This window comes from Mesorhizobium sp. M0047, assembly GCF_040323315.1.
Taxonomy (GTDB): domain Bacteria; phylum Pseudomonadota; class Alphaproteobacteria; order Rhizobiales; family Rhizobiaceae; genus Mesorhizobium.
Genome location: NZ_JAMYUW010000004.1, coordinates 224596 through 281518, shown reverse-complemented (window position 1 = coordinate 281518; position 56923 = coordinate 224596). Strand labels below are relative to the sequence as shown.

Genomic DNA, 56923 nt, shown 5'->3' with positions numbered 1-56923 from the left:
CATCAAAGGCCGAATACATGACCGCTCCAGACTTGCGCCGTATCTGCTAATTGCCTCTTGCCTAAGAGGGGCCGTCCATACATGAGGGCCAGCGGTCAACAAATCGACCGCATCAAAGGCCGAATACATGACCGCTCCAGACTTGCGCCGTATCTGCTAATTGCCTCTTGCCTAAGAGGGGCCGTCCATACATGACGTTCGCTACTTTCTAGCCGTCGCGCGCGCAGGCTCGGTGCGGGCTGCCGGCGAGCGCCTCGGGGTCAATCACTCGACCGTGCTGCGGCGCATTGCCCAACTGGAGGAGCGGCTGGGCGCGCAGATGTTCGAGAAGCTGCCTTCGGGCTACCGCCTGACGGCTGCGGGCGAGGAGGTCCTCGATCTCGCGCACCAGATGGAGGCGTCGTCGCATTTGCTGGAGACGCGCGTCTTCGGTCGCGACCAGAGCGCGCGCGGGCTTTTGCGGGTGACGCTTCCACCGTTCCTCGCCACACACCTGCTCATGCCGGATCTCGCCGACTTCGCGCGTCTGCATCCGGACATCGAGATGGAAATCTCGTCGACCGGCGAGGTGGCGAATCTGACCAACCGAGAGGCCGACGTCGCGATCCGCATTGTCGCCAACCGCAAAACCCTGCCGCTCAATCTGCACGGCCTGAAGGGGCCGGAGCTGTTCAGCGCCGTCTACATGTCCCGCGATCGACTGGCCGCGTGGCATGCTGGCGCGCCTGATCCCATCCGGTGGATCGTCATAGACAACCATGGAATTCCGGACTGGGCGCGCGCGGGAGAAGTTCACACCACGGAAGTTCCGTTCAGGAGCCCGGACGCCGAGACGCAGATCGTTGCTGTACGGCAAGGGATCGGGATGACGAAACTGCCGTGCTTCGTCGGAGATGCCGACCCCCTGCTGGTGAGGGTGCCGGGCACCGACCTGCCCATGCATGGGGCGCTCTGGCTTCTCACGCAGGGGGAGACACGCAAGACGAAGCGCGTGCGGCTCTTCACCGAGTTCGTATCCCGCAGGCTCGCCGCCCACGCTCCGCTTCTCTCGGGGCTGTACGCATCGCGTGACTGACGCCAGGCAGGTCGCCGGCGACGCTTGCCGTAATCCGGTCGGAAGCCGAGCTGCGATCGCTTGATGCGGTGTCGTTCAATCCGCGAATGGCGGGCCGTATCGTGACCGGCGCGAGGGCGGCATACTGGCGGCAGAGCGATGGGGCGGGACGGCTCGCCGCCCGCCGCGGCGCACACTCATCAGGCCGACGCAGCGATCTCGGCTGCGAAGTCGCGATAGGAGCGCAGCGGGCGACCCAGCATGCCGGTCAGGCGATCAACATCCCCTGCCTCAGGAACCATACCAACCACAAGGAAGCGCTCGGCCATGAGACGCATGTCGAGCGCCATCCAGCTCGGTGCGTAATTTCGGAGGTTTTGCTCGAACGCAGCGGTGTCTTTGCCGCCGTAGTGGATCGTCCGCCCGAGAGCTTCCGACCAGATGGCGGCGACATCGGTGCCGGTCAGCGTGTCGGGACCAACGACATTGATCCGCTCGAGGGGAAGCGGCTCACTTGCCTGCGCACGGCGAACGAGCTCGATGGCTGCGATCTCGCCGAGATCGCGCGCGTCGACCATCGCGATGCCTTTGTCACCGATCGGCATTGGATAGACACCGTGACCGAGCACCACGTCCTTCACCGAATAATCGTTGTTGATGAAGTATGCGGGCCGCAGGATGGTGGCGTTGAAGCCCAGCTGCTCCAGCATGCGTTCGACACTGAATTTACCGGCGAAATGCGGCACGTTCACGTAGATGTCGCTGTGAAGCACGGACAGATAGACGATCCGCTCGATCCCGGCCTCACGGGCCAGATTGAGGGCGATCAGCGCCTGGGTAAACTCGTCGGGCACCACGGCGTTGAGCAAGAACAGGGTGGACACGCCCGAGAAGGCCGTGCGCAGCGCATCGACGTCAAGCAGGTCACCTTCTGCGAGGGCAACGGCGGCTGGCAAATTGGCCTTCGAGGGATCGCGGACGAGCGCGCGCACATTAGCGCCGCGCCTGATGAGCTGATCGACGACATTGCGGCCGACGGTTCCGGTCGCACCGGTAACGAGGATAGTCATGTGGTCACTCCTGCTTTTATCAAATCGCTAGCGCTTATTTAGGAGTCCACAAACGCACCGGAAGCTGCCATTTGTAGACACCCCGTCTCACTGGTGGAACACATGGACCTGCTCGCCCTAGCCGACTTCAATCTGGTTGCACGTCATGGTGGATTCGGGCGAGCCGCGCGCGCCACAGGGCGCCCCAAGGCGACGCTCTCGCGGCGCGCCGCAGAACTGGAGAATAGCCTGGGCCTACGCCTGTTCGAGCGCGGAGCGCGTGCCCTGAAGCTCACGCAGGAGGGAAAGGACCTGCATGAGCGAACCAGCCGCTTGCTGACGGAAGTGGAAGAGACGGCCGCAGCGATTGCGTCGGGAGACCGGGAACCGCGTGGAAATTTGCGGATCAGCGCACCATTGCTCTTCTCTCAACTTGCGATGGGTAAGCTGGCGGCAGGCTTCTCGCTCAAATATCCCGACGTTAACCTTGAAGTCACGACCGAGGACCGCGCCGTCGACATGGTCGAAGAGGGGTACGACCTGGCCATTCGCGTCAATCCACGTTCCGATGAAAGCCTGGTGGGACGGGTCTTCATGCGTGATCGGCTTGTGATCGTGGCCAGCCCGCAAGTGGCGAGACCGCAGGACGGAGACGCCGTTCCGGCAGTCGTGCGGAGCTCGGACCGAGGACTCTCATTGTGGAATATCAAACCGGACACGGGGCCGACGACGATCGCGTTCACCCCGGTGCTCAGCCTGTCGTCGCTCATCATGGTTCGCGATGCGGTCGTCATGGGCGTGGGTGCGGCACGGTTGCCGATATCGCTGGTGAGTCATGATCTGGCCGCCGGCACGCTGGTGCATTGGGGGGACGTGGATGGTCCGGATGCGGCCCTGTGGACGCTCTACCCGTCGCGGCGCCTGTTGAATGCCCGCGTTTCCGCCTTTCTCGACCATCTGAGGGAAGCGTTTCCCAAAGGCACTCCCGACGAATTGGCAGCGTTCATTCGGATCTGAAGCCGCCACAATTACCTTACTGTCGGCCAACGCCATCACCCATGTCGCATGGTCAGCTTGATCCGATAACGCAAGCGACGACCGCCAGAAGGCGGCTGCTGCAGTCCGATGAACCACAGCAGCCGACGCGTCAGCCCGCCAGGCGCGGATAGTCCGTGTAGCCGGCCGCGCGACCGCCATAGAAGGTGGATGGATCGGGCTCGTTGACGGGCGCGCCCAACCGCAGGCGCTCGACGAAGTCGGGATTGGCCAAAGCCCAACGGCCGATCGAGGTCATGTCCGCCTGGCCCGAGACGATGTCCTGGTCCAGGGCTTCGCGCGTGCGCCCAAGCCGCAGCACCATCAGGATCGTGGGCCATGCACGGCGGATGTCGGCGAGGAGCTCGTCGCCCCCGCCGTACATCAGGTGGAGATAGGCCAGCTTCAGCGGTGCCAGCGCGGCAATCAGTTCGCGATAGAGCGCAGGACCCTCAGGACCTTCATCGAACCCGCCCAATGGCAGACCTGGCGAAAGGCGGATAGCGGTGCGATCGGCGCCGATCTCATCGGCGACAGCTTGCGCCACTTCGACGGCGAACCGAATGCGGTTGGCGATCGGCCCGCCATAGGCGTCGGTCCGGTGATTGGCGTTCGGCGCGAAGAACTGATGGACGATATAGCCGTTGGCGCCGTGAATCTCGACGCCGTCGGCGCCGGCATCAATAGCCAGTCGCGCGGCCCGCCGGAAGTCCTGCACCGTGGCGGCGACTTCCTCGGTCGTGAGCGCTCGCGGCTCGGGGATGGGCTGCATGCCGCTCGCGGTGAACATCTGCTCACCGGGCGCGACGGCCGATGGGGCGACGGGCTGACGGTGATGCGGCGTGTTGTCCGGGTGCGACATGCGGCCGACATGCATGAGCTGCAGGAAGATCCTCGCGCCTTTTGCGTGAACCGCATCGGTGACCTTGCGCCAGCCGGCGACATGTTCGGGCGCATGGATCCCCGGCGTCGCGAAATAGCCCTGGCCATCGGCCGACGGTTGCACACCTTCGGTTATCAGCAGGCCCAGCGAGGCACGCTGGGCGTAGTATTCAGCGGCGTGCTCGCCCGGTACGCCGTTGAACTCGGCACGGCTGCGGGTCATCGGGGCCAAGGCCAGGCGGTGGGGCAGGTCCATTTGGCCCACGCGGACCGGATTCCAGATCGTCGTCATGATAAACTCCTTGAAAGTTGAAAACTTGGTGATCAGCGGGTGAAGTCAGCGACGATCTTGCCGGGTGCGTGGCCGGCGCGATTGCGCTCGATTGCGGAGGCCAAATCATCGAAGCCCACCACGTCGGCGATCGTCGATCGCAGGGCGCCGACGGCGACCTGCTGGGCGATCGCGGACAGGCGCGCGGTGTCGGGCTTGTTCGATAAGAAGACGCCGCGGCGGCCTGGCGGCGTACGCGATGCGAGGTCCGTAGCGGCGATGCTTACGAGAAGGCCGTCGGGCGACAGGAGTGCCCAGGAGCGGTCCACGACCTCACCGCCGACGAGGTCAACGACGAAATCGATGTCGCGCGCAAGCAGCTCGAAGTTCTGCTGCCGGTAGTCGATCACCTCATCCGCGCCGAGGGCCCGGACATGCGGCAGGCTATTGGTCGAGGCCGTGGCAAAGACGGTCGCTCCGGCCGCCTTGGCGAACTGGATGGCAAAGCCGCCCACGCCGCCGGCTGCGCCATGGATCAGCACCCGCCGTCCGGAGAGGTCGAAATCCGCGGCCTGAATGACATGCCAGGCTGTCATCGCCGCGACGGGAATGGCCGCTGCCTCAACGTCCGACAGGGCTGACGGAGTCAGGACGAGCTTCTCGGCGTTGATGACGAGATGGTCGGCGTAGGCCCCGACGCCACCGAGGGCGGCCATAACCCGATCCCCGGTCTTCACGCCCGTGACGCTGGGGCCGGTCCGAAGCACGACGCCGGCCATTTCGATGCCAAGTGTCGCGGGCAGGGTCAGCTTGAAGCGCTCGCGGAGGTAGCCTTCACGGATTTTCCAGTCGATGCCGTTTACCGCGGCGGCCTTGACCGACACCAAGACCTCGCCCGGACCCGGCTCGGGCGCGGATACGCTATCGACTGTCAGGGATTCGGGGCCGCCATATGTTTGAAGACGTAAGGCGCGGCCGGGGGCAAGCGGCTCGGATGTGGAAGCCCCGCGCTTGAGATCAGCGGATTGGATCATGTAGGTTCTCCTTCTTGGCAGAAGGTATGCGTTCGAAATCCGAGCCATAAGTCATCGAAATAAGACGGTCTGTCTCGCTGGAGAGACACCCGGATGGCCCTTCCAGCGTCGCCAATTTCGTAATTGTCGCCTTATCCGTCGGTGCTTTTCGGCCAAGCGGAAAAGCGGTCGACCGACGGCGACCTTGTAGCGGCGTGTGATCGGGCTTGAGGAAAGCCTGGGGCTATTCGAACGACGTGACCGCACGGTTGAGCTCACGGATGGCGGCCAGCGCTCTTTGCCGAACAGAAAGCTGGCTCGGCGAACTGCGTGTGATCCAAGTGTAATTCCGCAGCGGTCAAGGTGAGTTGCACGGGGACCGTAGATCAGTGCACCGGTGCTCATCTCTCACTTGGCTATGGGAGGTCTCCTTCTCATAGATCGTGCTGTCGGCGAGCGGGACGATCGGTCGGCGTTCATGCCGCTTGATCTTGCCCGTTCGCATAGGTGTCGAGATACTGAGGATGGGTGCTGACGGTATTTTTGGCGGCGTTTCCGGTTCGGAGCGGCGGACGCCGTCCGGGGTCGCGAGCGAAGCCGTTGACCAGCCCGCCATGGGCACTCAGGTCGCCATCAGTTCGCCCTCAACACGTAGGTGGGGACGCGCCGTAGATCTCACCAGGTTGGGATCATAGAGGCGCGTCGATTTTATCATGAGGCTTTTGTCCGGATCTTGCTTGGGCGGTCCGTGAAGGCCCCAGCGCAGCAGCGTTCTGGACCAGCGCGCGCATGTAGCCCAAGGCAAAGGCCTTTCCGGCGTGCCAGGGCGCGTCGCAGGACATCTCCGGCGTATGGTCGGGGATCATCACGCCGTCATAATTTTCATCGCGCAGGATGCGGACTATCTCGGCCATGTCGATATCGCCGTCGTCCACGAAGGTTTCGTGATAGTTCGGAACCTTGCCACGCACATTGCGGAAGTGGATGTAGCCGATGCGTTTGCGTCGTGCGAAGCGCCTGACGTGTCCATAGATATCGTCGGTGCCAGGCATCTCCTGCAGCGAGCCGAGGCAGAGCTCAAGTCCATTGGACGGCGAATCGAGCATGTCCATCAGCCGGTCGTATTTCTGCGGCCGGTTGACGAGCCGCACGGTACCACGCAGCGCTTCGGCCGGCGGATCGTCGGGGTGCGCCGCCATCACAATGCCAGCTTCTTCGGCCACCGGTATGATCTCGCGAAGGAAGACATCGAGCCGCTGCCAAAGCTCGTCGCTGCTGACCTTCACCGGCTCGGCATTCGGCCGGCCGGCACGGTAGCGCATGTTCCAGACCACGCCGTCGGGGAGGGGCATATCGGGATCGATGGCAGCGAGATCGAGCCCCACCGACATCGCCTCGCCCCGAGCGAATGGGCCGCGCGACCAGCCCCAGACCCCGGCGATCGAGAAGTTGTAGCCGATACAGGGAATACCGGCACGTCCGGCATCGCGAACAAGGCGCTTCAAGCCTTCGATCTGTTTTGCCCTGTCAGGACCGCCGAGCAGCACGTCCGACCAGAAACGCGGTGAGAAATTTTCGATCGCGGCGATTTCGAGACCGTTGTCGCGCACGGTCTTCACCAGAGCGACGAAATGCTCGTAATCCCACAGTTCATCGGTTGAGCAATCGCCCCAACCCTCGGCCTCGCTGCCGGCGGACAGCGAAGGATCGCGGCCGCGAAAATAGTTGGTGAGGTGGGCAACGATGTGGGTGGCGCCTGCCTGGCGGGCAAAGCGGAAATTATCAGCGGTCAGCGACTCCCGGTAAAGGCCAAGGCCGATCTTCATGGTTTTACTTCACGCCGATACCGGCGGTCAGGCCGCCATCTATTCTGTAGTCCGCGCCGGTGCAGAAGCCGGCCTTCGACGAGCACAGGAAGGCGATCAACTCCGCCACCTCTTCCGGTTCCCCGATGCGGCCAAGCGGATGGGCCGCGCCGAAGCGCCGGTAGGCCTCTTCGACATCGGCATCGCTGCCATTGTCGCCGCGTGCGGCCTTCTCGAGTATCGGCGTACGGATCGAGCCTGGGCTGACCGAATTGACCCGGATGCCCGCCGCAGCGTAATCGAGCGCCAGCGATCGTGTCAGCGTGTGGATGGCGCCCTTGGTCGTGGCATAGGCGGCGACGTTTTGCTGGCAGGCAAAGCCCTGCACCGAAGCGACGTTGACGATGGCGCCGCCGCCACGCTTGATCATTTCCGGGATGCCGAAATGGGCGGTCAGATAGATTGAACCGACATTGACCGCCATCGCCCGGTTCCAGGTTTCCCAGTCGGTCATCGTTGCCGTCCCATAGGGATGAACCGCCGCGGAATTGACGATGACATCGATGCCGCCAAACCGCTTGACGCCCGCCGCGACCGCGTCGCGAACCTGGTCGGAAACGGAAACGTCCACCGTCTGCACCAGCGCATTCGCTCCGGCTCCGATGAGGCTTTCCTGCATGGCGGCATTGGCTGCCCCATCGATACCGCAGGCGACGATCGCAGCACCTCCTTGCGCCAGACGCTTCGCGGTGGCGAGCGCGATGCCGGTCGTGCCGGTGATCAGCGCGACCTTTTTCTCAAAGTCAGACATGATGCAAATCCTTGGAAGGGTCCGTCAGCGCCGGCGAGGTGCGGGCGTTTTCAAGGTCGTCGGGGACGAAGCGCAGGCCGGAATCGAGATGCCGGCTCATCAGGTAGCTGTAGGCAATGCGGTCGCGCGCCCGCAGAGCCGCAATGATCTCGCCATGGGCTTGGCGTGTCTCGCTCAGCACCGGCCGGATCGATTTGCCGACGGTCATGATGTGCAGGATGACCGGCGACAGGAACTGATAGGTCTGCACCAGCATGCGGTTTCCGGCGAGCTTCATCAGCGCCAGGTGGAAATCGAAATCGCGCTGCGCGGCTTCCTGGACATCCTTGCTGGCTTCGATCAGGCCGTTGACTTCGTCCAGGGCGTCGAGTTCGGCGGTGCTCGCATTAAGGACGATATGGTCGCCGATGCCCAATTCGATGATGCGGCGAAACCCCTGTATGTCGTGAAAAGAGGTCCTTGAAATATCCATCTGAGCGGCGAAGAAGTTCTGGATAGCGACATTCTGGCGGTCGGCCAGCACTGCGCCGACACGCGGCTTGGGATCGATCAGTCCGTACGTGCGGATGGTGCGCAGCGCCTCGCGTATCGTGTTGCGGCTGGCGCCGAACAGCTCGCCAAGTTCCCGTTCCGTGGGCAGGACGTCGCCCACGGACATGGCGCGGTTTCGAATGAGGTCGAGAATCTGCCGCACCGTCTGGTCGACGGCCGAACTGCTGACCCCGGCATCGTCCGCCGCTTCTTGATCCAAGGCATTGTTCCTTCTTATTTGTTGGACCAAGGCTAGGCTGAAACGGATAGGAAATCAATCAGCACCCGGAGAAAGGTCGAAAAAGGATCCCGCCATCGGTCGATTCAAGAAGAATTCAGCGTGTTGACAGGTCTGTGGTCCAACAATAATGTCGCCCACCTGACATTGAGGAGGCTTCATGGAACAGTGCTGGCGTTGGTATGGACCGAACGACCCGGTAACACTCGATCATGTTAAGCAGGCGGGCGCGACAGGCGTGGTGACAGCCCTGCATGATATCTACGACGGGCGCGCATGGCCGGTCGATCGCATTCTGGAGCGCAAGCGCATCATCGAGGCGGCAGGGCTGACCTGGTCGGTTGTCGAGAGCATCCCGGTCCACAATTCCTTCAAGATCGGCGCACCGGAACGCGAGCGCTACGCTGGCTTCTATCGCGACAGCATCCGCGCACTTGCCAAGGCCGGCATTGCGACGGTCTGCTACAATTTCATGCCCGTGGTCGACTGGACCCGCACCGACCTGGCCTATCGGCTGCCGACCACCGGCTATGCGCTGCGGTTCGACGCGGTCGATTTCGCGGCCTACGATTTGTTCGTGCTGAAACGCAGGAACGGCGCGGCAAGCTATACGCCGGCGCGTATCGCCGAGGCGGAAGCGCGGCTGAAGGAATTGGGCGCGGAGAAGATCGACCAGATCGAACGCAACCTGATCGCCGGCCTGCCGGCGACGGAGCGCAGCTACAACAGGGACAGTTTTCGTGAGGCCCTGGCGGAATACGACGCGATCGGACCGAAGGAGCTGCGCGACAACCTTGCCTGGTTCCTGCGCGAGATCATTCCGGTGGCCGAAGAGGAGGGGGTGCGCATGTGCATCCATCCCGACGACCCGCCCTTCTCGCTCTATGGCCTGCCGCGCGTCGTTTCGACCGCCGAGGATGCGCGTTTTATCCTCAACGCCGTCGACAGCCCGGCCAACGGCCTGACGTTCTGCACCGGCTCCTACGGCACGCGCGCCGACAACGACATCGTCGCCATGGTCAAAGAATTCGCCGATCGCATCCATTTCGTCCATCTGCGCAACATCACCATCGAAGATGACGGCTCGTTCTATGAAGCCGAGCATCTCGAGGGCGGCACCGACATGGCGCATGTCATCCTCGCTCTGATGCAGGAAGAGGCGCGGCGCCGCAACGAGGGTCGCGCCGACTGGCGCATTCCGATGCGGCCGGACCACGGCCATCTGCTCGCCGACGATATCGGCAAGACAAGGATCAATCCCGGCTATTCGCTGATCGGTCGGCTGAAGGGCCTTGCCGAGCTGCGTGGCATCATGCGCGCCGTGGAACGCTTCGGTCTGGCTTGAAGCCCGTCAGGAAACAACCCGCAGTTTGCATATGTAAAAGTTACTTGTCTATGTGAAAATAGGTGCTACGAATGCGGGCCGGGCGGACATGCTCGGTTCCAGGGAGGAATTGCCTGAAATGACAAGACTGCGCGGTCTTGCGTGGGATCATCGACGTTGCTGGGGTCCGCTCGACGCCAGCGTGGCGCCGTATTGCGCAGGCAATCCGGGCCTCGAAATCGAATGGGACCGCCGCAGCCTCTATGAATTCGGCGAGGGTGCCCTCGGTCCGCTGCTCGGCACTTACGATCTGGTCGTATTCGACCACCCCTTCATCGGCGACATCGCGGAGGATGGGCTGATGGTGCCGTTCGACGCCTATTTGTCGGCCGAACAGATCCGTTTCTTCGAACACGATTCGGTCGGTGCGTGCTGGCGTTCCTACGCAAGGAACGGACGCCAATGGGCGTTGCCCATCGATGCCGCTTGTCAGGTCGCGTCCTATCGCCCGGATCTCCTGGATCGTTACGGGCTGGTGCCGCGCACACATGACGAGGTGGTCGAGCTTGGCCGGCGCGCCCGCAAGAACGGCAAGTGGCTCGGCCTGCCGTCGGTCTCGACGGATGCCATGTGCATGCTTCTGACGCTTGGCAGCCCACAGGACAACGGTGAGCAATTCATTGCCAGGGAGATGGTCGAGCAGGCTGTCGCTCAATTGCGAGAGCTCGCGGCGCTGTCGCATCCGAACTCATCAAAGTGGAACCCGATCCGCTGCTATGACCACATGATCGCGCATGACGACGTGGTCTATGTGCCTTTCGCGTTCGGCTATGTGAACTATGCCTCCAGGGCCGACCGGCCGTATCTGCGCTTTGCCGACGTGCCGACGCCGCGTTCCGCCGGAGCCTTGCTCGGCGGTGCCGGTATCGGCGTCAGTGCCCGGTCGAAACACAAGCAGGCCGCGATCGACTACGCGGTGTTCCTGTGCTCGCCCGAGTACCAGCGCGGCGACTATGTGAAGTCGGGCGGACAGCCGGGATCGCTGGCAGCCTGGAAGGATGTCGAGGTCAACCAACTCTGCGGCAATTTCTTCAACTCGACGCTTGCGACGATCAGCTCGTCCTATCTGCGTCCGACGCATCCTGGCTTCATCGGCTTCTTCCGCGAATGCGCGCCGCATGCGGCCGCTGCCATCGCCGGCGACATTTCGGCGGCCGAACTAGCAGACCATGTGAATCGCCTCTACCGCGAAACCAGGCAACCGGAACGGAGCATTGCGTGATGGCCGCCAGTATTGCCGAGACGCTCGACGACAGCGAAAGCGGCCGCAACGGCTATCGTGTGCCTGCGGTAGACAAGGCGCTCGACGTCCTTGAGTTCATGGCAGCCAGCGCCGAAACGCTGACCCAGACCGAGATCGCGGCCGGCCTCGGACGCTCCATTCACGAAATCTACCGCATCCTGCTCCTGCTGGAAAAGCGCGGCTATATCTTTCGCACGCAGTCCGACCGCTTCCGCCTGTCGCTGAAGCTGTTCGAATTGGCGCACATGCACCCGCCGGTGAACCGGCTGGTCGAATGCGCGCTGCCGGTGATGCGCGAGCTGACCGCCAATGCCGATCAGAGTTGCCACCTCGTGGTGCGCGAAGGCCAGAACGCGCTGGTGGTGCTGCAGATCGATTCACCACTGCCGATGCGCTACTCGGTTGCCTTGGGCTCGCATTTCCCGATCCTCGAAACCAGTTCAGGCGCGGTCTTGCTCGCCCATTCGAACCGGGCCGAGCGCGACCGCATTGTCGATCGCATCGTGACCGCCGGCGAAGGACAGGGCACGCGGGCCGAAATCGAGGCACGGCTGAACGAGGTGGCCAGGCTCGGCTACGAGATGCGTGCCTCGTTGGCCGTCGAAGCCTGCACCAACATCTCCATGCCGGTGCGCGATCACACCGGCGCCGTCATCGCCGCACTCACGGTCCCGCTGCTGCCGCAGAAGGCCGCACGGTTCGACCGGCAAACCGTCTTCGAACGCACCCGGGCAGCCGCCGAGAAGATATCGGCGGAGCTCGGCTGGGGGGAATCCAACTCTTCGTTACGTGCCGACCCGGAACGGCGGGGCTATCCGTTCAGCGATTAACAAAAGCGATAAACCTGGGAGAAGAAAATGCACTGGTCCAAGTCAATCCTGTTTGCATCCGCGGCCGCGCTGGCCATGAGCGCGGCGGCTGCACATGCCGAGAACATGCCCAAGCGCATCGGGTACGTCACCAATTACGCCACCCATGAATGGTACCAGAACGTCATCAAAGGCATGAAGGCTCACGGGAAGGAACTCGGCATCGAGGTCGAGGTGCAGGACGCCAATCTCGACATATCCAAGCAGGTCGCCGCAGCCGAAGACTTCATCGCCAAGGGCGTCGATGTCCTGATCATCACGCCGGTGAATGAAGAAGGTGTGGTACCGCTGCTGCGCCAGGCCAAAGCCGCCAACATTCCGGTGGTGCTCGAGGGCAATCCGGTCAAGGGCATGACGACGATGGTCGCCATCTGCGACTATGACACCGGCTATTTCTCCGGCGTCGAAGCCGGCAAATATGCCAAGGAAAAGCTCGGCGGCGTTGCCAAGGTGATGAATGTCGGCCTGCCGCTGCTCTCCGCCACGGTGCTGCGCTCGCACGGCTTCATGGACGGGCTGAAGACCGTCATTCCTGACGCGGTCATGGTCCACGACCTTGACGGCGGCGGCAATCCCGACCGCGCTCTCGAAGTGTCTTCGGCGGCACTCGCCAAGAACGCCGACATCAACATCATCTACGGCATCAACGACTCGTCGTCGCTGGGCGGGCTGCAGGCCTGGAAGGCGGCTGGCAAGCCGCAGGATGGCCTGTTGACCGTCGGCACCGGCGGCGAGGGGCTTGCCTTCATCAACGCGATGCAGAACGAGCCGTCGTATCGCATCGAGGCCGCGATGTTCCCGGAAAAAGAAGGCTTTACCGCCATCGATGCAGCGGTGAAACTGTTCAACAACGAGGAAGTGCCGGAGCACATCGTCAGCCCGACCGCGCCGATGAACGGCGAGGACTGGAAGAAGTTCTACGATTATGACGGCACCACCCGCACCATCAAATGGGATGCCGTCAACGCACTGCAGCCGCCGGCAAAGTGCATGAAGACCTCCGCCGACCTGAAGAAATAAAGCCGGCTGACATTGCCCTTCCCGCATTGCGGGAAGGGCGCCTGAACCATAGCGGCCGAATGGATCGAGATGAGCGAGCTTACACACGCCTCCGCGCCGAAGCGCTTTGTCGGTGGCCAGCTGCTGGGCAGCAGCCAGCTTGTGCTGGGTGTCATCCTGGCGGTGCTCTGCATCGCCATCTCGATTGCGGCGCCGCAATTCTATTCGGAGGCCAACATCATCGCCATTCTGCGCCAATGCGCGCTGGTGCTGATCGTAGCCTCGGGCATGACCATGCTCATCATCACCGCCGAGGTCGATCTGTCGGTCGGCGCTTCACTCGCCTTCGTCGGCTGCATCGGCATGGCGGTGCTCAATTCTACACACAGCCTCACGCTTGGCTTGCTGGCGGCGCTTGCCTTTGCCGGCGGGGTCGGCCTGTTCAATGGGCTGGTCGTCACCAGGCTGCGCGTCAACTCGCTGATCGCCACCATCGGCACGATGATGATGCTGCAAGGCGGCGTCTATCTGTTCACGCGCGAGGCGGTGCAGAACCACAATCAGCTCGCGAGCTTCACCGATCTCGGCGCCGGCTACGTCGGCGCGGTGCCGGTCCCCGTCATCCTGGCGGCGCTGATCTTCGTGGTTGCCTATGTGACGCTGCGCTTCACCACGCTCGGCCGCTACCTCTATGCGGTTGGCGCCAATGAAAGGGCGGTGCGCCTGTCCGGCCTTCGGTCCGAGCGCCTCAAGCTGTTTGCCTTCGTCCTCACCGGGCTCTGCGTCGGCGTTGCCGGCATGATCCTGTCGTCGCTGATGAATGCCGGCCAGCCGACCGCCGGCCGAGGCTTCGAACTGACGGTCATTGCTGCCGTCATCCTCGGCGGCACCAGCCTGCTCGGCGGCCGTGGATCGCTGTTCGGCACCTTGCTCGGCGTGCTGGTGCTGAAGGTGATCGACAACGGCATCATCATTCTCGGCTGGAACCAGGACCTGCAGATGGTGGTGCCGGGCGTCGTCATCATCCTCGCAACCTATCTCGACATCATCCGGAACAAAGCCAATGTCCGTTGATTTCCTTCACCCTGGCGAAGGCGGGGCCATCGACACCAGTGTGCCGGCGCTCGAACTGCGCGGCATCGACAAGCGCTTCCCCGGCGTCGTGGCGCTCGACAATGTCGACTTCAGCCTGGAGCCCGGCAAGATCCATGCCTTGATGGGCGAGAACGGCGCCGGCAAGTCGACGCTGATCAAGATCATGGCTGGTGTCTACGGCAAGGATGCCGGCACCATCCGCATGCGCGGGCACGAGGTCGACATCAAGTCGCCGCGCGACAGCTTGAAGGAAGGCATCAAGGTCGTGTTTCAGGAGATCGCGCTGATCTCCGAATTCACCGTTGCCGAGAACATCTTCCTGGAAGGCTATCCGACCGGCAGAGCCGGCTCGATCGACTGGAAGAAGATTCGCGCCGATTCCGCCGCACTGTTCAACCGCATCGGCTTCAACGTCGATCCGGCGGCACGCACGGGATCGCTGCCGGTCAGCCAGCAGCAGATGGTCGAGATCGCGCGTGCGCTCGCCCATGAAGCCCGCGTCGTGGTGATGGACGAACCGACGTCCTCGCTGACGCCGAACGAGGTCTCGCTGCTGTTCACAGTCATCCGCCGGCTGGCCAGCCTTGGCATCGCGGTAGTCTATGTCAGCCACAAGCTCGACGAGGTGTTCGAGATCGCCGACACGGTGACCGTGCTGCGTGATGGGCGCCACATCTCGACCAGGCCGATCAACGAGCACACCAACGACACGCTGATCCAGGACATGATCGGCCGGCGCATCGACAATCTGTTTCCCCGCCAGCGTGGCGCGGCGGGCAGCAAGGTCGCGCTGTCGGTGGAGAACCTCACCACGGCGAAGAAGCTGACCGACGTCTCCTTCAAGGCACGAGCCGGCGAGGTGCTCGGCTTCTTTGGATTGATGGGCGCTGGCCGCACCGAACTCGCCAAGGCGATCGTAGGCTATGACCCGATCACTGCGGGCACGATCACCGTCGACGGCAGCCGGCTCGTGCCGCATGACACGCGCACCGGCGTCAAGCTCGGCATTGGCCTGCTCACCGAAGATCGCAAGAGCGAAGGGCTGATGGGCGAACTGCCTGTCTACCAGAATGCAAGCCTGGCCTCGCTCGGTGCTTTCGCCCGCCTGGGGTTCGTCGACAAGGCGAAGGAACACAAAGCGGTGCAGGACTATGTCGACCGTTTCCGCATCAAGACGCCCAGCCTGTTCCAGCAGGTGAAGAACCTGTCGGGCGGCAATCAGCAGAAAGTGCTGATCGCGCGTTGGCTGATGCGGGGCCTGAAAGTGATCGTCGTCGACGAGCCGACTCGCGGCATCGATGTCGGCGCCAAGTCGGAAATCTTCGCGCTGATCGACCGGCTCGCCGGCGAGGGTCTGGCGGTGGTCATGATGACGTCCGAGATGCCGGAGCTGCTTGGACTTGCGGATCGGATCGCGGTGATGTGCGAAGGCCGCCTGACCGTGATCATGTCGCGCGAGGAAGCCACACAGGAGAAGATCCTCAATGCGGCGATCGGGTAAGATGACGACATCCAGCGATCAGCCCCAACTCGAAGGGAGCATGAGATGAGCCTTGCAGCCACGGCTTCCGCAAAGGCCCAGCCATCCATGCTGGTGCGGCTCGTTGCCCGGCAGGAACTAGCGCTGCTTGTCTGCCTTATCCTGGTTCTGGCGTTCTTTTCCTTCACGGTCGAGAATTTCTTCTCCGTGCGCAATTTGACCAACGTGCTTGGCCAGGCGTCGCTGCCGCTGATCGCCGGCATTGGCTGCGCCATCGTGTTCATTTCCGGCGAGGTCGACATCTCGATCGGCTCGCTGCTCGCGACCATTGCCCTGCCGCTGATCATCATCATGAACGACACCAACTCGCTGTGGCTCGGCATCGGTGGCGCGCTGCTGTTCGGCCTGATCATCGGCGTGGTGAACGGCTATCTCACCGCTTATGCCGGCATCAACTCGCTGATCGTGACTTTGGGCACGATGTTCATCATGCGCGGCGGTGTCTATCTTTATACCGGCCAGCGCGCCATCCCGGACGATGCCAGCCTCGACAGCTTCATCGCTCTGTCGGATGGCCGCCTGTTCAACACCATCCCCTATTCGGCTGTCATCGCGATCGTCCTTCTCGCCGCCTTCGCCTACATGATGCAGCATCGGCCGTTCGGACGGCAGATCTATGCCGTCGGCGGGAATCAGGAAGTGGCGCGGCTGGCTGGCTATGATGTGCGGCGCGTCAAGTTCATCTGCTTCATCATCAGCTCACTGCTGGCGACGGTTGCGGGCATTATTCTCGCCGCGCGCGTCGGCTCGGCGCAGCATACGGCGGGGCTCAATTTCGAATTCCAGGTCGTCGCCGCAACGGTGCTCGGTGGGGTCAGCCTTGCCGGCGGCATCGGCAGCCTGACCGGCATGGCGCTGGGCGTGCTGATCCTGCAGTTCCTGTCCAACGGACTGCGCGGCCTCGGCCTGCCGACCGAATGGCAACTGGTCATCACCGGCATGATCATCATCGCCGCGGTCGCCTTCGACGAGGCGAAACGCCGGCGTGCGAATGGAGGCTGACATGGCTCGTCTGGAAGGGAAAACCGCTATCATAACCGGTGCTGCCGACGGCATCGGCCACGCGATCGCCGAAGCGATGGCACGCGAAGGCGCGCATGTTTTCCTCGGCGACATAGCCGACGGCGCGGGCGAGGAATTCGCGGCCGCACTTCGCGCCGCCGGCCGTCAGGCCGATTACGTGCATTGCGATGTCTCTCAAGAGGCCGACATCGCCGGCCTCATCGACAGCGCCGTCAAGAAGACAGGGCACCTCGATATCCTGGTCAACAATGCCGCCATCGCCATTGGCGGCATGCCGGTGCACGAGATGACCGACGAGCAATGGCACCGGCTGATCGCGGTCAACCTGACCAGCGTGTTTCGCGGCTGCAAATACGCATTGCCGCACATGATCGCGCAGAAGTCCGGCTCGATCATCAACATGGCCTCGGCGCAAGGTCATATCGGGCTGGATGGTTGGACCGCCTATGCCGGCGCCAAGGGCGCGGTGATGGCGATGACGCGGCAGATGGCGGTCGAGTTCGGCCCGGTGAACATCCGCGTCAATTCGATCTCGCCTGGCACCATCAACACGCCGATGAACGACAGGCTGATCAAGGAGATCGGCGGCAACTTGGCCAAGGCCTGGGTCAAGATGCATCCGCTCGGCCGCATAGGCCAACCCTCCGAAGTGGCCGAGGCCGCCGTCTATCTTGCCTCCGATGCCGCTGGCTTCACCACGGGCACCGATTTGCGCGTAGACGGCGGGCTGACCGCCGCACCGCGCTACGTTCCCGAACTGCTTTGAAAACACGAAACGAGCATTGAAATGAACAAGGCCCTTGAAGGCGTCCGCATCCTCGATTTCAGCCATTTGCTGCAGGGTCCGTTCGCTACGCAGCTGCTCGGCGACATGGGCGCCGACGTCATCAAGATCGAGCGTGCCGGCGCCGGCGACATGTTCCGCGGCATGACCTTCTTCGCCAAATGGGTGGGCGGCTCCGAGAGCCCGAATTTCCTCGCCTGGAACCGCAACAAGCGCTCGATTGCCCTCAACCTGAAGAGCCGCAAGGTGCACGCGATCATCATGGAGATGGCCAAGAGCGCCGACGTGGTGGTGCAGAATTTCCGCCCCGGAGTGCTGGCCAAGCTCGGCTATGGCTACGAGGACTTCAAGGCCGTCAATCCGCGCATCATCTATTGTTCGGGTTCAGGCTATGGCGAGGAAGGGCCCTATGTCGAGCGCCCCGGCCAGGACATGCTGATCCAGGGGCTCGCCGGGTTGATTGCCAACACCGGCCGCGGCGACCAGGCGCCGGTCCCGGCCGGCGCCGGGCTGGCCGACCAGATCGGCGCCATGAACATGGTCTACGGCATCCTGTCGGCACTTTATTATCGCGAGAAGACCGGCAAGGGCCAGAAGATCGAGGTCAACCTGCTGGCCGGCCTGCTGGCGCATCTCAATCAGGAATATGTCGCCGTGCTCAACCTCGGCGAGGATTTCGTGCGGCCCAATTCCGGCATCGGCCATCCCGGCATGCAGGCGCCGTTCGGCATCTACGAGACCAGGGATGGCGGCTATGTATCGATCGCCATGAGCCCATTCAAAACGCTTTACGAGGTGCTGGAGGCGCCGCAGCTTGCCGTCTATGACGATCTGAAAACCCTGTTCGACAAGCGCGACGAGGTGTTCGAGAAGGTCAATGCGGAGACGAAGAAATTCGCCACGCAGGATCTGCTGGCACGGCTGCTGGCAGCCGACATCTGGTGCGCCGAGGTGAAGGATATCCGCCGCGCGGCCGAAGACCCGCAGGTCAAGCATATGGGCATGATCACCAGCTATGATCATCCGCGCGGCGGCAAGGTGCGGGTGGTGGCACCCGCGGTCAAGATGAGCGAGACGCCCGCGACCATCGAGCGGCCGGCGCCGCTGGTCGGCCAGCATGGCCGCGAGATCCTGGCCGAGTTCGGCCTTTCCAAGGAGGAAATCGCGGCATTGGAGGCGTCCGGCGACATGACCGTGGACGCGGCCTGACAATGCGCTTCTACCGGACGCTCACAGTCGAAATCTCTGGCCGTGTCGCGGTCGTCACCTTCCGCCGCGCCGACCAGCTCAACGCCATGAACCGGATGATGCAAGGTGAGATCACCGACGCCTTCGAGGCGCTGTCCGGCGATGCGGGCGTCGGAGCGATCGTGGTGACCGGCGAAGGTCGCGGCTTCATGGCCGGCGCCGACATCAAGGAATACGCCGCGCAGACCGCCGCCGAGTTCGACACGTTCCAGACTGCCGGCATGCGCATGTACGCGGCGATCGAGAACAACCGCAAGCCGGTGATCGCGGCGGTCAACGGCTTCGCCTTGGGCGGCGGCATGGAGCTAGTGCTGTGCTGCGACATCGTGATCGCTAACCAGTTCGCGAAGCTCGGTCTGCCGGAGATCAAGCTCGGCCTGGTTCCCGGCGGTGGCGGCACGCAACGCAGCGTCGCCAAGCTCGGCCGCAACCGCGCCAATTTCCTGCTGATGACCGGTGCGATCGTGCCGGCCTCCGAATTCGTCAGTTCCGGCCTAGTCAACGAGGTCGTCGATGTCGACAGGCTGATGCCGCGCGCGCTGGAATTGGCTGAGATAATTGCCGCCGAGCCAGCCGCCGCGATCGAAGGGTTGAAGGCGCTGACGTTGCATGCCGTTTCGGGCGACCTGGCCTCAGGCCTCGCCATGGAGCGCGGCATATTGGGCGACCTCTATCGCAGCGAGATCGGCCAGCAGCGGGTCAAGGAGTTCGCCGACAGGAGCACGACAAAGAAGGCTGGACCGTGAAGACCTGCGCGCTGACCGTCCAGCGGCTAGGCACGATGCTTGCGCTGGCCGGCAATCCCATCGCCCAATCCGGCGTTGCGACGGCACTGGAATTCTCAACCGAAAAGCCGTTCGTGACCCGCTACCGCATCGAGGCGTCCGCGCTGTGAATGATCGTGCCGCAATGTCCCTGGTCAAGTCGAACCGGCCGCGCTTCACTGATATCGAAGGGCTGGCCGCGATGGTCCGACGAGGTGACTCGCTTGGCGTCGGCGGTCACCATTTCGCTCGGCTGCCGATCGCATTGCTGCGCGCGATAGCCCACTCGGGCGTCAAGGATTTGCACTACGTTTGCTGGGCGGGCGGCTTGCCGCTCGAGCTGCTGCTCGAAGCGGATGCGGTGGCGGAAATCGACCTCTGCTTCTCCAGCCTCGATATTTTCGGCCTGCCGCCGAGGTTCCGTGCCGCCGCCGAAAGCGAAGCGATACCGGTTCGCGATTGGACGGCACTGGCCATGATCCAGGCGTTGCGGGCTGCGCAGCAGAATCTGCCGTCCATGCCGTTCCAGCTTCCGGAGGGATCGGACATGCTGTCGCGTTTGCCGGGTGCGAGAGCCATGCCCGATCCGATCGCCGGAACAGATATGGGATTCATCCCGCCGCTGAGGCTCGATACGTTCGTCGTCCACGCACAGCGGGCGGATGAAAACGGCAATGTTCAGGTCATCGGCCCGCGCGCACTGGACTTCGCAATGGCGGGCGCGGCACGCAAGGTGCTGGTCACTGTCGAGGAGATCGTCCCGGTTGGGGCGCTGCGGCAGGACGGACGCCAGAGTGTGCTGACCCGCAACCAGGTTTCGGCCATAGCGCTGGCACCGGGCGGCGCCTGGCCGGCGTCCTGCCTGCCATTCTATGTCACCGACTATCAGGCGCTGTCGGAGGTATTCGCGGCACGGGAAACACCCTTGGCAGACAGTCTCCAACTACCTTCCGATGGCGTGCCGAAGCCGCTGCAAAGGGCTGCGAAGGTTCGCGCCGAAACGGCCCTCGCAATGCCGGCGCTCGCTCATGATGCGGAGAAAGCATCCATCGACGAGATCATTGCCGCCCGCATCGCCGCCGAACTCGACAATGAGAGTTTTGCCAGCGCCGGCGCTGTCTCGCCGCTGGCCAACGTCGCCTACCGGTTGGCCAAGGCAACGCATGCGCCCGACATGATCATCGCTACGATGAGTTGCGGCCATCTCGACATAGCGCCGAGCCCGATGATCCTGTCGCTGATCGAAAGCCTTGATTGCGAGACGGCGGTGACGCATGCCGGCGGCGACGACACCTACTCGACCTACTATCAGCCGGGTGCCGTGACGCATGAGATCGTTGGCGCGGCGCAGGTCGACCGGCGTGGCCGCGTCAACACCATCGCGCTGCGCAAACCGAGCGGTGGCCTGATCCGGTTGCCAGGGCAAGGCGGCATGGCCGATGTCGCCAACATGCACCGCGACTATTTGCTCTACATTCCCCGGCATTCGGTCCAGTCGCTGGTGGACGAGGTGGAGATCGTCAGTTCCGCCCGCGGGCTGCTGACACCGGCGGAGCGAGAGCCGATGGGCTATCGCACCGGCCAGGCGCTGGTGTTCACCGATCTCTGCGTCTTCCGACTCGACCGGATATCCCGGGAATTGATCGTCATCGAGACCATGCCCGGCGTCATGCAGCTGCAGATCCGCGACGCCACCGGGTTTGCGGTGACCTTCGACGCCGATTGCCGGGAGGTCCCGCTGCCTTCCAGCGATGCGCTCGCTGTTCTGCGCAATCGCATCGATCCGCTCGGCCTGCGGCGCCTCGAATTTGTCAGCGCCAAGGAGCGCGGTGCGCTGATCGCCGAGATACTCGCCGCCGACCGCGCAATGGTCGAGCTCTGCATCGCCGCACAAGAGATCGCACGTCGCAAGCTGAGGACCCCATGGTAAAGCCGTTGCTCGACATGTCCGCCGCGCGCGTCTTCTTCGACGGCATCTTCACCAACCCGCGCGTCGCGCACCCGGAGGGCGTGGCCGTCCACCGTGACGGGTCGATCTGGTGCGGCACCGAAACCGGCGACCTCCTGCGGCTTGCCGCCGACGGCGGCTCGGTTGAGCGCATGGGCGGCACGGACGGTTTTCTGCTCGGCATAGCCTTCGACAGCATGGGGAACTGCTTCGCCTGTGACCTGAAGCACGCGGCGATCTTTCGTTGGGATGCCGCGACAGCGCGCATGGAGCACTTCGCGTCGTCCGGCATCCGCGTGCCGAATTATCCCATCGTCGATGAGGCGAGGGGCTGGCTCTACGTGTCGGACAGCGTCGGCGACGACAATCGTTCCGGCATCTTCCGCTACGATCTCAAAACGGGCCAGGGCCGTCTGTGGTGCCAGGAGGCGATGTCCTTTGCCAATGGCATGGCTATGGCGCCGGAGGGGAGCGGGATTTATGTGGTGGAAAGCAATGCCTCGTGTGTCAGCCATGTGCCGATCCTTGCCGATGGTGCGGCTGGGCCGAAACAGGTCGTCATCGAGGGCGTACATAACGTCCCGGATGGTCTAGCCTTCGCTCCGGACGGCTCGCTGTTCATTTCATGCTATGAGCCCAGCCGGATCTACCGCTGGCGCAAGGACCGGGGACTCGAGACATTGATCGAGGATTCGGCCGCGACGACGCTCGCGCACCCCACCAATATCGCCTTCAAGGGTAACAAACTCTACACCGCCAATCTCGGCCGCTGGCACATTACCGAGATCGATTTGACGTTGGCCGGTCGATAAACCGACGCGCGGCATCAAATATTCATGGTGACTGTGCAAATTCGATCGGACCGTGGGGTCGCCACTACCGCGCAGTCTCCGAGGGCTGCACGGAACGACAGCAGGATTTCTGATTTTTTGACCGCCGCCCAGTCTGGCCTTCAGCTTCTCTTCTGCTTCACGGGACAAGGCGTGGATTTTCGGGCGCTGTGCCCAGTTCCGACCGGGCCAGTCGCCTCGGTCTCCTCCATTCGCCGCGTGCTTTTTCGGAAAGCACCAATCCATGGCCGGGTCGATCGGGCGCATAGACGTAGCCGTCTCGGATTTCGATGGGCTGCTCCACCAGATGATCGAAATTCTGGAACGAATATTCCAGCCATTCGACCTCGGGAAGCGCGACCGCCATATGCACGCCAACCTCCAGGAAGGTGTTGCCGATGCTGACCGGGATTCCAAGTTCCGCGGCTAGCCACCCGATGCGCATGACGTCAGTCACCTGGCCGTGGATATTCAGCATGTCGGCTGCGTGGGCTTCCAGAAGAAGCCGCTTGCCTTGAAGATCCAGATATTCGCCGCTGTTGACCTGGGTCCATGTCACGGCATGCCTGAGCGTTCTCAATCCTTCGTGGTCGTGACGCAGGATTGGATCCTCGACCCAGAGAAGATCGTGACCGGCATCGCGGATCGCGACCAATTTCACGAGCGCTTCCTTCGATGTCCACGCCTCGTTTGGATCGATCATGACTTTCGAGCCTGCCGGAACGCAGGTCCTCAACAGCTCCAGGCGCCGCAGATCGCGGTCGAAATCCGGGTGGCCGACTTTGATCTTGAAAGCGGAGTAGCCAAGCGATGCCGCGTGAGAGAACAGTGAGACAAAAGCCTCGTCGTTGAGGTGAAAATCGAGGCCGCTGGCGTAGGCTTTCACACGGCTGCGGCGACTGCCAAGCAAGACGTGAAGAGGCAGGCCGGCTTCCTTCGCCGCAAGATCCCAAAGCGCCACCTGAACCGCCTCGTGAAAGGGCAGCGAATAGGTCCGCTGGTTGCCGCCACGCGGGCGGTTCACACGGTGAACCAGCGCGATCGCCTTGTGTCCCCTGAGTATCGGCCAAACCTCGTGTTCGAAAACAGTCTCGATCTCCGTCTGATCGGGTAGAGGATTGAGGAGCGCCTGGATGAACCCCAGCCCCACCTCGCCGCTTTCCGAGACGAGTTCCAACGTGGCGACGTTGACATCGTCCACCCGAACTTGACTGTCTCCGATTACCCGGTCGCGGGCGAACTGAAATCGGGTTATACGAAAATGCGAGAGGCTCATCACAAGGGCTTTCTGATCGTTTACAACGATAAACTGATCTATCAGATTGCGTCCTTAGTATCGGACCAATGGGGGTGCCGCAAGTGGTGGGCAAAGCAAAAACCGTCTCTACCGGTCTGGGGGCAGCCATCCGTATGAGCGATATTGCCTATCAGCGTATTCTGGAGGGCCTGTTCGACAGACGCGTTCCTGCCGGGGCCTTCGTCTCGCAAAACGAGTTGTCCGCGATCGTCGACGTGCCGGTTGCCCCGCTTCGGGACGCTCTGCGCGTTCTGGAGGCGGAAGGGATTCTGATCATCCACCCGCGCTCCGGCATCCAGTTCATCAGGCCCGGCATGGAGCTTACGCGTGCCACCTACCAATTTCGCGCCATCATTGAGCGCTCTGCGATCCGCGTCTTTGCCGAACAAGGCGACGAAACCGTCATGAACGCCTTGGAAATCCGGCATTCCCGTCTGCTTAGAAGCGTGGAGCGGGATGGCCTCGGAAGGGAACAACTGGAGGCGATGGACGCGCTGGAAGGAGAGTTTCACGGCGCAATCATTGCGTCATTGCACAATCCTCTGATCGACAGCACCTACCGGCGCATGCACAATTATCTGCGCCTGCTGCGGCTCGACCGGAAGATCACCGCGCCTATCATGGTCCGGACGATCAAGGAGCACCTCGACATCCTCGAGGCTTGCAGCACCAGGAATGCGGATGCCGCCGAAGCAAAGCTGCAGTCCCATTTCCAGGCTGCGATGCAACGGAACCTGGGTCTCGTCTGACAGCCCGGTAGCCATCAGCCGTTTTGCCAGTTTGCGCGCCGGCGCGGTTGCACGGCGTGGGAAAGGATGCTACCCAAAAACTGCAACTGATCGATCAGATTGCTGATCTGATATCTGCGAGGAGGTCGCGCATGCAGTTGAACAAGAGGCAGTTTCTCATGGGTTCGGCGGCTCTTGCGGTGGCAGGGCGCGTCGGCGGTGCCCGTGCCGCGAATGCCATCAGTTACTGGCACCATTTCACCAGTCAGTCGGAAATGGCCAGCCTGATGAAGATTATCGGATCGTTTCAGGCGGCGAATGCAGATGTGGCGGTGACCCAGGAGAACATCCCGAACTCGGAATACATGGCGAAGGTCTCTTCGGCCGTGCTGACCGGTGGGCGTCCGGATACCGCCATGGTGATCGCCGAGCGCTTCGCCGATCTTACCGCGATGGAGGGGTTGATTGACCTTACCGAGCGGGTGAATGGATGGCAGGGCAAGGCCAATTTTCCCGACAATCGCTGGACCGGGCTTTCCAGCAACGGCGCTATCTATGCGGTTCCCGCCTTTGCCTTCGTCGATTGGATGTACTACCGCGCCGACTATTTCGAGGAAGCCGGATTGGCCGGGCCACCCACGAAATTCGACGAATTCCTGGGTGCCTGCCGCAAGCTCACCGATCCGTCGAAGGGCAGGTATGCATTCGGCATGCGCGCCGGCGCCGGCGGTTTCAAATACGTCATCGATGTCATGGAGGCGTTTGGCTCGCCGATCGTCAAGGATGGACAGCCAGCCATCGACAGGGCGGCGGCGGTCGAGGCGATAACGTTCTATTCCGATCTCTTCCTGAAGGAAAAGGTTGTGCCGCCGAGCGCGCCCAATGACAGCTACCGCCAGATCATGGAGGGCTTCCGCACCGGGCAGACGGCGATGGTGTGGCACCATACCGGTTCGCTGAATGAAATCTCGGCTGCGATGAAGCAGGGCAAGCAGTTCTCGACCGCACCGATGCCGGCCGGTCCGAAGGCGCATGTCGCTCGCGTCGCCTACGCCGGCAACGGTATCATGAAGGAAGACAATATCGAGGCCGCCTGGCAGTGGGTGAGTTTCTGGGGCCAGACCGATGCTGCGCTGACCTTGCTCGAGGGCACGGGATATTTCCCGGCCTCCGCCGCTGCCCTGCAGGATCAGCGTATCACCGGCAATCCAATCTATAACGCGGCTGTCGAAACGCTGAAGTTCGGACGCCTGCCGAACAATTTCGTTGGAGTGGCGGGTTGGTCCGAGAATGTCGTCAATCCCGCTTTCCAATCGGTGCTCACGGGTCAATCGACGCCGGAACAGGCTGTGGACCGGATGATCCAAGGCCTCGAAGCGGCCCTTCGCTGATATCCCGGCACGGCTGCTCCGACGTGTAGTCGTGCTTTGAACGCAACGGGACGGTGCTTTCGCTCCGGAGATACATGACGTCAAGCTCAAGCAGATATCTGCCTTTGCGGGCCCTCGGCGAACTGTCCGAGACCCGATATTGGATGTATTTGCTGCTCCTCCCCAGCCTCGTCATGATCCTTCTGGTGATCGCCTATCCGACGCTTTACGGCATGGCCATCAGTTTTCGCGACATGCGTCTCACGCGTCCCGGGCTGGATGGCTGGGTCGGCTTCAAACACTATGCCGGAATGTGGTCCGACCCGGTCTTCTGGATCGCACTGAAGAATACGGTCGTGTGGGTCACTGCCGCCATCGTGCTGGAACTGGCGCTTGGCCTTCTCGCCGCGACAGCCCTCAACAGGGATCTGCCGGGCACGAAGATCTTCGCCGTGCTTATCCTGCTTCCCTATTTCCTCCCCAACGTCGTTGCGGGCCATATGTGGGCCTTGCTGCTCGATCCGCGGCTTGGCGTCATCAACGACCTTCTTGTCCGCGTGGGCGTGCTGGAGACCTACAAGGCCTGGTTCGCGGATCCCAATACCGCCCTGGCGGCGACCGTCCTCGTCGAGGCCTGGCATGGTTTTCCATTCTTCGCCTTGCTGCTGCTGGCGGGCCTGAAGAGTATTCCCGAAGATCTCTATAGGGCAGCGGCAGTGGACGGCGCGGGCGTCTCGGCGCAGCTCAGGCTGATCACCTTGCCCATGCTCAAGACCGTCATCGCGGCGGCAGTCATCCTGCGCGTCATTGGTCTGGTCAATTCGCCCGATCTGCTCCTCATTCTCACCGGTGGCGGACCGGGAGATGCCACGCAGGTCCTGTCGCTCTATGCCTTCCAGACAGCCTACAAGGAATTCAATTTCGGCTACGCGTCGGCGCTGTCGGTGGTGATGTTTGTGATCCTGATGATCTTCGCGGCGGCATACATCCGCCTGTCCAGGATTACCAAGGGAGAGGGCGATGATTGAAAGCAAGCGCCGCCGGCGCACAGTTGCGAACATCGCCACCTACTTCGTCCTCGCGGGCCTGTCGATGTTCTGCATCGGTCCGATGATCTGGATGTTGCTGACATCGCTCAAATATGAGGCCGACATTGTCACCCAGACGATGCAGTACATACCGAGGCGCGTTACCTTCGACAATTATGTGGCGATCTGGACGCAGTCCGGTTTCCCGCGCCTGATAGGCAATAGCATCACCGTCACTTTCCTGACGGTGACGATCTGCGTCGCCACGGGCACGCTTGCGGCCTATGCATTTTCCCGCTTCGCGTTTCGGGGCCGAACTCAGCTCATGCTCGGCTATCTTGTCGTTCGCATGTTTCCTGCAGTCATGATGATCATTCCCCTCTATGTCGTCATGCGCGGCGTTGGTCTTGTAGACAGCCGTTTCGGCCTTGCGCTTGCCTATACGAGTTTCCTGCTGCCGCTGTTCGTGTGGATGCTCAAAGGTTTCTTCGATTCCGCACCCAGGGAACTCGAGAGCGCGGCACGCATCGATGGTTCGACCAGGCTTGGTGCCATGGTGCGCATCGTCATGCCGCTCGCGCGCAACGGCCTGGTCGCAAGTTCGGTGTTCATTGCCATCGCTGCGTGGAATGAGTTCCTGTTCGCTTTGATGCTGACGACGGGGCAGGGATCCCGTACCTGGCCCGTAGGCCTGCAGCTGATGGTCGGCGAGTTCCAGCTTCCATGGGGCGTCCTGGCGGCGGGCGGCATTCTCAGCATCCTGCCTGTCGTCGTTCTCTTCGCCATTGTCCAGCGAACCATGGTTCAGGGGCTCACTGCGGGCGCCATCAAGGGTTAGGAGTATTCGCATGGCGACACTTTCCATCAAGGACGTGCGCAAGTCCTATGGCTCCGTGCAGGTCCTTCACGGGGTCGACATCGAGCTTGAGGACGGAGGCTTTCTGGTTCTGCTCGGGCCGTCCGGATGTGGCAAGTCGACCTTGCTCAACATGATTGCCGGCCTCGACGACACGTCCGGCGGCGACATCCTGATCGGCGGACGCTCCGTCGTCGACCTTGCACCCAAGGACCGCAATATCGCGATGGTGTTCCAGTCCTATGCGCTCTACCCGACAATGTCGGTAGCGAGAAATATCGGCTTCGGACTGGAAATGCGGGGCGTGGACGCAGACCAGCGTAAGCGTGCAGTCGACGACGCGGCACGACTGCTGCAGATTTCACACCTGCTCGACCGGCGCCCCGCCAACCTTTCGGGAGGACAGCGGCAGCGCGCTGCAATGGGGCGGGCGATCGTGCGCGACCCCGAGCTGTTCCTGTTCGACGAGCCGCTGTCCAATCTCGACGAAGCTTCGTGTGGAAATGCGCACAGAGATCAAGCGCCTGCACGAGCGTCTCGGCACGAGCATCGTCTATGTGACGCACGATCAGATCGAGGCAATGACGTTGGGCACCAAGGTGGCGGTGATGAAGGGAGGCCATATCCAGCAACTGGCCGATCCTCGCACCATCTATGAACGGCCCGCCAACATCTTCGTCGCAAGTTTCATCGGATCGCCGGCAATGAATTTCCTTCCTGGACGACTGGCCTCGAGCCCGAGCGGCGTGCGTTTCGCAGCGACCGGCGTGTCGGTCGCAATGCCGGCCGGCAAGCGACAGGTCGATTTCGACCGCCCGGTGATCCTGGGCGTAAGGCCTGAAGAACTAAAGGCAGTTGCTCGCGATGAAGCTTCGGTCTCGGGGGTCATCGATGTGGTGGAACCGACCGGCCCTGAAACCATGGTGACGGTGCAGGTTGGCGATCAGTCGATCATCGCACGCTTGCCACCGAGGTTTGCAGGCCGGCGAAAAGAGCCAATATTCCTTGCCGTCGATCCGGCGAGCGTCAACCTGTTCGACCCCGGCAGCGAGCAGCGCATCGATATTTAGGGCGTGCCACTCCGAACATTCCGCTCAAATCCAACCGGAAGTGGACTGCCACAAACGCAACCGCCTCCAGCGGCTCTTCTCGAAGATCAAGCACTTCCGCCGCGTCGCGCTTCGCTGTGACACATGGGTCCTTTTCGCCTCGATACGGCTATGGCTCCGCCCTGTGGATCTACGGCCCGAAGTGACATGGAGCCGGCAACGCATTGATTAAATCAATTATCCCGATATACAAGGTGATTTCGGATATAGATTTCGCACAGGGCTGGCACATCCATGAGTCGCAATTTTCTTGTGATCGAACCTGAGGAGGGCATTGCCGTCCTCAGGGGGCTGGCCTCTTTGGCACGCATCTCCATGCTGAAATTGCTGCATGAGAAGGGGCCGATGAATGTCAATGACATCGCCGCCGTGCTGTCGCTGCCGCAATCGACGGTCTCGACCAATATCCAGGTGCTCGAGGATGCTGGCCTGATCCGCACGGAGAACCAGAAGGCGAAGAAGGGCAGCCAGAAAATCTGCTATCCGACCGCCGAGGAAGTGCTCGTGGTCTTCAAGAGCGAGTATCGTTCGGTCAAGAACGATGCGATCGAAGTGTCGATGCCGATTGGGCTTTACACCGGTTTCGAGGTCACGGCGCCCTGCGGCCTCTGTTCGCCGGATGGGATCATCGGTCTGCTCGACGTGCCCAACACTTTTCTCGATCCGGACCGCATGAAAGCCGGATTGCTGTGGTTCACGCGCGGCTTTGTAGAATACCAGTTCCCCAACAATGCCAAGCTCGCCAATGCCGAGATTACGGAGCTGGAAGTGGTGGTGGAGCTGTCCTCGGAAGTGCCTGGCACCAGCGCCGATTGGCCCTCGGACATCACGCTTACGATCAATGGCATCGATGTCGGAACGTGGACCTCACCTGGCGATTTCGGCGACAAGCGCGGCGTCTTCACGCCCTCCTGGTGGAAGCTCAAGGGCTCACAATATGGCAAGCTGAAGAACTGGCGAATTTCCGCTGACGGCACCTATGTCGACGGTGTCAGGATTTCTGAAACCAGCCTCGCTGTCCTCGACCTCAAGAGCCATCATTCGATCCGCATCCGTATCGGCGTCAAGGACGACGCCGAGCGTCCCGGCGGGATCAATATTTTCGGCAAGGGATTTGGAAATTACGATCAGGACATCCTGCTCAGAATCAAAACCAGTTGATATCATCAAATCGGGTTTCAAAGATAGTGCAGCAATTTCAGCCTCTTGCCTCAATTAACGATCGAAGCCGCCGTTCTTTTGTCAGACATTTGGATGTTTTTGACTTGACGAATGAGCGTTGCTTCCCTTTGATATCGAATAAGGTGATTTAAATCATCATTTGTGATATCGTGGGAGGAATGCATGAAGGCAGCCGTAACGGCGCATCCGCGCTATGTTGTCTCGGAAATCGATCCGCGGCTGTATGGATCCTTTATCGAGCATCTGGGGCGGGCAGTTTACACCGGCATCTATGAGCCGGACCACCCGACGGCGGATGCCAATGGCATGCGTCAAGACGTTATCGATCTGGTCAGGGAACTCAACGTTCCGATCGTCCGCTATCCCGGCGGCAATTTCGTTTCAGCCTACAATTGGGAAGACGGCGTCGGCCCCAAGGAAGAGCGCCCGGTGCGCCTCGACCTCGCCTGGCACACGTCGGAAAGCAACGAAGTCGGCCTGCATGAATTTGCCGACTGGTGCGCATCCGCCAACACCGAGATGATGCTTGCCGTCAATCTCGGTTCGCGTGGCCTCGACGAAGCCCGCAACTTTCTCGAATACACCAATCATCCAGGCGGAAGTGAGTGGAGCGACAAGCGTATCGCCAACGGCCGCAAGGAGCCCTTCGACGTCAAGCTGTGGTGCCTCGGCAACGAAATGGATGGCCCCTGGCAGATCGGCCACAAGACCGCCGACGAATATGGCCGCTTGGCCCATGAGACCGCCAAGGCGATGCGCGCCTTCTCCAAGTCGCTCGAACTGGTGGTCTGCGGCTCTTCTAATGCCAAGATGCCGACCTATCCCGAATGGGAAGCGACCGTGCTCGACCACACCTACAACGAGGTCGACTACATCTCGCTGCATATGTATTTCGACAACCAAGCCAATGACGCGCCGAACTATCTCGCAATGAGCGAGAAGCTCGACGACTACATCGTCTCGGTCGCCGGCGTCATCGACTATATCAAGGCCAAGAAGCGCTCAGCCAAGCAGGTCTACATCTCGTTCGACGAATGGAACGTCTGGTACCATTCCAAGGAGCAGGACAAGAAGATTCTTGGCGGCAATGACGGCTGGCCCTTTGCGCCGCCGCTGCTCGAGGACATCTACAATTTCGAGGACGTGCTGCAGGTCGGCTTGATCCTCAACACCTTCATCCGTCGTTCCGATGTGGTCAAGATCGCCTGCCTGGCGCAACTGGTGAACGTCATCGCACCGATCATGACCGTTCCCAACGGCCCGGCATGGCGCCAGACGATATTCTATCCCTATCTCTATGCTTCGATCTACGGCCGCGGCAATGCGCTGGACCTCAAGGTGGACAGCCCGACCTACAAATCCGCCGTCGCGGGCGACGTTTCCTATGTCGACGTGGCCGGCGTGCACGACACGAAAACCGGTCATGTCACCTTCTTCGCCGTCAACCGCCATTTGAGCGAGGCGATCGAAACCGTGATCGACATCACTGGTTTCGGCGCGGCTGATATCGTTGATCACCAAATGATGACGCACGCCGATCTCAAAGCCGTCAATTCAGCCGGGAATCCCGGCAATGTCGGCCCCAGGAAGGGAGTGGGCGCCTCGGTAGCTGGCGGCAGATTGAGCCTGTCGTTGCCGGCCTATTCCTACCAGATGATACGCCTGAAGCTCTGACCTCGGGCGTGTTGTCGGAAAGTGCATGCGCTGAGGAGGAGCGTCGACGTGACGGCCGATATCGAAATCAGGAATGTGAACAAGCACTTCGGTGCCATGTCGGTGCTGGAGGATCTGTCGCTCTCCATCAAGGCACGCGAATTCATCGTGTTTCTCGGTCCATCCGGATGCGGGAAATCGACGCTTTTGCGCATGATCGCAGGCCTCGAAACTGTCGATAGCGGCGAGATCGCCATCAACAAAGAACGTATCGATCATCTGCCGCCGGGCAAGCGCGGCATTGCCATGGTGTTCCAGTCCTATGCGCTTTATCCGCATATGACGGTACGCGACAACATGGCCTTCGGGCTTGAGAATATCGGCATGTCGCGCGAGGTCATTGACGCGCGGATCAACGAAGCCGCCCGCATCCTCGAAATGCCGCATTTGCTCGAGCGCAAACCGGGCCAGCTCTCGGGCGGCCAGCGCCAGCGTGTCGCCATCGGCCGTGCGATCGTGAAGGAGCCGAAGGCCTTCCTGTTCGACGAGCCGCTCTCAAATCTGGATGCGGCCCTGCGAACCCGCACCCGCCTCGAACTTGCCCAGCTTCACCAGCGCCTGCAATCGACGATGATCTTCGTCACCCACGATCAGGTCGAGGCCATGACGCTCGCCGACCGCATCGTCGTCATGAACAACCGCAGGATCGAGCAGATCGGCTCTCCCATGGAAATCTACGAGCGCCCCGCGACCAAATTCGTCGCCGGCTTCGTCGGTGCCCCGGCGATGAACTTTATCGATGCGACACTGGACAGATCGAGTGGCAACGCCACGGCCAAGTTTTCGGACGGTATATCGGTTCGGACCGCGATTTCTTCCGACCTGTTGGCCGATGACAAGTATAGCTTCGGCATCCGTTCGGAAGATGTCCGCATCGTTCCTCCGGGACAGGGCAATGCCGATGGCGTGGTCGATGTGCTCGAGCGGCTCGGCGAGCGCACCTTGATCTACATTCGTCTTGGCGATGGCCAGCAGATCGTCGGCTCCGATGTCGGCAACAGCCGGGTCGCGGTCGGCCACAAGGTAGGGCTCGCCTTCGACGGCCAGAAGTCGCATCTGTTCAGCGCGGCCGGCCGCGCCTGGCACGCGAGGGAGGCTTGATATGGCCGACCGGCTGACGATGCCGCAGACCGCAATAGCAGCCGTGAGCGTCAGGGCTCCGAGCGTCGATATCTATGCGCCGCAATGGCGAAACTTCGTTTTCGTAGCGCCGTTCCTGTTCTTCTTCACGACGCTGCTCATCTTTCCGCTCCTCTGGGGGATGTGGCTGAGCTTCCACAAAGCCGACACGTTCTCGTCCGGAAATTTTGTCGGTCTCGGCAATTATGTCAGGCTGTTTCACGACAAGGTCTTCCTGCAATCGGTCTGGAACACCTTCTACTTCGTGCTTCTGACAGTGCCGACGCTGGCGCTGATCGGCCTTTTTCTCGCGCTTTGCCTCAACCGCCGCACGCGCACTGCCGCTGTGTTGCGGACCTTGTTCTTTTCTTCCTCGGTTCTGTCGGTCACAATCGTCACACTGATATGGCGCATCGTGTTCATTCCGAATGTCGGCCTGCTGTCGACGATCTACGGATGGTTCGGCGCAACCGCCCCGGCTTTCATTTCCGACCCCAGCCTCGCCATGATCGGTATCGCCATTGCCACCGTCTGGTGGTGCATCGGCTTGCCGATGATGCTGTTTCTCTCGGCGCTGCAGCAGATCCCGCAGGATGTTTACGAGGCGGCAGCCCTGGACAATGCCAATCGCTGGCAGACGCTGCGCTCGATCACGCTGCCGTCGATCAAACGCACTTTCATCCTGGTGATCATTATCCAGATCGTGCTGCAATTTCAGCTGTTCGGCCAGGCATGGCTGATGACGCGCGGCGGCCCGAACAACCTCACCAAGCCGATCGTGCTCTACATCTATGACACCGCATTCCGTCGTTGGGATCTGGGCATGGGCGCCGCGGCATCGGAGATACTGTTCATTCTGATCCTGATCGCGGCCATGGCCCAGTACCTCGTCGCACGCAACAAGGCGGATCAGGCATGAGCGCGCCAGCCATTTCCATCAAGGGACGCGCATTTGGCGACCGCGTGTTGCTGGCCCTCGTCATCCTGCTTTCGATCGCCATGATCGCGCCGGTTCTGTGGGTCATCGGCCTGTCGCTCAAGGACAATGCCGAGTTGATGGCCGATCCGAATTCGGTTTTTCGCGTACCCTACACGCTCAGGAACTACATCAACACCATCGGCACCTCATCGGTATTTCTCTGGGTGCTCAACAGCATCATCGTCTCGGGCGGGCTGACACTCGGTACCCTGGTCCTGTCGTCGCTCGCCGGCTATGGGTTTGCACGTCTGAACTTCCCCGGCAAAAACATCCTGTTCGTGATCGTGCTCTTCGGTCTGGCGGTGCCGGAACAGGCCGTGCTCGTCGCCCGCCACCAGATCTTCAGCATACTGAAGTTCCACAACACCTATCACGGGCTCATTCTCCCCGGCCTGTCGGCTTCGTTCGGCGTCTTCCTGATGACCCAATATTTCAAGGCCATCCCGAAGGAGCTGGACGAAGCCGCCATGCTGGACAATGCCAGCCGGTTCCGGACCTTCTGGAAGGTGCTGCTGCCGCTCACCGTGCCCGCGCAGGCAACGCTCGGCATCTTCACCTTCCTCGGTGCCTGGAACGACTATTTGTGGCCGCTGATCTCGGCAACCAGGAAGGACATGTACACGCTGACCGTCGGCATGGCTTCGACACAGACGAATTTCGCCCAGTCCGAAGGCATCGGCTTCCTGATGGCGCAGGCGGTGTTCGCCGGCGCGCCGATCCTGATCGTCTACCTCTTTTTCCAGAAATACATCGTCACCGCCGTCTCTGGCGCCGCGGTCCGATAACGAAAACTGCAGGGTGCGCCGCAGCGATGGAAAGCATGACGCCAATCCAGTGTGGAGTGGCGGAACTCAGTAGGAGGAACTGACATGAGAATGAAGAAAATGCTGTTTGCCGCGGTCTCCGCGGGGGTAATGATGCTCGCCAGCCCAGGCTTTGCAGCAACGGAGCTGACGGTACAGCGCTTTTTCGGTGCCTGCGATGCCGATTTCGGCACCAACACCGATGTCACCAAAGCTGTTGGTGAATGCGGCATCATCACCTCGCTGATCAACAAGTTCAACGCCGACAACCCCGACGTCCATGTCAGCGTCAGCACCGTGGAATGGCCGGGCTATGACCAGTTGACCGCGCAATTCGCTTCGGGCGATGCCCCGGACATCGTCACCATCCATGAATCCGCACTGTCGGACTACCAGTCGAAGGGGCTGTTGATGCCGCTCGACGATCTCTTGAAGTCCGTCGGCGTCACACCTGAAGCCTTCACGGATGCAGCGCGCAACGGCGCCACCAAAGACGGCAAGATCTACGGCCTGCCGATCGACAGCTGGACGATGCTCTATCACATCAACATGGATCTCTTCAAACAGGCCGGGCTCGTCAATGCCGACGGCACGCCGATGCTTCCGAAGTCGCCCGAGGAATTGCTCGCCCAGGCCGAACAGTTCAAGCAGAAGACCGGCAAGCCCTACTTCGTTCAGAACCTGGCTAATGAGACGGCACTCTACACGCGCAATCTCTACACCTATCTCTTTCAACAGGATTCCGACTTCTTTGCCGATCCGAAGCATGTGAAGCTGAATACACCGGAAGCCAAGAAGGTCATCGAGATGTACAAGGCGATCTTCGACAAGGGCTACACCACCAAGGATCTCGACTACGGCGGCGCGATCAACGCTTTTCTTGCCGGTGACGGTGGCGTTCAGCTCAACGGCACATGGGTCGTCGGCGACAACAATGCCCAGTCCCAAACCAAGGGCACGGCGCTCAACAAAGGCGGCTACGCTGTGTACCCATATCCGCAGCTTTTTGGCGGTGCCCATGCGCAATATGCCGATGGCCACACCTGGGCAGTCTCGCAGAAGGACCGCACGCCTGAACAGACCGCGGCCATCGGCAAGTTCCTGAAGTTCTTCGCCGACAACGACTTCGAATGGTCGCGCACCGGCCACCTGCCGGCATACAAGGCCATCATCACCTCGGACGCCTTCAAGGCGCTGCCGCATCGCAACACGATCGCCGCTGTCGCCGATCTCGGCAGGCCGCTGCCGTCAGCCGTGCAGCGTCAGTTTGCGATCCAGGACATTGTCGGCGAAGAGATGAGCGCCGCAATCACTGGCCAGAAAGACGTCGATGCCGCCCTTGCCGACATGGAAAGCCGCGTCAACGAGTTGCTCGCCAACATCTGACCACAGCTTTTCCCGAGAACGCTCCCAACGCCCCGCGACTGGAAACAGTCGCGGGGTTCTTTGCCAAATGGAAGCGGGTGCATCCGATCCAGACAGCCATACCGATGCAGTTTGACTCTCATTGCGGATGGTCCCCCTCGATGTAATTTGGATGTTTCTCGGATGGGGAAGGTGCCTGCTGTCGCGACGGTTTTCGCTCTGTTGCAGTTGCCATGCTCCGGCTTTGCGGATTAATCGATGGTGGTCGCCGGCCGATTTAACGTTCCGGGTGGGATTTTCTAGCGCCAAAAAAGCTAATTAAATCAGAACGCTATAAGCGTTGAGGCTCAAATTTGACATGTGCTTCAAAAGCGTTGTCGCATAGATTGACGTTAAGTTAACATCGCGGTATGGTTCGTTAATCCGTTGGATGCCATCGCTTTTGTATCACCGTTGCTCGTCGATCGCCGCTATGTCTGTCACCCTTGCCCCAGCCTGCAGGATAAGCTTGCAGTGCGCATTGCCAGTCGCTGAAAGAGGCGGTGACCGTGCCCAGTTTGCTCGGAATCGATAACGGTCTCACGGTTACCAAGGCGGTGATCTTCGATACCGATGGCACTCAGTTGTCCGTGGCGCGTCGGCGGGTGCCGCAATCGATGCCCCATGCGCGCTGGGTGGAGCGCGACATGGCCGGCCTCTGGCAGGCCACCGCCGACGCAATCAAGGAGGCGATCGCCCTCTGTGGCCGCCCGGCAGACGATATCAGGGCGGTGGCGGCGACCGCGCATGGCGACGGTCTCTACCTGCTCGACCAGGATCGTCGGCCGCTGGGACCTGGAATCCTGTCGCTCGACAGCCGCGCCGGCGAGATTGTAGAACAATGGTCGGCGGACGGGGTCTTCGAAGATGCGTTGGCGCGCACCGGCCAGGTGCCGCACGTCTCGGCGCCATCGGCGCTGCTAGCCTGGATCAGGAAGAACGAGCCAGACCGCTACGGGCGCATCTGGCATATACTGGCCTGCAAGGACTGGCTGCGCTTTTGCCTGTCGGGCACGATCGGCACCGACCGTACCGAGGCCAGCACCTCATTCACGGATGTCCGCACGCAAGCCTTCGCGCCGGAAGCGATGCGCATCTTCGGACTGGACGGTCTTTTCGACGCGCTGCCGCCGATGGCGCATTCGGCTGACATAGTCGGCCACGTCACTGCTGAGGCCGCCGAAGTGACTGGCCTTCGCAAGGGGACACCCGTCGCGTGCGGCCTGCACGACGTGACCGCCTCCGCCCTCGGCATGGGCGGCCATGAGGAGGGCGTGCTCGCCATCGTCGCCGGGACCTATTCCATCAACGAAGTCGTCTCTTCGGAACCGCGCGTCGACCCGCGCTGGTTCTGCCGCAACGCCATCGACGCGGGCCGTTGGAACAATATGGCGATCTCGCCGGCCTCGACCGCAAATTATGACTGGTTTCTCGACACGTTTTGCCGTTCGGAGCAGGAAAAGGCATCGGTCGATGGCGGCTCGATCCATGAGTTGCTGGCAGCAGAGATCGACGTGGCGCTGAAGAAGCGGTCGACCATCCTGTTTCACCCCTATCTGTTCGGCTCCCCGTTTGGCGATGTCGCCAGTGGCAGCTTTGTCGGCCTTCACGGCTGGCACGATCGCGGCGATATGCTCAAGGCGGTTCTGGAGGGCATTGCTTTCAATCATCGCACCCATGTCGAAGCCTTGCGCGAGGGCTTTCCTATCAGCGAGATCCGCCTAACCGGCGGCGGTTCGCGCAATCCGGCTTTTGTCCAGATGTTTGCCGATGTGCTGAACGCCCCGGTCACCATCACCTCGACTGACGAGGCCGCGGCCTTTGGCGCTGCCCTTTGCGCGGGTGCCGCGGTCGGCATATTCGCGACGCCGCAACAAGGTGCCACGCAGGCCGGCATGACGGCGCGCCAATACGAGCCAGTGCCGGCCTCAAGTGCTGTGTTCAACGAGCGCTTTTCCCTCTATGGCCGCATAGCCGGTGCGCTCGAACCGCATTGGTCCGAGATCGAGAAGCTGGCGCGGCCAGACACTGGGGGAACCGCATGATCAAGGCCGACGAACGACGCGAAGAGATCGCCGACTATGTGATCAAGCTCGGCCAGGTGCGCATCGACGATCTGGTCGAGCATTTCGGCGTATCGCGCATGACCATCCACCGGCACATCGACCGGCTGGCCCAGCAGGGCGTATTGCGCAAGCTGCATGGTGCGGTGACGGTTCAGCCGTCCGGCCTCTACGAAAGCGCCTTCCGCTATCGGGTGACGGTCAATCGGGCTGAAAAGGATGCGCTGGCGCGGGCGGCACTGGATTATGTCGAAGCCGGCCAGGTGGTGATGCTGGACGATTCCTCGACGGCAAACGCCGTCGCCACGCTGCTGCTCGACGTCAAGCCGCTGACCGTCATCACCAATTCGGTGGCGACGGCGTCGCTGCTGACCAATGTCGACGACATCGACTTCATCTGTCTCGGCGGCCAGTACCACGTCACCTACAATGCCTATATCGGCATCGTCTGCGAGAACGCCGTGGCGCAATTGCGCGCCAATGTGCTGATCTGTTCGGCTTCGGCCATCACCGGAACCACCGCCTTCATCCAGGATCCCAATGTCGTGCGGGTCAAGCAGGCGATGATGGCCGCATCGGTCAAGCGCATCCTTCTGGTCGATCACGCAAAGTTCGACAGGATCGCGCTGCACGTCTTCGACGACCTGACCAGCTTCGACGTCGTGCTGGCGACCGAAGGCTTGGGCGATGCGCGGGCGCAAGCCCTCGAACGGGCCGGCGTCAAGCTGCGCATCGTCAAGACGAAAGCGCCATGAACCCAACGGAAGCAGCACGTACGGGAAACCCCGCAGGGCGTTTGGCTGCCATGGCCGGGACAGGCGAGGTCGACGTCGTCATTCTCGGCGCCGGCATCAACGGGGCGGGCCTGTTTCGCGATCTGTGCGCACAAGGCGTCAGCTGCCTGATCGTGGACAAGAGCGACTTCGGCGCGGGCACCAGTGCCGCGCCGTCGCGGCTCATTCATGGCGGTTTGAAATATCTCGAAACCGGCGAGTTCGGTCTGGTGGCGCAGTCGACGCTCGAACGCAATCTGCTTTTGAAGAACGCGCCGCATTATGTCAGTCCGCTGCCGACCGTCATCCCGATCTTCTCCTGGAGCAAGGGCATGCTGGCGGCGCTGCGAACGCTGTTCGGCTCGACCAGCGCACCGCGCAGCCGCGGCGCCATCCTGATCAAGATCGGCCTGATGATCTATGATTTCTATGGCTCGCGAAACCGGGTCATGCCGCGCCACCGCATGGTCGGGCGGCGCCAGGCGCTCAGCGGGATGCCGGCGCTCAACCCTTCGATCGTCGCCACCGGCACCTACTACGACGCCAAGATAAGCCACCCCGAAAGGCTGGTGCTCGAACTGATCCTCGATGGGCTGCAGGCGAACGCGGCCTCGGCCAGCGCGAATTACACGGCGCTGGTGGCCTCGTCCAATGGCGTACTGACATTCCAGCCGGAAAACGGCGCCGCCTTTTCGGTGCGGCCGAAGCTGGTGGTCAATGCCGCCGGTCCATGGATCGATCGTGTCAACGATCTGCTTGGCGCGCCCTCGAAGATGATCGGCGGCACCAAGGGCTCTCACATCCTGCTGAGGCACGACGAACTGGTCAAAAGCCTTGCCGGGCGCATGCTTTATTTCGAGGCCGACGACGGCCGTATCTGCCTCGTCTACGACTATCTCGGCTTGGCGCTGGTCGGCTCAACCGACATCAAGGCCGACAATCCCGACGAGGTGCGCTGCGAGCCTGACGAAGTCGAGTACCTGCTCGACAGCGTGCGAACGCTGCTGCCGGGCATGGCATTCGAGCGCGAGCAGATCGTCTACGTCTATAGCGGCATCAGGCCGCTGCCTTCCTCGGATGCATCGGTGCCCGGGCTGATCAGCCGCGATCACTCGTCACCGATCGCCGAGCCGGACCAGAACAGACCTTTCGCGGTTATCTCGCTGGTCGGCGGCAAATGGACAACGTTCCGTGGCTTTGCAGAGGAAGTCGCCGGCACCGTGCTCGGTCGCCTGCAGCGCAAGCGCGAGGTCTCAACGCAAGCCATGCCAATTGGCGGCGGCAGGGATTTTCCAGCCGATGCGGCGGCACGCGCAGACTGGCTGGCCCGGGCATGGTCGGAAACGGGCATCGCGGAACGGCGTCTCGATGAATTGCTGTCGCGCTACGGAACCAGAGCCCTGGAGATTGCCGGGCACGAACTGGACGATAAGGGCGATCTGCCGGATTCCGAAGGCTACAGAAAATCGGAAATCGACTACATCGTCCGCAGCGAGTTCGTGGAACATCTGACTGATATCGTCATGCGTCGCAGCACCCTGGCGATATCAGGTTCCCTGACAGGCCGGGACCTGCAGGAGATCGCGTCGATCGCCGGAAGGGCGTTGGGCTGGAGTGCTGGGCGCATTGCGCGGGAAGTCGAAGCCGCCGTTGTGGAGCTCAAGGGCCGCAACCTGATGCGGCTGGCCTGATCGCGTCATCGGGCAATGCCGATGGCTTTTCTCAAGGCAATTCTATCGGTTTGCCCATGGCTCCGTCGCATGTGCAACACACCGCAACACAGCCTGATTGGGATTTATGTGCCGCCGGGCATAAATGATTGAAAACAGACATTTAGTTTGAAGATCGGCAGCAAATGCCGGTTGCTGTCTCGATGGCATTGAAGCGAGATAACATCGATTGACGTTAAAATAACACATCATTATGATCACCCAATATGCAGACCTCCTAATAGGGCCACACAGAATTCCCCGTAGGCCAAATCCGGCGAGGGATTGACAGCGATGCAGGGATGTGAAAATTTTTGCACACAAAGATAATAATATCATCCTGGGGAGGAAATGGCTTGAAATCCGGCGGAACCGCTAACCGCGACCATGAATCCAGCCTCGCCACCCGCGCGGCCTGGCTTCACTATGCCGGCGGTCTCACACAGGCCCAGGTGGCCAAACGGCTCGGTTTGACCAGCCTCAAGGCGCATCGGCTCATCACCCGGGCCACTCAGGATGGCCTGGTCAGAGTGATTATCGACGGCGACGTCGGCGAATGCATCGACCTCGAGCAGCAGCTGATCGATGCTTATGGGCTCGATTACTGCGAGGTCGTTCCTGATCTCGATCAGGACGATCTGCCGCTGAAGGCGCTTGGCATCGCCGGCGCGCAGTTTCTGAAGCGCGAGATCGATCGCGGCGAGGACATGCTGATCGGCGTCGGCCATGGTCGTACCCTCGCGGCAAGCGTCGAGTATCTGACGCGCACCGCCGCCGCCCATATCCGTTTCGTCTCGCTGCTTGGCGGCGTGACGCGCAAATTCGCGGCCAACCCGCACGATGTCATGCATCGCCTGGCCGAGCGGACAGGCGCGCAGGCCTATGTGATGCCGGTGCCTTTCGTCGCCAACACTGCCGAGGACCGTGAGGTGCTGCTTGGCCAGCGCGGCATTAGCGATGTCTTCGCTCTCGCAAGCCGATCCGACCTGATGTTCGTCGGCATAGGAACCGCCATGCGGGAAGCCTCGCTGGTCGCTACCGGCATGATCGAACATTCCGAAATCGATGAGGTCAAACGTGACGGTGGCGTTGGCGAGCTGCTCGCCCACTTCTTCGATGACAAGGGACGCCCGGTGGAAACGGCGCTGTCGGAGAGAATTCTGGCGCTTCCGCGGGATCAGTTGAAAGGCCGTAGGATTGTCGCCGTCGCCGGCGGCAAGGTGAAAGTGCGCGCGATCAAAGCGGTGCTCGAAAGCCGCTATCTGAGCGGCCTGATCACCGATGAAAGCACTGCACGCGCTCTTGTCGAAAAGAACCAGTCCAATGGTGCAAAGCCCCATGTGAACGGAGGATCGTCAAATGCGTGACAACGGCAGATCTGCCTTGCAGGTGGTTGCGTCATGAGTGCGAAGGCTGCCACCGCATCGACCCGGCAGGCCTCGCCCGGCTTGCGTCGGATACTGGCTGGCGTCGCGGTCGTTGTCCTGCTTGGCGCCATGGCGCTCGACACCAAGGTGGTCAGGATCGGCTCCGCCGGTGACGTCCGCAGCGCCGTCTTCTCCGCCGCGGATTACGGCAAGTCGGAATTTCCCAAGGTGCAGGCCGATGTCGAGACCCGTGCCGCCGACGCCGTGACAGTGGCGACGGCGATCGCCAAGGACAGGGCGACGGCCGAGAAGGAATACGGCGTGCCCGCAGGTGTCGGGCCAGTCATTTCGGTCAAGTTCACCGGCGTTGTCGGCGAAGGAAAATCGGGCATCTACAAGGTCGCAGTCGACGGTTTGCCCGACACGTTGATGATCCGCGTGCAGACGGGACCGGCGATCAACGGCACCGAACTGCGCGACGCCACCGGCAAGATCACATTCGGCCAATTCACCAACCAGATCGAATACCAGGACGCCGGCTCGGCGCTGAACAACGAGATGAAGAAGGAAGTCCTGGCAAAGGTCGACACGAGCACCTTGGCCGGCAAGACCATTTCGGTTGTCGGCGCGTTCAAGCTGGTCAATCCGAAGAGCTGGCTGGTCACTCCCGTGAGGCTGGACGTCAAATGAAACTGGCTGCGAATGGCGACGCCGTGCTTTCGGCGCGCAACATCGTCATGTCGTATGGCGGCGTCCATGCCCTCAGGGGCGTCAATTTCGACATCCATCGCGGCAAGGTCACGACGCTGTTCGGAGAAAATGGCGCCGGCAAGTCGACGCTGATGAAGATCCTGTCCGGCGTGATCACGCCGACATCCGGCGACATCGTGCTCGACGGCAATCTCGTCAGTTTTTCGTCGTCCTCGGACGCGCGCGATCGCGGCATCTCGATCATCCACCAGGAACTCAGCCTGGCGCCGAACCTGAGCGTACGCGACAACATCTTCATGGGCCGCGAACTGCGCACCAGAACCGGCCTCGATTTCGCCGAGGAATCGCGCCAGGCGCGCGCACTGATGGCCGATCTCGAAGAGGACATCGATCCGATGACCCTGGTCGAGGATCTGCGGCTGGGCCAACAGCAGATCGTCGAGATCGCGCGGGCGCTGTCGGTCGATTCGCGCATCCTGATCATGGACGAACCGACCTCGGCGCTCAGCGCGACCGAGGTGGAGGTGCTGTTCAAGGTGATCCGCGATTTGACCAGCCGTGGCGTTTCCATCGTCTACATATCGCATCACCTCGAAGAAGCCCTGCAGATCACCGATTACGCCGTCGTCCTGCGCGACGGGGCAATAACGGCGACGGCCGAAGCCAAGGATATCGACCTCGAATGGATCGTGCGAAACATGGTCGGCGAGAACTTCGATCTCGGCTCGCCGCCGACCGGTCATGCGTTCGGCGAGGTCGCCCTGTCGATCGAGGATGTCAGCGTCGTCGACACTTCGGGCTCCGGTTATTCCGTCGTTGATCATCTGTCGCTGGACGTGAGAGCGGGCGAGATCGTCTGCATCTATGGGCTGATGGGCGCCGGGCGCACGGAATTGCTGGAAGCCGTCGCCGGACGGGTACCGATGGCGGGCGGCCGCGCGCTTCTGGAAGGCGAGGACGTCTCGGGACTGAGTATTGCCCAGCGCATCGCCAAGGGTCTGGTGTTGGTCCCCGAGGACCGTCAGCGCGACGGGCTGGTGCAGACCATGACCGTCGGCCGCAATCTCTCGCTTGCCAGCATCGAAGCGTTCGCAAAGGGGCTATTTCTGTCCCGCACCAGGGAGCGTGGGCTGGTCGAGGATTCGATCCGCAAGGTGACCATCAAGACCGCCGGTGGCAACGCCATGATCGGATCGCTTTCGGGCGGCAATCAGCAGAAGGTCGTTATCGGCAAGATGCTGACGACCAACCCCAAGGTCATCCTTCTCGACGAGCCAAGCCGCGGCATCGATGTCGGCGCCAAGGCCGAGGTTTTCCGCTTGCTCAGCGAACGCGCCGCGCAGGGCCTTGCGGTCGTCTTCTCGACCTCTGAGGTCAACGAGTGCCTCAGCATCGCGCACCGCGTCGTCGTCATGCGCCGGGGCAGGATTTCAGCCCAGTTCGGCGCCAACTCCACCAAAGAGCAGATCATGGCCGCCTCCGGCGAAGCCGTGGTCGCCTGATCACCAGGAATTTCGGAGCCCAGACCATGACCGATGTCAGCCAGGCCAGAAAACAATCCAGTCCAAGCGCGGGCGGCGAAGGCTTCGATCTCGCCAAGCTGCTGCTCGAGGGCCGCGCTTTCTTTGCCCTGATCGTGATCATCGTCGTCTTCTCGTTCCTGTCCCCCTACTACCTCTCGGTGGCGAATTTCCTGACCATGGCCTCGCATGTCGCCATCTTCGGAATTCTCGCTGTCGGCATGCTGCTCGTCATCCTCAATGGCGGCATCGACCTGTCGGTGGGATCGACGCTCGGGCTTGCCGGTGTGGTTGCCGGTTTCCTGATGCAGGGCGTGACGCTGACCTGGCTGGGCGTCGTTCTCTATCCGCCGGTCTGGGTGGTCGCCGTGCTTGCCTGCATGCTGGGCGCCGTCGTCGGGCTGATCAACGGCGTGCTCATCGCGCGCTTCAAGGTTCCGGCCTTCGTCGCGACACTGGGCGTCATGTACATGGCGCGCGGCCTGGCGCTGCTGATGACCAGTGGCCTGACCTACAACAATCTCGGTGGTAAACCGGAGCTGGGAAACACCGGCTTCGATGCGCTTGGCTTCAACCGCCTGTTCGGCGTGCCGACCGGCGTGGTGGTTCTCGTGGTCATCGCGCTCATCGGCAGCATCGTCTTGAACCGCACCGCCTTCGGGCGCTGGCTCTATGCCTCGGGCGGCAATGAACGCGCGGCCGAACTGTCCGGCGTTCCGGTCAAGACGGTGCAGATTTCCGTCTATGTGCTGTCAGGCATCTGCGCCGCCATTGCCGGCCTGATCCTGTCCTCGCAGCTGACATCGGCAGGACCGACCGCGGGCACCACCTACGAACTGACGGCCATCGCGGCCGTCGTCATCGGCGGCGCGGCACTGACCGGCGGGCGCGGCAACATCCGCGGAACCCTGCTCGGGGCCTTCGTCATCGGCTTCCTGTCCGACGGTCTCGTGATCATCGGCATCTCATCCTACTGGCAGACAGTGTTCACGGGCGCGGTCATCGTGCTCGCCGTGCTGCTCAATGCCGTTCAGTATCGCCGCCGCAGCAAGCTCCTAAGCGCGACAGGTGGCCAACCGACTTCTCAGAAACGGGGGAAGGCCGAAGCGGCCAATCCTGCCCAAGGGAAGACTGCCAGGTGAACTGGCAGCAACACCGCGTAATCATTGGAGGAATATACATGAAAACCATACTGAAAAGTCTGCTTGCGGCCGCGATGGTCGTCGGGTTCACGGCCGCCGCTTCTGCCGCGGGTCTGATCTCGATCATCGTCAACGATCCGGCCAATCCCTACTGGCTCACCGAGGGCAACGTCGCCAAGGCAGAGGCCGAGAAGCTCGGCTATACGGCCAATGTCGGCGCCCACAAGGGCGACACCAACACGGAAAGCAACCTGATCGACACCGCCATCACCAACAAGTCGGTGGCCATCATTCTCGATCCGGCCAACGCTGACGGCTCCGTCGGTGCGGTGAAGAAGGCGATTGCCGCCAACATCCCGGTTTTCCTCGTCAATGCCGAGATCAACCAGGAGGGCCTCGCCAAGGGGCAGCTCGTCTCCAACAACGCGCAGGGTGCAGCTCTCGGTGCCCAGCAGTGGGTGCAGGCAGTCGGCGAAAAGGGCAAATATGTCGAACTGCTCGGCGCTCCGTCGGACAACAACGCCGCGACGCGCTCGAACGGTTACGCGACTGTGCTGAGCCAGTATCCAGATCTCGAAAAGGCCGCTTCGCAGGTCGCCAACTGGGATCGTACCCAGGGCCACGACAAGATGCAGAGCATGCTGCAGGCCAATCCCGATATCATCGCCGTGATCAGCGGCAATGACGAAATGGCTCTTGGCGCGGTTGCGGCGCTGAAGGAAGCCGGCAAGCTGGCTGGTATCAAGGTCGGCGGCTTCGACGGCTCCCCGGATGCGGTTGCGGCGATCAAGTCCGGCGAACTGCAGTACACTGTGCTGCAGCCGGTTGCCATCTTCTCGGCCAAGGCCGTGCAACAGGCGGACTCGTTCATCAAGACGGGCGCCACTGGCGCGGCGACCGAGAAGCAGCTGTTCGATTGCCTACTCATCACCAAGGACAATGTCGACAAGTACACTGCACCCTTCGTGCTGTCGGAGTGAACCTGAACAGGGGGTGTCCTTGAGGACACTCCCTGCCTCTTCTGCGAGACTGCCCTCGTGAACTGCCTTCTTAACCAACCGGAATTTGCGGCATGAAAGACCTGCTGATCGGCATCGACGCGGGAACGTCAGTGATCAAATCGGTCGCTTTCGATCTGTCCGGGCGGCAGCTCGCCATGACGTCGGTACCCAACAGCTTCGTCACACTGGAAGGCGGCGGTGCCGAGCAGGACCTTGAGCAGACCTGGCGCGACATGGCGCGGACCGTTCGCGATCTCGCGGCCAAGATCCCCGACCTCGCGCAACGAGCCGCGGCGGTTGCGATCACCGGGCAGGGCGACGGAACCTGGCTGATCGATGGCTACGGCTTGCCTGTCTCGCGCGCATGGCTGTGGCTTGACGCCCGCGCCGGACATTTGGTGGACGAGATGCGTGCCGATCCCCGCGATCGCAGGCGATTCGAGCTGACCGGCACGGGGCTTAATTCCTGCCAGCAGGGTGCCCAGCTTGCCTTCATGAAAAAGAACAGTCCGGCCATGCTGGAGCGGGCTGCCACCGCATTGCATTGCAAGGATTGGCTCTATTTCAAGTTGACGGGCGAACGCGCCACCGATCCGTCCGAAGGAACATTCACTTTCGGCGATTTTCGGTCGCGCACCTATTCCGACGAGGTCCTCGACATCCTGGATCTGACGACGCATCGCCGCCTTCTGCCTCCCATGCTGGAAGGCACCACCGACCATCATGCGCTGTCGCGATCGGCGGCAGCAGAGACCGGCCTGCTCGCAGGCACGCCGGTGGTGCTGGGTTACGTGGATATGGTCATGACGGCTCTCGGAGCCGGCCTCTATGATCCCTCAGGCAATGTCGGCTGCACGGTGATTGGCTCGACCGGCATCCACACGCGCTTCGCAGCCGCTCCCGGCGATGTCGTGCTGAACGATGATGGCTCCGGCTACACCATCGCCATGCCTATTCCAGGCGGCTTCGCACAATTGCAGTCCAACATGGCGGCGACGCTCAACATCGACTGGCTGCTTGGCCTGGCGCGCGACGTGCTCGCCACGGGTGGTGGCAAACCTTCTCATGACGAGTTGCTGAAGGCACTCGATGTCTGGGTGGAAGCATCCGAGCCGGGATCGCTGATTTACCAGCCTTACATATCGTTGGCCGGCGAAAGAGGGCCATTCGTCGACCCCGACGCGCGCGCGGGATTCATCGGCCTTTCGGTCAAGCACGGCTTTGGCGATCTGGCGCGCGCCGTCCTCGAGGGATTGGCCTTCGCGGCGCGCGATTGCTACCAGGCAATGGGTCCCGTGCCGAGCGAGATTCGGCTGTCGGGCGGCGCCGCGCGCAGCCCGTCCCTACGTCGCATCATCGCAGCGGCGACACGGGCGCAGGTCCGAACGAGCAGCCGCCAGGAAGCCGGCGCTGCAGGTGCCGCGATGATGGCCGCGGTTGGCCTCGGCGTCTACGGCTCCATGGAAGACTGCGCCGCCGAATGGGTCACACCGCTTCTCGGCGACTGCGATGCCTATGACGAGGCGCTTTCGCAAACCTACGATGCGCTCTTCCCTTCCTTCGTTGCAGCGCATCGGGCGCTTCGGCCGGTGTGGAAGGGCATGGCGCACCGCACAGGAGCAAGATCTTGAGCAATACAACAGATGTCGTCGATCTCTTCGTGATCGGCGGCGGCGTCAATGGGGCCGGCATAGCGCGTGACGCGGCAGGTCGCGGGCTGTCCGTTATCCTGTGCGAAAAAGACGATCTCGCTCAAGGCACCAGCTCGCGCTCCGGCAAGCTGGTGCATGGCGGTCTGCGCTATCTGGAATATTATGAATTCCGGCTGGTTCGCGAGGCACTGATCGAACGTGAGGTGCTACTCGAGGCAGCGCCGCACATCATCTGGCCGATGCGCTTCGTTCTTCCGCACAGCCCGCAAGACAGACCAGCCTGGCTGGTCCGGCTCGGACTGTTTCTCTACGACCACCTTGGCGGCCGCAAGCGGCTGCCGGGAACAAGGACACTTGATCTGAGAACGTCACCGGAAGGCGCGCCGATCAAGGACGAATTCAAGCGCGGCTTCGAATATTCCGACTGCTGGGTCGATGATGCGCGGCTGGTGCTGCTCAACGCACTGGACGCCAAGCAGCGCGGTGCAAAGGTGCTCACGCGCACAGCCTGTGTCGCGGCGCGCCGTGAAGACGGACTGTGGTCGATCGATATGCAGGATGGCCGCACGGGTGCGATCACGAAAGTCCGGGCGCGCGCACTGATCAATGCGGCAGGGCCATGGGTCAACGACATTGTCAGCCGCGTCGCTGGGCAGAATTCCACCCGCAATGTTCGCCTTGTGAAGGGCAGCCACATCGTCGTGCCCAAATTCTGGGAGGGACGGCAGGCCTATCTGATCCAGAACAACGACAAGCGGGTGATCTTCGTCAACCCCTACGAGAACGATCTGGCGCTGATCGGCACCACCGACATTCCCTACGAAGGCAGGCCCGAGGAAGTGGCAGCCGAGGCAAGCGAAGTCGATTACCTGATCAAGGTGGTCAATCGCTATTTCAAGCGGCAGCTGACGCCTCAGGACGTGGTCTACAGCTTCTCCGGCGTGCGTCCGCTCTATGACGACAATGCCGATAATCCAAGCGCGGTGACGCGCGACTATATTTTCGAACTCGACGCCTCCAATGGCAACGCGCCACTGCTTTCGGTGTTCGGCGGCAAGATCACCACCTTCCGCAAGCTCTCCGAACATGCGCTGGAAAAGATCCGGCCGTTCTTTCCGACGATGACGAAAGCCTGGACGGCCAAAATTCCCTTGCCGGGCGGCGACCTGCCGAACGCAGACTTCGAACAGTTCCTAAGCGACTTGCATTCCGAGTTTTCATGGCTCGGCCCGTCGCTGGTGAAGCACTACGCTCGAAGCTATGGAACCCGTGCCAGGCAATTGCTCGCCGGTGCACAAAGCGCGGCGGATCTCGGCCGCCGCTTCGGCCCCGATTTTTATGAACGGGAGGCAAAGTTCCTGGTCGAGACCGAATGGGCCGGCACATCAGCCGATATCCTGGAGCGCCGCACCAAACACGGCTTGCATATCAATGCAGCCGAGCGGAACGCATTCGAAGACTGGTTCAGCAACATCATGGCAACTGCAGACTGATGGCTTTCACGCTTTCTCTCAACACCAATCCCCTGGTCAACCGCTTCGCCGATCCAGACGATTTGATCGACACGATCGCCTATGGCATCGGCATCCGGGACGTGCAGCTGACGCATGAATTCGTCAATCCGGGCTGGCCGGCGGCAACGATTGCCAAATTCCTGCGCCTGTTCAACAGCGCCCTGGCGAGGACCGGCGTCAGGATCACCTCGGGCATGACCGGACCCTATGGCAGGCTCAACCATTTCGGCCACCCGGATGCGGATGTCCGGCGCTACTATGTCGACTGGTTCAAGACATTCGCCGACATTTCCGCCGAACTCGGCGCGTCAGGCATGGGCACGCAGTTCGCCATCTTCACCTATAAGGATTTTGACGATCCGCAACGGCGGGCAGCACTTCTCGACGTCGCGCTCGAATGCTGGCGCGAGGTGGCCGAACATGCCAAGGCGGCGGGCCTGTCCTACCTGTTTTGGGAGCCGATGTCGGTCGGCCGCGAGTTCGGCCACACGATCGAAAGCTGCGTCACACTGCAAGGCGCCATCGATGCGGCGAACCTGCCCATTCCAATGCAGATGATGGTCGATATCGACCATGGCGATGTGACCTCGCCCAACCCTGCCGACACCGATCCCTATGCCTGGGCGAAGGCGTTTCCATTGCGGTCGCCGATCATCCATATCAAGCAGTCTTCGATGAACAAGGGCGGCCACTGGCCGTTCACGGCCGCCTACAACAAGGATGGCCGCATAGTGCCGCAAAAGCTGCTGGATGCCGTTCGGCAGGGCGGTGGCACCGACAATGAAATTTGCCTTGAACTTTCCTTCAGGGAGAGGGAACCGGTCGACCGTCAGGTTATCGAGATGATCCGCGAGTCGGTGGATTTCTGGGCGCCTTACATCGACAGTGGCCGCGACAGCCTCAAGCCTCGAGTCTGAGTGAAATACCGGCTCGACGCCGGCACTGGTGGCTAGGAAAACACGCGTTGAAGGAGAAAAGAATGACCCCATATTGGGTCGGCACGAGCTGGAAGATGAACAAGACGCTGTCGGAGGCGTTGCAGTTCGCCGATGCGCTGGCGGCTTTTGTGCCTGGTTTCGATCAGGCGATACAGCCTTTCGTCATCCCGCCGTTTACCGCCGCGCGCCAGGTCAAGGCGGCGCTGGCCAAGACCCGCGTGAAGGTCGGTGCCCAGAACATGCATTGGGCCGACGCCGGCGCCTGGACGGGGGAGATCTCGCCGCTGATGTTGAAGGATTGTGGGCTCGACCTGATCGAGCTCGGCCATAGTGAGCGCCGCGAGCATTTCGGTGAAACGGATGCGACTGTGGGACTGAAGACGGCGGCTGCGGTACGGCACGGTTTCGTGCCGCTGATCTGCGTCGGCGAGACGCTGGCCGAACGAGAATCCGGCCGCGCCGACGCGGTGTTGACGGCACAGGTTCTCGGCGCGCTGCAAGAGCTGAGCGGCGATCAGCTAAAGACAGAAATCCTCTTTGCCTACGAGCCGGTCTGGGCGATCGGCGAGAAGGGAATTCCCGCAAGCGCCGACTATGCCGACAAGCAGCAGGCGCTGATCAAGAAAATTGCCGCCGACCGATTGCCGATTGCCCCACCTGTGCTTTACGGCGGCAGCGTCAATCCCGGCAATGCGGCCGAACTGATCGGCCAGCCGCATATCGACGGCCTGTTCATCGGCCGCTCCGCGTGGCAAGCGGAAGGCTATATCGACATTCTGAAAAAGGCGTCGGCCGCCGTCGCGCGCTGAATGTTACGACACGAAAGCAAAGGAGTTTCATCGTCATGAAGATCGCACTTGGAGCCGACAGCGCCGGCAAGCCGCTGCTCGATGTCATCGCCAAGCATCTCGCGACCAAGCCGGAGTTGCAGGTCGTCGATCTGAGCCAGACCGGATTCTACGCCGATATCGCCGCCGCGGTCGGCCACGAAGTTCTCGACGGCAAGTACGACCGGGCCATCCTGTTTTGCGGCACCGGCATCGGCGTCAGCATATCCGCCAACAAGGTGCCGGGCATTCGTGCGGCATTGACCCACGACACCTATTCGGCCGAGCGCGCCGCCAAGTCCAACAACGCCCAGATCATCACCATGGGCGCCCGCGTCATCGGTCCGGAACTGGCGAAATCGATCGCCGACGCATGGCTGGCTTCGGAGTTCGATCCGAACGGCCCCTCTGCTGCAAACGTGCAGGCCGTCGACAAGCTCGACGCCAAGCGCTGACGCGAGGGACCTGCTGAGTTAACTGGTCAAGGCGACGCGCATCGCCTCGATCACGGTCACGGCGGACGCGGCGCCTGCGTCCATATGCCCAAGCGAGCGCTCGCCGAGGCGGGAGGCCCGGCCCTTGGTGGCGATCATCGTCTTGGTCGCTTCCGCGCCTGCCTTAGCCGCCTGCGCGGCAGCCTCGAGACTGGCCGCCAGATCCTTGCCGGAAGCCAACGCGTCGCCCGCCGCTTGCGCTGCAGGCGCCCATGCGTCGATCATCGTCTTTTCGCCAGGTTCAGCCTTGCCGCGATCCTGAATGCCCTTGGCCATGGCCTGGAACAGCGCGACCACCTCCGCGTCGTCAAGCGTCGTCTTGCCCTTCACGGCTGCCGCGCCACGCATCAACGCAGTCGCATAGAGCGGACCCGAGGAGGCGCCGACCGCGTTCAGGAACGACTTTGCCGCCGTATTGAGCAAGGCAGTCGGGTCAGCGGCCGCCGTGTCGAGCGCGGCTACCGCATCGCGTGCCGCGGAAAACCCAAGCTCCATCGCGATGCCGTGGTCGGCGTCGCCGATAACCCCGTCAAGCGCGCACAGCCTGTCCCTGTCGGCTGACATGGCGTTTGCGATCGCCGCGAACATCGCAACAAGGCGGGCAGTGTCGATTGTCATGTCTTTGTCCTTGCCGCAGAGAAGGTTAGCCGGCGCGAAACATGGCGCAGTCACACGGGTGGTCCAGCATCGTCTGCAACTCGCCGTCAAGCCGATGCAGAGTGATCGAGGCCCCCGCCATTTCGAGCGAGGTGCAGTAGTTGCCGACCCAGCTTGCGTGGATGGACACACCGATCTCGTCGAGCCTCTGCTTCACGCGCCGGTTCATGATGTAGAGTTCCATCAGCGGCGTCGAGCCGAGCGAGTTGACGAGCACCGCGACCTTGTCGCCGCGCGCCGGCGCCATCTCGTCGAGGATCCTGTCCAGCATCTCGTCGGCCCCCTCGTCGGCCGTCCTCAGCTTCCCGCGCGCAATGCCTGGTTCGCCGTGTATGCCCATGCCGATTTCCATCTCGTCCGGCTCGATCTCGAAATTCGGCCGGCGGGTCTGCGGCAGCGAACAGGGCGACAGCGCCACGCCCATGGTGAAAGTGTGGTCGTTGGCCTTGCCGGCGATGCGCTCGCATTCGTCGAAGGACAGCATCCGGTCGCAGGCGGCGCCGGCTGCTTTGAAGATGAAGAAATTGCCGGCGACGCCGCGCCTCTTGTGCCGCTGGTCGCGCGGTGCCGAGGCGACGTCGTCGGTGCTCAGCACCGTGCGCACCTCGATGTCGTCCATGGCAGCCATCTCGGCGGCCATGTCGAAATTCATCACGTCGCCGGCATAGTTGCCGTACATGAACAGCACACCGGCGCCGCCGCTAACTGCCTTAGCGCACTCGAGGATCGGGTCTGGCGGCGGCGAGGCAAAGACGTTGCCGATGGCGGCTGCGTCAGCCAATCCCTTGCCGACGAAGCCGAGAAAGCTCGGCTCGTGGCCCGAGCCGCCGCCAATCACGAGGCCCACCTTGCCTTGGCGCGGTCCGTCGCGGGCGATGATCGAGCGTGGGCTGCTGTCCACGCTTTTGAGATGGCGGGGATGCGCCGCCAGGATGCCTTCCAGCATCTCGTCGACGGCGCGGTTGCCGTCATTGATGATCTTCTTGGTCTGCACCGGCATCCTCCCGATTTCGGCATTTTCGCAGATAATACCGGGTGTTATCGGGATTTCTACCCGGCAAGAAGTATTTCACGCCTAGAGGTGTTCCCGCCGGCCAGCACCTGGACGCAGTATTGGCTCAATCGCCGAGGCCATCGCGGATGGCTGAGAAATAGCGATCGGTTCCGACCTGGCCACCCTTGAGCGCGACCTCCAGTCCGTCGATAGCCTTGACGCGCGAATGGGCAACGCAAAGCGGGGAACCGGGCGAAGCAGGCAGCGGCATGCGGATTGTCAGGGCATCGACACCCATCTCGCCAAGTGCATGGCTCGACGTGTCGCCGCCGGCAACGACCACGCGCCGCAGGCTCTGTTCGATCGTAAGGCTGCGAAGGATTTCTCCGAGGCCGCGGCCAAGTCTGTGACGGGCGCCTTCCTGCCGGTCGATTTCGGCGCCCCTGTCGGCTGTGGGGCCAAGCGCGGTGTAGAGGATGACGCTGCGCCCGGCTTGCAGACTGGCTCTGCCGCTCGCCGCTGCGCGCGCGATCGCCTGCTGTGACGCCTCGGAAAGCAGTTCGACTGGATCGACCTCAATGCCGTCGAAACCGTCGGCCAGGGCATGCCGAATCTGTCGTTCGGTGGTTGGTGAGCAACTGCCCGACACGACGGCTATCCGGTCGGCAGCGCCCGGCGGCGTGAAGCCTTGTCCGGCGCTGACGATGCCATTCGAAGCCCATTCGGCCAACAACGCATACTCGACCCCGGACGAGCCGACGACAAAAGAACCGCCCGGCTTGCGAACGCGCCACAGCTCCTTGCCGGCTAAGGCCTGCGTTTCCAGATTGTCGACATCGACAAGCACGATTGCGGTGCCGTTTCCGGTCAGACGATCGAACGCCGCCGCCAGCGACGCGGACTGCAGCGTCGCAAGGTCGATCAGCCCGGAGCTCAGCGCCGTCTGCCGCGACAAATGGATCAGCAGATCGGACTCATCCATCGGCGTCGTCGGATGGCGGCTCATCACCGGGTGGCGGTCGATGCGAAAATATTGGTCGCGATAGGCGGCGAACAGATGGCCGAAGGCGGTGTAGCGCTTGAGCTGCGGCGCGCCGACCAGCAGCGGCACACTGGCCTGCGCGAACACCGAGCGGCCGATCTCGATGGCCCGGCCGATGCTGCCGATCGTCGGGCTGGAATCGAAAGTCGAGCAGACCTTGTAGTGGCAGATCGCGGCATTGAGCGTCTTCAGCCAGGCAAAGGCTTTGCGCAGATGTGTATCCATCCACTGTGGAGACTCGCTGCGACTGGTGCCAGCCAGTCCGATCGCCCGGCAATGGGCGAAGCGCGACAGCAAGGTCTCGTCCGGCTGGCGCATGAACAACACGGTCGGCACGCCGCCGAGCTCGAGCGCCTCCATGACATCGGTCGAGCCGGTCAGGTCGTCGCCATAATAGCTGAGAAGCAGGTCCTGCATGGCTTCAGGCCGCCTTGCCGTCGCCGAATTTTTCGATCGACCGCGCCAGTTCAGGGTGGTTCAAGGCGAAGTCGGCCAGCGGAATGCCGTCGACCGCCGCCTGCCAGGCTTGCTGCACGGCACGCACGCCGGCGCCGGGCCCGTCCGGATGGCTGACGATGCCACCGCCGCAGAGATAGAGGAGATCGACCGTCCGGCCGGTTCGGCCGTACGTCTCGGGCGCCTGGCCGCCCCACTGGCCGGAGCCGGCAACCGGCAGCGCGCAATCATCAGGCGAGAAGATCGGCGTGGTCACCGCCTTGAAGGATTCGACGAAGGATGCATCCGGCTCCCAGTATTTCGAGGCGATGCCGTTGATCTGGAACTGGTCGACGCCGAGCAGCCGCCAGAACTGCTGCCAGACCTTGAAGTCCATGCCGAGGCCGGGGTGACGGGTGAGGATGTCCCAACCGTTGCGATGGGCGTGCAGCACCAGGCTGGAGCGTTTTCTCAGGAAGGCCATGCCACCGAAACCGATCGAATTGATGTTGACAACAGCGCAATTGCCGCCGGCCTTCACAACCAGATCATGATTGCGCATCATCTCGTCCGGGTCGGCATGCGAGATGCCGAAGGCATACATCACTTTCTTGCCGGTCTTCTGCTCGTGATCGAGGATGAGCGGCATGATCGCCTTCACCCGTTCCGACAGGGGCGAATAGGCCGGGCTCATCAGCTTTTCATCGTCCTTGATGAAATCGACGCCGGCGGCGATCAGTTCCGCCACCATTGCCGCCGTCTCCGGCGGCCGCAGCCCGAGCGCCGGCTTGACGATCGTGCCGATGATCGGGCGGTCCGTCACACCGGTCAGCCGGCGGCTGCCGGCGACACCGAACTGTGGGCCGGGATGCGCGCCGCGAAAATCCTCCGGCAGCTTCATGCCGACGACGCGAATTCCGGTGAGGTCCTTGATCGAATAGGTGCCGCCGATCGCAATTGTCATCAGCGCCGAGAGGTCGGTGCCGACGGCGTCGAATGGAAAGGCGATGTTGACATCGGCGCGCCTGAACGGCCCGTCGCCGGCATCGGGAAGGGACGCCCGCTCGGCATCGGGCAGAGGCTGGATCGCCAGCACGCGCGCCGCTACTCGGGCCTTCAGCTCCTCGGTCTCGCCGGGCAGCGCGACGAAGGTGCCGGTCGACTGGTCGCTGGCGATCTTGGCGGCCAGCGCTTCGATGCTGCCAGGCGTTTCGATGCGATAGGTGAGGGTGATCATGGTCTGCTGTCTCAGGCCGAGCATTCGAAAAGGGTTCACCGGTGTATGAAATCTGGTATAATGAGTACATAAGTATTGCAAGGCATATCCGGAAGCCGTGGCGGATCGACAGAGGGCAATTTCCGGGAATTGTGGCGGCAGTGTTAGATATGGCCGGGTCAAGGGAGTGATTCGCGACGATGAACCGTTCGGAACCGATTGTCCGGCGCAAGCTTTCCGACGAGGTCTTCTTGCGGCTGAAGCGCCTGATCACCAGCGGCGAACTGATGCCGGGCGACGACATGCCATCAGAGCGAGAGCTGATGGAGCGCTTCGAGGTCGGCAGGCCGGCGATCCGCGAGGCGATGCAGGCGCTGAGCAATATGGGGCTCGTCGCGATCTCGCATGGCGAGCGCGCCAAGGTGCTTCAGTTGACAGCCAAGTCGATCATCAAGCAGGTCGATGGCGCGGCCAAGATCATCCTGTCGTCATCGAAGGACACGCTGGAACATCTGAAGACCGCGCGCATCTTCTTCGAGCGCGGCATGGTCAGGGAAGCCGCCGAAAAGGCCACCGCCGAGGACGTGCAGCGGCTGCGCGCCACCATTGCCGAACAGCGCGGCTTTCGCGGTGATTCCGAGGCTTTCATCTCCGCCGATATGAAGTTCCATACCCAGATCGCCGCGATCTCCGGCAATCCGATCTATGTCGCCGTCAGCGAGGCGATGCTGGGCTGGCTGAAGGAATATCACACCGAAATGCTGATCTGGACCGGTAAGGAAAACTTCACGCTGACCGAGCACGAAGAGATCATCGGCCGCATCGAGAACAAGGATGCCGACGGCGCCGAGAAGGCGATGATCA

Annotated in this window: 50 protein-coding genes and 2 pseudogenes (1 of these 52 cut by a window edge); 41 read left to right on the top strand and 11 right to left on the bottom strand. The window is 62.0% G+C overall.

The window, feature by feature from the left end:
- Window positions 1-187: 187 nt before the first annotated feature.
- On the top strand, window positions 188-1075 hold the full coding sequence (locus NKJ89_RS06010; protein ID WP_352600782.1) for a LysR family transcriptional regulator: 888 nt from the start codon (window positions 188-190) through the stop codon (window positions 1073-1075).
- A 179-nt stretch (window positions 1076-1254) separates the two neighbouring features.
- Here NKJ89_RS06010 and NKJ89_RS06005 read toward each other — a convergent pair whose 3' ends face one another.
- A complete protein-coding gene (locus NKJ89_RS06005) occupies window positions 1255-2124 on the bottom strand; it encodes an NmrA/HSCARG family protein (RefSeq protein ID WP_352600749.1) in 870 nt (289 codons plus the stop codon).
- Window positions 2125-2226: 102 nt separating this feature from the next.
- On the opposite strand from NKJ89_RS06005, the gene NKJ89_RS06000 reads away from it, so the two are divergent.
- On the top strand, window positions 2227-3120 hold the full coding sequence (locus NKJ89_RS06000) for a LysR family transcriptional regulator (RefSeq protein WP_352600747.1): 894 nt from the start codon (window positions 2227-2229) through the stop codon (window positions 3118-3120).
- A gap of 130 nt (window positions 3121-3250) precedes the next feature.
- Here NKJ89_RS06000 and NKJ89_RS05995 read toward each other — a convergent pair whose 3' ends face one another.
- From NKJ89_RS05995 to NKJ89_RS05975, 5 genes are all read right to left on the bottom strand, one after another.
- Complete coding sequence (locus NKJ89_RS05995; protein WP_352600745.1) at window positions 3251-4312, bottom strand: alkene reductase; 1062 nt, start codon at window positions 4310-4312, stop codon at window positions 3251-3253.
- Between the two features lie 32 nt (window positions 4313-4344).
- The gene (locus tag NKJ89_RS05990) at window positions 4345-5325 is read right to left on the bottom strand and encodes an NADP-dependent oxidoreductase (protein ID WP_352600743.1); all 981 of its coding nucleotides are present in this window, start codon (window positions 5323-5325) and stop codon (window positions 4345-4347) included.
- A gap of 668 nt (window positions 5326-5993) precedes the next feature.
- Entirely contained in the window at window positions 5994-7130 is a 1137-nt protein-coding gene (locus NKJ89_RS05985) for a mannonate dehydratase (RefSeq protein WP_352600741.1), read from the bottom strand.
- A 4-nt stretch (window positions 7131-7134) separates the two neighbouring features.
- Window positions 7135-7920 (bottom strand): SDR family NAD(P)-dependent oxidoreductase, encoded by a 786-nt coding sequence (locus NKJ89_RS05980; protein WP_352600739.1) that lies wholly within the window; start codon window positions 7918-7920, stop codon window positions 7135-7137.
- Window positions 7913-8671 (bottom strand): FadR/GntR family transcriptional regulator, encoded by a 759-nt coding sequence (locus tag NKJ89_RS05975; RefSeq protein ID WP_352600737.1) that lies wholly within the window; start codon window positions 8669-8671, stop codon window positions 7913-7915. Before NKJ89_RS05975 ends, NKJ89_RS05980 begins: the two co-directional genes overlap by 8 nt.
- A 178-nt stretch (window positions 8672-8849) precedes the next feature.
- Here NKJ89_RS05975 and uxuA point away from each other — a divergent pair, with 178 nt between their 5' ends.
- The 13 genes from uxuA (at window position 8850) to NKJ89_RS05910 (ending at window position 22398) form a co-directional block, all read left to right on the top strand.
- Window positions 8850-10034, top strand: a complete 1185-nt coding sequence (uxuA, locus tag NKJ89_RS05970; RefSeq protein WP_352600735.1) for a mannonate dehydratase — start codon at window positions 8850-8852, stop codon at window positions 10032-10034.
- A gap of 118 nt (window positions 10035-10152) precedes the next feature.
- Window positions 10153-11295: an ABC transporter substrate-binding protein gene (locus NKJ89_RS05965; protein ID WP_352600733.1), complete on the top strand. Its 1143-nt coding sequence runs from the start codon at window positions 10153-10155 to the stop codon at window positions 11293-11295.
- Entirely contained in the window at window positions 11295-12146 is an 852-nt protein-coding gene (locus NKJ89_RS05960; protein WP_352600731.1) for an IclR family transcriptional regulator, read from the top strand. The genes NKJ89_RS05965 and NKJ89_RS05960 overlap by 1 nt, the downstream gene beginning before the upstream one ends.
- 27 nt (window positions 12147-12173) lie before the next feature.
- Window positions 12174-13205 carry a sugar ABC transporter substrate-binding protein gene (locus NKJ89_RS05955; RefSeq protein WP_352600729.1) on the top strand — a complete coding sequence of 344 codons (1032 nt, stop codon included), beginning with the start codon at window positions 12174-12176 and terminating at the stop codon, window positions 13203-13205.
- A 69-nt stretch (window positions 13206-13274) separates the two neighbouring features.
- Window positions 13275-14258, top strand: coding sequence for an ABC transporter permease (locus tag NKJ89_RS05950; protein WP_352600727.1), 984 nt, complete (start codon window positions 13275-13277; stop codon window positions 14256-14258).
- Entirely contained in the window at window positions 14248-15780 is a 1533-nt protein-coding gene (locus NKJ89_RS05945) for a sugar ABC transporter ATP-binding protein (protein WP_352600725.1), read from the top strand. The genes NKJ89_RS05950 and NKJ89_RS05945 overlap by 11 nt, the downstream gene beginning before the upstream one ends.
- Before the next feature lie 45 nt (window positions 15781-15825).
- The gene (locus NKJ89_RS05940) at window positions 15826-16821 is read left to right on the top strand and encodes an ABC transporter permease (RefSeq protein ID WP_352600723.1); all 996 of its coding nucleotides are present in this window, start codon (window positions 15826-15828) and stop codon (window positions 16819-16821) included.
- Between the two features lies 1 nt (window position 16822).
- Window positions 16823-17608, top strand: a complete 786-nt coding sequence (locus tag NKJ89_RS05935) for an SDR family NAD(P)-dependent oxidoreductase (protein ID WP_352600721.1) — start codon at window positions 16823-16825, stop codon at window positions 17606-17608.
- 21 nt (window positions 17609-17629) lie between these two features.
- Complete coding sequence (locus NKJ89_RS05930; RefSeq protein WP_352600719.1) at window positions 17630-18835, top strand: CaiB/BaiF CoA transferase family protein; 1206 nt, start codon at window positions 17630-17632, stop codon at window positions 18833-18835.
- A 2-nt stretch (window positions 18836-18837) separates the two neighbouring features.
- Window positions 18838-19620, top strand: coding sequence for an enoyl-CoA hydratase/isomerase family protein (locus NKJ89_RS05925; protein ID WP_352600717.1), 783 nt, complete (start codon window positions 18838-18840; stop codon window positions 19618-19620).
- Window positions 19617-19769 carry a hypothetical protein gene (locus NKJ89_RS05920; RefSeq protein ID WP_352600715.1) on the top strand — a complete coding sequence of 51 codons (153 nt, stop codon included), beginning with the start codon at window positions 19617-19619 and terminating at the stop codon, window positions 19767-19769. Before NKJ89_RS05925 ends, NKJ89_RS05920 begins: the two co-directional genes overlap by 4 nt.
- Window positions 19766-21568, top strand: a complete 1803-nt coding sequence (locus tag NKJ89_RS05915) for a CoA-transferase (protein ID WP_352600713.1) — start codon at window positions 19766-19768, stop codon at window positions 21566-21568. The genes NKJ89_RS05920 and NKJ89_RS05915 overlap by 4 nt, the downstream gene beginning before the upstream one ends.
- On the top strand, window positions 21562-22398 hold the full coding sequence (locus NKJ89_RS05910; RefSeq protein ID WP_352600711.1) for an SMP-30/gluconolactonase/LRE family protein: 837 nt from the start codon (window positions 21562-21564) through the stop codon (window positions 22396-22398). Before NKJ89_RS05915 ends, NKJ89_RS05910 begins: the two co-directional genes overlap by 7 nt.
- Before the next feature lie 157 nt (window positions 22399-22555).
- Here the strand turns inward: NKJ89_RS05910 and NKJ89_RS05905 are convergent, their stop codons facing one another.
- Entirely contained in the window at window positions 22556-23692 is a 1137-nt protein-coding gene (locus NKJ89_RS05905) for a mandelate racemase/muconate lactonizing enzyme family protein (protein WP_352600709.1), read from the bottom strand.
- 86 nt (window positions 23693-23778) lie between these two features.
- Between NKJ89_RS05905 and NKJ89_RS05900 the strand changes: the two genes are divergently transcribed.
- The 25 genes and pseudogenes from NKJ89_RS05900 to derI all read left to right on the top strand — a co-directional run bounded on the left by NKJ89_RS05900 (window position 23779) and on the right by derI (window position 51676).
- Window positions 23779-24462, top strand: coding sequence for a GntR family transcriptional regulator (locus NKJ89_RS05900; protein WP_352600707.1), 684 nt, complete (start codon window positions 23779-23781; stop codon window positions 24460-24462).
- Window positions 24463-24593: 131 nt separating this feature from the next.
- Entirely contained in the window at window positions 24594-25832 is a 1239-nt protein-coding gene (locus NKJ89_RS05895; RefSeq protein ID WP_352600705.1) for an ABC transporter substrate-binding protein, read from the top strand.
- 143 nt (window positions 25833-25975) lie between these two features.
- On the top strand, window positions 25976-26839 hold the full coding sequence (locus NKJ89_RS05890) for a carbohydrate ABC transporter permease (RefSeq protein ID WP_245266357.1): 864 nt from the start codon (window positions 25976-25978) through the stop codon (window positions 26837-26839).
- A complete protein-coding gene (locus tag NKJ89_RS05885) occupies window positions 26832-27677 on the top strand; it encodes a carbohydrate ABC transporter permease (RefSeq protein ID WP_023756753.1) in 846 nt (281 codons plus the stop codon). Before NKJ89_RS05890 ends, NKJ89_RS05885 begins: the two co-directional genes overlap by 8 nt.
- 10 nt (window positions 27678-27687) lie before the next feature.
- Window positions 27688-28765 (top strand): annotated as a pseudogene (locus NKJ89_RS05880) (ABC transporter ATP-binding protein).
- A 5-nt stretch (window positions 28766-28770) separates the two neighbouring features.
- Window positions 28771-28976: pseudogene (locus NKJ89_RS35705) on the top strand (hypothetical protein); the annotation flags it as partial.
- 62 nt (window positions 28977-29038) lie between these two features.
- On the top strand, window positions 29039-29965 hold the full coding sequence (locus NKJ89_RS05870) for an ArsR/SmtB family transcription factor (RefSeq protein ID WP_352600703.1): 927 nt from the start codon (window positions 29039-29041) through the stop codon (window positions 29963-29965).
- A gap of 183 nt (window positions 29966-30148) precedes the next feature.
- Window positions 30149-31660, top strand: coding sequence for an arabinosylfuranosidase ArfA (gene arfA, locus NKJ89_RS05865; protein WP_352600701.1), 1512 nt, complete (start codon window positions 30149-30151; stop codon window positions 31658-31660).
- Window positions 31661-31708: 48 nt separating this feature from the next.
- The gene (locus NKJ89_RS05860; protein ID WP_352600699.1) at window positions 31709-32800 is read left to right on the top strand and encodes an ABC transporter ATP-binding protein; all 1092 of its coding nucleotides are present in this window, start codon (window positions 31709-31711) and stop codon (window positions 32798-32800) included.
- 19 nt (window positions 32801-32819) lie between these two features.
- Window positions 32820-33737 carry a carbohydrate ABC transporter permease gene (locus tag NKJ89_RS05855; protein WP_502904090.1) on the top strand — a complete coding sequence of 306 codons (918 nt, stop codon included), beginning with the start codon at window positions 32820-32822 and terminating at the stop codon, window positions 33735-33737.
- Window positions 33734-34582: a carbohydrate ABC transporter permease gene (locus NKJ89_RS05850; RefSeq protein ID WP_352600695.1), complete on the top strand. Its 849-nt coding sequence runs from the start codon at window positions 33734-33736 to the stop codon at window positions 34580-34582. Before NKJ89_RS05855 ends, NKJ89_RS05850 begins: the two co-directional genes overlap by 4 nt.
- Before the next feature lie 90 nt (window positions 34583-34672).
- Window positions 34673-35986 (top strand): ABC transporter substrate-binding protein, encoded by a 1314-nt coding sequence (locus NKJ89_RS05845; protein ID WP_352600780.1) that lies wholly within the window; start codon window positions 34673-34675, stop codon window positions 35984-35986.
- A 527-nt stretch (window positions 35987-36513) separates the two neighbouring features.
- Window positions 36514-38049 carry an FGGY-family carbohydrate kinase gene (locus tag NKJ89_RS05840; protein WP_352600693.1) on the top strand — a complete coding sequence of 512 codons (1536 nt, stop codon included), beginning with the start codon at window positions 36514-36516 and terminating at the stop codon, window positions 38047-38049.
- The gene (locus NKJ89_RS05835; RefSeq protein WP_031259448.1) at window positions 38046-38822 is read left to right on the top strand and encodes a DeoR/GlpR family DNA-binding transcription regulator; all 777 of its coding nucleotides are present in this window, start codon (window positions 38046-38048) and stop codon (window positions 38820-38822) included. The genes NKJ89_RS05840 and NKJ89_RS05835 overlap by 4 nt, the downstream gene beginning before the upstream one ends.
- 50 nt (window positions 38823-38872) lie before the next feature.
- Window positions 38873-40531, top strand: coding sequence for a glycerol-3-phosphate dehydrogenase/oxidase (locus NKJ89_RS05830; RefSeq protein WP_245266393.1), 1659 nt, complete (start codon window positions 38873-38875; stop codon window positions 40529-40531).
- A gap of 374 nt (window positions 40532-40905) precedes the next feature.
- Window positions 40906-41916: a sugar-binding transcriptional regulator gene (locus NKJ89_RS05825; protein WP_352600691.1), complete on the top strand. Its 1011-nt coding sequence runs from the start codon at window positions 40906-40908 to the stop codon at window positions 41914-41916.
- A gap of 129 nt (window positions 41917-42045) precedes the next feature.
- Window positions 42046-42606 (top strand): DUF2291 family protein, encoded by a 561-nt coding sequence (locus NKJ89_RS05820; protein ID WP_502904089.1) that lies wholly within the window; start codon window positions 42046-42048, stop codon window positions 42604-42606.
- Entirely contained in the window at window positions 42603-44129 is a 1527-nt protein-coding gene (locus tag NKJ89_RS05815) for a sugar ABC transporter ATP-binding protein (RefSeq protein ID WP_352600687.1), read from the top strand. Before NKJ89_RS05820 ends, NKJ89_RS05815 begins: the two co-directional genes overlap by 4 nt.
- 26 nt (window positions 44130-44155) lie before the next feature.
- Complete coding sequence (locus NKJ89_RS05810; protein WP_352600685.1) at window positions 44156-45289, top strand: ABC transporter permease; 1134 nt, start codon at window positions 44156-44158, stop codon at window positions 45287-45289.
- Between the two features lie 38 nt (window positions 45290-45327).
- Complete coding sequence (locus tag NKJ89_RS05805) at window positions 45328-46269, top strand: D-ribose ABC transporter substrate-binding protein (protein WP_352600683.1); 942 nt, start codon at window positions 45328-45330, stop codon at window positions 46267-46269.
- Window positions 46270-46361: 92 nt separating this feature from the next.
- On the top strand, window positions 46362-47921 hold the full coding sequence (locus NKJ89_RS05800; protein WP_352600681.1) for an FGGY-family carbohydrate kinase: 1560 nt from the start codon (window positions 46362-46364) through the stop codon (window positions 47919-47921).
- On the top strand, window positions 47918-49435 hold the full coding sequence (locus NKJ89_RS05795; RefSeq protein ID WP_352600680.1) for a glycerol-3-phosphate dehydrogenase: 1518 nt from the start codon (window positions 47918-47920) through the stop codon (window positions 49433-49435). The genes NKJ89_RS05800 and NKJ89_RS05795 overlap by 4 nt, the downstream gene beginning before the upstream one ends.
- A complete protein-coding gene (locus NKJ89_RS05790; RefSeq protein WP_352600678.1) occupies window positions 49435-50373 on the top strand; it encodes a sugar phosphate isomerase/epimerase family protein in 939 nt (312 codons plus the stop codon). The genes NKJ89_RS05795 and NKJ89_RS05790 overlap by 1 nt, the downstream gene beginning before the upstream one ends.
- A gap of 62 nt (window positions 50374-50435) precedes the next feature.
- Window positions 50436-51203 (top strand): triose-phosphate isomerase, encoded by a 768-nt coding sequence (locus tag NKJ89_RS05785; RefSeq protein WP_352600676.1) that lies wholly within the window; start codon window positions 50436-50438, stop codon window positions 51201-51203.
- 35 nt (window positions 51204-51238) lie between these two features.
- Window positions 51239-51676, top strand: coding sequence for a D-erythrulose-4-phosphate isomerase (gene derI / locus NKJ89_RS05780; RefSeq protein WP_352600674.1), 438 nt, complete (start codon window positions 51239-51241; stop codon window positions 51674-51676).
- 18 nt (window positions 51677-51694) lie between these two features.
- Here the strand turns inward: derI and dhaL are convergent, their stop codons facing one another.
- The 4 genes from dhaL to oiaX all read right to left on the bottom strand — a co-directional run bounded on the left by dhaL (window position 51695) and on the right by oiaX (window position 56080).
- Window positions 51695-52333: a dihydroxyacetone kinase subunit DhaL gene (dhaL, locus tag NKJ89_RS05775; RefSeq protein ID WP_352600672.1), complete on the bottom strand. Its 639-nt coding sequence runs from the start codon at window positions 52331-52333 to the stop codon at window positions 51695-51697.
- Between the two features lie 25 nt (window positions 52334-52358).
- Entirely contained in the window at window positions 52359-53366 is a 1008-nt protein-coding gene (locus NKJ89_RS05770) for a dihydroxyacetone kinase subunit DhaK (RefSeq protein ID WP_352600670.1), read from the bottom strand.
- 124 nt (window positions 53367-53490) lie between these two features.
- Window positions 53491-54825, bottom strand: coding sequence for a four-carbon acid sugar kinase family protein (locus NKJ89_RS05765; RefSeq protein ID WP_352600668.1), 1335 nt, complete (start codon window positions 54823-54825; stop codon window positions 53491-53493).
- Between the two features lie 4 nt (window positions 54826-54829).
- Window positions 54830-56080: a 3-oxo-isoapionate-4-phosphate decarboxylase OiaX gene (gene oiaX / locus NKJ89_RS05760; RefSeq protein ID WP_352600778.1), complete on the bottom strand. Its 1251-nt coding sequence runs from the start codon at window positions 56078-56080 to the stop codon at window positions 54830-54832.
- Between the two features lie 179 nt (window positions 56081-56259).
- Between oiaX and NKJ89_RS05755 the strand changes: the two genes are divergently transcribed.
- Window positions 56260-56923, top strand: partial view of a transcriptional regulator NanR gene (locus NKJ89_RS05755; RefSeq protein ID WP_352600665.1) — the 5' portion only. Its footprint extends 50 nt past the window's final position; 664 of the gene's 714 nt are visible here — the first part of the coding sequence; its start codon is at window positions 56260-56262; its stop codon lies beyond the right edge, outside the window.

What these genes read in the sequence shown, in the direction of transcription:
- NKJ89_RS05985 (WP_352600741.1), bottom strand. Translation starts at nt 7,130, where the DNA reads ATGAAGATCGGCCTTGGCCTTTACCGGGAGTCGCTGACCGCTGATAAT.
- NKJ89_RS05790 (WP_352600678.1), top strand. Translation starts at nt 49,435, where the DNA reads ATGGCTTTCACGCTTTCTCTCAACACCAATCCCCTGGTCAACCGCTTC.
- NKJ89_RS05940 (WP_352600723.1), top strand. Translation starts at nt 15,826, where the DNA reads ATGAGCCTTGCAGCCACGGCTTCCGCAAAGGCCCAGCCATCCATGCTG.
- NKJ89_RS05890 (WP_245266357.1), top strand. Translation starts at nt 25,976, where the DNA reads ATGTATTTGCTGCTCCTCCCCAGCCTCGTCATGATCCTTCTGGTGATC.
- NKJ89_RS05930 (WP_352600719.1), top strand. Translation starts at nt 17,630, where the DNA reads ATGAACAAGGCCCTTGAAGGCGTCCGCATCCTCGATTTCAGCCATTTG.
- NKJ89_RS05855 (WP_502904090.1), top strand. Translation starts at nt 32,820, where the DNA reads ATGCCGCAGACCGCAATAGCAGCCGTGAGCGTCAGGGCTCCGAGCGTC.
- NKJ89_RS05895 (WP_352600705.1), top strand. Translation starts at nt 24,594, where the DNA reads ATGCAGTTGAACAAGAGGCAGTTTCTCATGGGTTCGGCGGCTCTTGCG.
- oiaX (WP_352600778.1), bottom strand. Translation starts at nt 56,080, where the DNA reads ATGATCACCCTCACCTATCGCATCGAAACGCCTGGCAGCATCGAAGCG.
- NKJ89_RS05845 (WP_352600780.1), top strand. Translation starts at nt 34,673, where the DNA reads ATGAAGAAAATGCTGTTTGCCGCGGTCTCCGCGGGGGTAATGATGCTC.
- NKJ89_RS05870 (WP_352600703.1), top strand. Translation starts at nt 29,039, where the DNA reads ATGAGTCGCAATTTTCTTGTGATCGAACCTGAGGAGGGCATTGCCGTC.
- NKJ89_RS05980 (WP_352600739.1), bottom strand. Translation starts at nt 7,920, where the DNA reads ATGTCTGACTTTGAGAAAAAGGTCGCGCTGATCACCGGCACGACCGGC.
- dhaL (WP_352600672.1), bottom strand. Translation starts at nt 52,333, where the DNA reads ATGACAATCGACACTGCCCGCCTTGTTGCGATGTTCGCGGCGATCGCA.
- NKJ89_RS05945 (WP_352600725.1), top strand. Translation starts at nt 14,248, where the DNA reads ATGTCCGTTGATTTCCTTCACCCTGGCGAAGGCGGGGCCATCGACACC.
- uxuA (WP_352600735.1), top strand. Translation starts at nt 8,850, where the DNA reads ATGGAACAGTGCTGGCGTTGGTATGGACCGAACGACCCGGTAACACTC.
- NKJ89_RS05810 (WP_352600685.1), top strand. Translation starts at nt 44,156, where the DNA reads ATGACCGATGTCAGCCAGGCCAGAAAACAATCCAGTCCAAGCGCGGGC.
- NKJ89_RS05765 (WP_352600668.1), bottom strand. Translation starts at nt 54,825, where the DNA reads ATGCAGGACCTGCTTCTCAGCTATTATGGCGACGACCTGACCGGCTCG.
- NKJ89_RS05950 (WP_352600727.1), top strand. Translation starts at nt 13,275, where the DNA reads ATGAGCGAGCTTACACACGCCTCCGCGCCGAAGCGCTTTGTCGGTGGC.
- NKJ89_RS05885 (WP_023756753.1), top strand. Translation starts at nt 26,832, where the DNA reads ATGATTGAAAGCAAGCGCCGCCGGCGCACAGTTGCGAACATCGCCACC.
- NKJ89_RS05820 (WP_502904089.1), top strand. Translation starts at nt 42,046, where the DNA reads ATGGCGCTCGACACCAAGGTGGTCAGGATCGGCTCCGCCGGTGACGTC.
- NKJ89_RS05960 (WP_352600731.1), top strand. Translation starts at nt 11,295, where the DNA reads ATGGCCGCCAGTATTGCCGAGACGCTCGACGACAGCGAAAGCGGCCGC.
- NKJ89_RS05815 (WP_352600687.1), top strand. Translation starts at nt 42,603, where the DNA reads ATGAAACTGGCTGCGAATGGCGACGCCGTGCTTTCGGCGCGCAACATC.
- NKJ89_RS05905 (WP_352600709.1), bottom strand. Translation starts at nt 23,692, where the DNA reads ATGAGCCTCTCGCATTTTCGTATAACCCGATTTCAGTTCGCCCGCGAC.
- NKJ89_RS05800 (WP_352600681.1), top strand. Translation starts at nt 46,362, where the DNA reads ATGAAAGACCTGCTGATCGGCATCGACGCGGGAACGTCAGTGATCAAA.
- NKJ89_RS05995 (WP_352600745.1), bottom strand. Translation starts at nt 4,312, where the DNA reads ATGACGACGATCTGGAATCCGGTCCGCGTGGGCCAAATGGACCTGCCC.
- NKJ89_RS05965 (WP_352600733.1), top strand. Translation starts at nt 10,153, where the DNA reads ATGACAAGACTGCGCGGTCTTGCGTGGGATCATCGACGTTGCTGGGGT.
- NKJ89_RS05925 (WP_352600717.1), top strand. Translation starts at nt 18,838, where the DNA reads ATGCGCTTCTACCGGACGCTCACAGTCGAAATCTCTGGCCGTGTCGCG.
- NKJ89_RS06000 (WP_352600747.1), top strand. Translation starts at nt 2,227, where the DNA reads ATGGACCTGCTCGCCCTAGCCGACTTCAATCTGGTTGCACGTCATGGT.
- NKJ89_RS05805 (WP_352600683.1), top strand. Translation starts at nt 45,328, where the DNA reads ATGAAAACCATACTGAAAAGTCTGCTTGCGGCCGCGATGGTCGTCGGG.
- NKJ89_RS05830 (WP_245266393.1), top strand. Translation starts at nt 38,873, where the DNA reads ATGGCCGGGACAGGCGAGGTCGACGTCGTCATTCTCGGCGCCGGCATC.
- derI (WP_352600674.1), top strand. Translation starts at nt 51,239, where the DNA reads ATGAAGATCGCACTTGGAGCCGACAGCGCCGGCAAGCCGCTGCTCGAT.
- NKJ89_RS05835 (WP_031259448.1), top strand. Translation starts at nt 38,046, where the DNA reads ATGATCAAGGCCGACGAACGACGCGAAGAGATCGCCGACTATGTGATC.
- NKJ89_RS05910 (WP_352600711.1), top strand. Translation starts at nt 21,562, where the DNA reads ATGGTAAAGCCGTTGCTCGACATGTCCGCCGCGCGCGTCTTCTTCGAC.
- NKJ89_RS05935 (WP_352600721.1), top strand. Translation starts at nt 16,823, where the DNA reads ATGGCTCGTCTGGAAGGGAAAACCGCTATCATAACCGGTGCTGCCGAC.
- NKJ89_RS05955 (WP_352600729.1), top strand. Translation starts at nt 12,174, where the DNA reads ATGCACTGGTCCAAGTCAATCCTGTTTGCATCCGCGGCCGCGCTGGCC.
- NKJ89_RS05990 (WP_352600743.1), bottom strand. Translation starts at nt 5,325, where the DNA reads ATGATCCAATCCGCTGATCTCAAGCGCGGGGCTTCCACATCCGAGCCG.
- NKJ89_RS05785 (WP_352600676.1), top strand. Translation starts at nt 50,436, where the DNA reads ATGACCCCATATTGGGTCGGCACGAGCTGGAAGATGAACAAGACGCTG.
- NKJ89_RS05850 (WP_352600695.1), top strand. Translation starts at nt 33,734, where the DNA reads ATGAGCGCGCCAGCCATTTCCATCAAGGGACGCGCATTTGGCGACCGC.
- NKJ89_RS06005 (WP_352600749.1), bottom strand. Translation starts at nt 2,124, where the DNA reads ATGACTATCCTCGTTACCGGTGCGACCGGAACCGTCGGCCGCAATGTC.
- arfA (WP_352600701.1), top strand. Translation starts at nt 30,149, where the DNA reads ATGAAGGCAGCCGTAACGGCGCATCCGCGCTATGTTGTCTCGGAAATC.